A 57,671-nucleotide genomic window follows, 5' to 3' on the forward strand; every position below is an offset into this window, starting at 1 on the left:
TGTTTGAATTTCCTCTATCGTCTCTCCATATTTACGCTTTAGACTGCGAATAAGGTCAAGACGATCCTCTACGTACTGCAGCTGCTGCGGATCTGATTCGATGCCATCTCGATAGCTCCGAAGCTGATACATCACATCCTCAGCGGTGTAAAAAGCAGACTGAAGCTGCTCGAGCATCGGTGAAAGTGCTGTTTCATCATAGCTGACAATATCGGTTAGTCGGCTAATTGCACGGCTTATCGCATCCAGTCCTTGTCCATCATTGAGCAGACCATAGGCTTCATTGACAGACGACGAGCGCTTCTCAGCATACATTAACATCTTACGCTGCTCCAGCAGCTCTTCATCTTCCCCTGGTTTAAGCTTCGCTGCAGTAATCTCTTCAACTTGAAACGCATACAAATCCTGCATATGTACATTATGTCTAGATGTATTATCCAGCTCATGCAGCTGTGAACGAACGAGCAATAACCGTTCATACTGTTCTTGATATTGCCGTTTAACGGAAAGCAGCTCTGCTCCACCATACATATCGAGCCATTCTAAATGCTGCTCGCTTTTAAGCAATGATTGATGCTCATGCTGACCATGAATATTGACTAAGCTCTCACCAATCTCACGCAGCATCGTTATCGTTACGAGCTGGCCATTTACACGGCTGCTGCTCTTTCCAGATGCTGTAAGCTCTCTACGTACGATCAGCATTTCCGACGAATCATGTTGAATGCCAAGGGCTGATAGCCTTTGCCATACAGGATGGTCAGTTGGAAGATCGAATAATGCCTCAACCTCTGTCCGATCACATCCATAGCGCACCATATCCGAGGAGCCCCTACCACCTACAACAAGACTTAATGCATCAATCATGATTGATTTTCCGGCACCCGTCTCTCCTGTTAATACGTGAAATCCTTTATGAAATTGTACGTTTGCTTCCTCAATTACCGCCAAATTGCGAATCGACAGTTCATGTAGCATGAACAACCGCCTCCCTAAGCTTTTCCTTTTCAACTAAGCAGCTCTACCGTAGCATATCGAGAAATCGTTCCACTACGATTTTGCTCTGCTCCTTTGAACGACAAATCATTAATATCGTATCATCCCCTGAGATCGTTCCCATTATATCAGTGGTTTCCATACTATCTATAAGCGCAGCTACCGCATTTGCTGTACCTGGCAAGCATTTCATTACAACTAAATTATCTGTGTAGTCTATATGTGTAAAGTGATCCTGCAATGCTCGTTTCAGCTTATGAATGGGATTCGCTTTTTGCGTCTCACCAGGCATCGCATATTTGTAACCACCGGAGTTAGAAGGAATTTTGATGAGCATTAATTCTTTAATGTCTCGAGATACTGTCGCTTGCGTAACCTTCATCCCACTATCGCGAAGTGCATCGACTAGCTCCTCTTGCGTCTCAATATCGCGCTCGAGTATTATTTCTTTAATTTTAAATTGCCTTATCCCTTTCATGACTCTGTCCCCTATTCAATGTTCATCATTCTGCAATATGAAATGCAATTTTATGAATTTTTTGTTCTTTTGGCTTAATATATATGATTCCACTCATATCCGGCAACAGCAACGAGTACATAAGCAGATGCTTCTTCAGATCTGAGGCCTCCAGCTCGATTGGCTGTCGCTCACGCTCGTATTTCACAATATAGGATAGACCTTTTTTCTCTGCAATATAGTCAATAATAATGGTTGTTGAGCGGTTAAGAAAGTGTCCATCAACCTCTACAGCGAGTGGAATTTGATGTCTACCAGAAATGACGACATATCCATGCCGCTCAAGCAGCTCTACATTCGGGTCGTTATCTTTAAGCTTCCCACCGCGTCCAAGCTTAATTCTTGAGATGGTAGCGGGAGAGTGAAGCCAACGATAAAATGCTCGATACAGCAAAACCACAAGAAAAATAGCTGCAACAATCATGACAAAAATTTCAACAAGGTTATCCATAAGAGCTGAGCTCCTCTCAACATTTTACAATAGAGAACACTTGTTTGCATTAATAGTGTATCAAATGAATAACACCGCTGTAAAGACAAAAGATGCCTTACGATGATGTTATCGATTGGCATCTTTGCTGTACTCTTATTGAAATTGTATTACTTTGAAACCTTAAACGTTGCGTTAGCTTCAGCTACAACCTGCTCAATTGCAGAGGACGTATCTTCATCAACAAAACTAGGCTTGTTTTCCCACGTCCAATGAGCTAAAAACTCAATATTCCCCTCTCCACCTGTAATCGGAGAAAAAGTTAAATGCTTGAGCTCATATCCTATCTCAGCAGCCATTGTAAGCACTTGGTGTAAAACCTCTTTATGAACGGCAGGCTCTCGAACGACGCCGAGCTTACCAACCTTCTCGCGTCCAGCCTCGAACTGTGGCTTAATGAGTGCAACAACGGAGGATTGAACCGGCAATAAAGTCGATAAATTCGGTAATATGTGCTTTAACGAAATAAATGACACATCAATACTCGCAAAATTAGGAGTAGGACCTGTTAAATCATCAGACGTTAAATACCGAAAATTCGTTCGTTCCATTACATTAACCTGTTCGTGCTGTCTAAGCGACCAATCTAATTGATTATAGCCTACATCAATCGCGTACACATATGCAGCTCCATGCTGCAATGCACAATCGGTAAAGCCTCCAGTTGAAGAGCCGATATCAAGCATCGTTACATCGTTTAGGTCGAGCTCGAAGCTGCGAATCGCCTTCTCAAGCTTAAGACCACCTCTGCTAACATAAGGATGAAGTGCGCCCTTTACTTTAATCTCAACGCTGCGAGCAACCTTCATCCCCGGCTTGTCAATCGGGACATTATCGACAAGCACCAGACCTGCCATGAGTGCTTTTTTCGCCTTTTCACGACTATCAAAGTACCCGCCCTCTACGAGCAAAACATCAATTCGCTCTTTTGGTACTGTTGTCATTATATCCCTACCTATCAGTTTGGTTATAGCGCATTTCTTTTAAGCTTCGCCTTCATACTTTGCACAAGCTGCGACACAGCTGTAGCATTTAGACCAACTTCATTGCGCTGCTCGATAATGCTGCCATGCTCGACAAATAAATCCGGTATCCCTTTAATACGCACGACCATATCATCGATGCCCTGCAGAGAATAGAATTCACATATCGCACTACCTAAGCCGCCAAGCTCCGCACTTTCCTCAAGCACGACTAGCTTTTTATGCTGAGCTGCAAGTCGAAGCAGCATATCTTGATCGAGTGGCTTAATAAATCTTGCATTTATAATTTCTACATCAATGCCTTCTCGAATAAGCAGCTCTGACGCTTCCTTTGCAACCTTAAGCATAGGGCCGATTGCGAGCAATGCATATTCAGATTCGCCTTCCTTTAACACTTCCCAGCTGCCAATGGGAATGCTAGTTAGTTCTGGCAGCAGCTCCACGCCCTCTGCATTTATACGAGGATAACGAATCGCAATTGGACCATCATTATAATCCACTGCAGTTTTCATCATTTGACGAAGCTCATTTTCATCCTTAGGCATCATTAGTACAATATTCGGCACATGACGAAGGAAAGGTATATCATATACACCTTGATGAGTTTCGCCATCTGGGCCAACAAAGCCCGCACGATCGATTGCAAAGATGACATTAAGATTTTGTCGGCAAATATCATGCACAACTTGATCATATGCTCGCTGCAGGAAGGTAGAATACACAGCAAAAACCGGCTTCATGCCTTCAATAGCAAGCGCTGCGGACATCGTCGCAGCGTGCTGCTCCGCGATTCCAACATCGATCATTCTCGTTGGAAAACGATCTGCGAACTCCATTAAACCAGATCCGCCTGGCATTGCAGGTGTCACGGCTACGATACGCTCATCCTGTTCAGCTAGCTCGATTAACACATCGCCAAACACCTTCGTATACATCGGAGGACCGACTGCTTTTACCATTTTTCCTGACTCGATCTTATATGGAGATGCACCATGCCATGCATGAGAATCATTTTCTGCTGGCGTATAGCCCTTACCTTTTGTCGTAATGACATGAACAAGTACAGGTCCGTTAATTCGATCAGCTTGCTTCAATGTTTCAAGCAAAGCTTCTGTATCATGGCCATCGACCGGTCCAAGATAGGATAAACCAAACTGTTCAAACAAAATACCGCTCATTAGCAAATATTTAACACTGTCTTTAAAACGGCTAACCGTTTCTGCCAGCTTACCACCGATTGCTGGAATTTTGTTCAGCAGCTGATGTACATCCTCTTTCGCCTTTTGGTATTGTCTGCCTGTTCTAATTTTCCCTAAGTATTGATGAAGCGCTCCGACATTAGGTGCAATTGACATTTCATTATCGTTAAGGACAACGATCAGCTTGCGCTTTTCATGTCCGATATGATTCAACGCCTCTAATGCCATACCGCCTGTTAAGGCACCATCACCGATCACAGCTACAACACGGTTGCTGTCACCCTTGAAGTCACGCGCCATCGCCATTCCGATCGCTGCAGATAATGAGGTACTGCTATGCCCAGCCTCCCACACATCATGCTCGCTTTCGTTACGTTTAATAAAGCCGCACAGGCCCTTATATTTTCTTAATGTATCAAATTGATCTTTACGACCTGTAATAATTTTGTGTACATACGATTGATGACCAACATCAAAAATAAACTTGTCACTTGGACTATCGAACAAATAATGCATCGCCAAGGTAAGCTCAACAACTCCAAGATTAGGAGCAAGATGACCACCAGTAAGAGACAATTTCTCGATTAGAAATTGGCGAATTTCTTCTGCTAATTGATCGAGTTGCTCAACTGTTAGCTTTTTCAATTGTTTTGGGTCATCTATTTGATCTAAAAGCACATCGCTTTCCTCGCTTTCAACAAGAATGTAATCCCAATGATCAGACACTTAGCTGTATTATATCACAATATACGACATCCTACATAATAACAGTTTTAGCAGACGATTAGGATTCACGATTCACAAGATAATCAGCAAGCTCCAGTAATTGGTCTGGGAACGCTAAATCTGCAGCAAGAACCGCTGCTTTTGCCTCTTCTGTCAGCTTTACGACTAGCGCCTTGCTTTCTTCTAGTCCGAGTAAGAAAGGAAAGGTAACTTTTTCTCCCGCAACATCGCTTTGGACGCGTTTTCCGAGCTTTTGCTCATCACCTACAAGATCCAGCACATCATCCTGTATTTGGAATGCCATACCTATATTACGTCCGTACAGCTCAAGTTGTTGCAGCTGATGTGCATTGGCACCTGCAATTCTTGCACCTGCTAGGACGGAGAACACAACCAAGTCACTCGTTTTATGCTCGTGAATATATTCAAGCTGCTCAATCGAAGTAATTCCCTGCTCAGCTTCCATATCTGCAACCTGTCCACCTACCATACCTAAAGCCCCTGCATAACGCGATAAATCATCTATAATTTCAACCGCAACAAGTGGATCAAGCTTACCTTCTTTTGCAAGTGAGGTGATAATGCCGAATGCCCCTGTTAATAAAGCATCTCCGGCCAAGATTGCCATGGCTTCACCGAATACTTTATGATTCGTAGGCTTGCCGCGTCTTAGGTCATCATTATCCATCGCAGGAAGATCATCATGTATTAACGAGTACGTATGAATATATTCCACCGCACACGCTGGAGCGATAGCTTTCTCTACCGTTGTTTCATCCGCATGCACCGCATAAGCAGCAGCCATCACGAGATAGGGTCTAAGCCGCTTTCCACCAGCTGTTAATGAATATTCCATCGATTCGATCAATTTACTAGGTGCTGCATCATAAGAAGACAAAGAACGTTTCAGTTCTTCCGTAATTTCTGCAGCGACTTGCTGTACATGCTCGTTAATGGATAGGGAATGGTTCAATTTTCTACTCTCCTTTGTCCAATTGGGAGGCAGCAAAAGGCTTCGTCGCCAACCCCTGCTCCGTTTGTATTAGCATCTCAATCTTGCTTTCGACCTGCTGCAGTTTTCCGTTACACAGGCTGGAAAGCTTCATACCCTCTTGATACAGCTCGATGGCTTGTTCAAGCGGCACATCGCCATTTTCCAGCTGAGCAACAATATTTTCTAGACGCTCTAAGGCCTGTTCAAAGCTTAGATTTTCAAGTTCAGTCATTCCTTTTCCTCCTCTATATCATTGACCGTACAGTACAAGCTGCCGTCCATTATTTTAACTTTGATCGAACTGCCTCGTTTCACTTGATTGACTTGCTTAAGCAGCTGCTCATCCTCCGTATAGGTTAGACTGTAACCACGAGCCATAACCTTAAGCGGACTCAGAGCATCAAGCTGTTTAATATAGGAAACCGTCTGTAGACGCTTTTGTTTAACAATTGAGTTCATCAGCTCACTCATACTATGCTGCAGATGGTTGACCTGTCGATTCAATAGCTTAATACGCTGCTCTGGGTGCAAACGAGCAAGCCTGCTTTGACTTTGTGATAGCTTTAAATGCCCGTGCTGCAACGCATGCTTTAAACTCTTGCTCAGCATTAGCTGTAAATAATCTACACGCTCTGCATGCTTTAAGAAGGTTCGCTTTGGCTGCGAAAATACAGAGCTTTGCTGTACACGCTTTAATCGCTCTTTGCGCCAGTCGAGCTGACGCTTTAGTGCATGCTCAAAACGCTGCTGATAACGTTCAATAACTGCTGTCATCTCCTGAACATGCGGTACTGCGAGCTCTGCTGCAGCTGTCGGAGTAGCAGCTCGAACATCGGCTACAAAGTCAGAAAGTGTAAAGTCCGTTTCATGTCCCACAGCGCTAATGACAGGCGTTTCAGATGAAGCAATCGCTCGAACAACAATTTCTTCATTAAAGGCCCACAGCTCTTCCATCGAGCCGCCACCCCGACCTACAATCAGCACATCACATGCTCCATGTGCATTCATCGCAGCGATGGCCTTGGCGATGGAAGGTGCAGCAAGCTCCCCCTGTACTTGCACGGGAGCAAGAAGGATGTGAGCAGCTGGAAATCTGCGCTTTATCGTTGTAATAATATCTCTTACAGCCGCACCAGTTGGTGATGTTACTACCCCTACCGTATGTGGAAAAAGAGGAAGAGCACGTTTGCGTGACTCAGCAAACAACCCCTCCTCTTCAAGCTCTGCTTTTAATTGCTCATAGGCAAGATATAAGCTGCCTAGGCCATCAGGCTGCATCGCATTGGCATAAAACTGGTAGGCACCATCTCGCTCATAAACTGAAATCGTACCCTGTGCTAGAACTTTCGCACCTTCCTTGGGTATAAATCTCAAGCGAGCATTATGGGAGGCAAACATCACACATTTTATACGACTGTCTTTATCCTTTAGCGTGAAATACATATGGCCGCTAGAGTGATGGGTGAAATTTGAGATTTCACCACGTAGCCATACATCGGACAGCACATGATCACTATCCATTTTCATACGAATATATTTGTTGATATCTTTAATCGTATAAACATGCGGTTCGGATCTCACTGCCTACTCACATCCCATTAGCTTTTTTAGCCGCAGTAATTGTGTTTTTCATAAGCATGGTAATGGTCATGGGACCAACTCCACCTGGCACTGGTGTAATATAACCAGCTGTATCAAGACAGCTTTCATAATCAACGTCACCAGCCAGCTTGCCGTTCTCTAGACGATTAATGCCGACGTCAATTACAACAGCGCCTGGTTTAATGTATGAAGCATCGATTGCATTCGCTCTGCCGATTGCAACAACGACAATATCTGCTTGCTTTACAACCTCTTGCAAATTTGCTGTCCGAGAATGACAGATCGTAACCGTTGCATTTTCACGTAGAAGCAGCATTGCAACAGGCTTCCCTACAATGTTACTGCGTCCGACAACGACCGCATGCTTACCAGCAATGTCCACGTTACTTCGCTTAATCAGCTCAATAACACCAGCTGGTGTACACGGCAGCAAGCTGTCATCGCCAATAACGAGATTACCTACGCTTTCAGGATGAAAGCCATCTACATCTTTATGTACATTAATCGCGTCGATAACAGACTTTTCGTTAATATGTTTAGGTAATGGTAATTGAACCAATATGCCATTGATGGATGCTTGATTGTTCAGTTTATCGATAAGTGCCAATAGCTCCTGCTCTGATGTTTGTTCAGGCAGTCGATGCACTTCTGAGTACATGCCAAGCTGAATACAAGCTTTTTCCTTTGATCCAACATAAACCTTGCTTGCAGGATCCTCTCCGACTAAAACGACAGCTAGTCCTGGCGTAATTCCTTTTTCCTTTAAGGCAGCTACCTCGGCCTGCATTTCGCTTCGAATCGCTGCGGATATTTGTTTCCCATCAATAATGTGAGCTGACATTAAGAACCACTCCTATACATGTATTAAAAATGAAAATAATCTATAGTATAATATCCAACCAAAAGATAAAGAAGCTTATCGCCATGAAAAGCGACAAGCTTATGCTTTAGTAGAATCAAGGTTTTTCAATAGTTTAGCGAGTACGCCATTGACAAACTTACCAGATTCATCTGTCCCATAATGCTTAGCGAGCTCAATCGCTTCGTTCACTGCTACCTTCGGGGGAGCGTCCTTGCTAAATACCATCTCAAAGCACGCCAAACGAAGGATTTGTCGATCTACACGTGACAATCGATCAACTTGCCAGCCTGTTAAGCAATCCTTTAACAAATCGTCAATTGCCGCTCGGTTCTCCACAACACCCATAAGCAGCTTACGCGCAAATTCGTTTGTCGTCTCGTCGCTGAACTTTTCAGTTACCTCGTTATCGTTCATAACCTCATCAATAACGCCTTGCAGTGCCTCGTAGGCCTGCACCTCGTTCAGCTCAATACTGTATAAGCTTGATATAACCATTTCTCTTGCTAATCTTCGTTTCATGTATCCTCCATGACTTATGCCTTATTGCTTATCAACTTCATATGATCTCATCCCTGCTGCGAATGTAGCTCCATTCATTTGGTTGGTCCAAGATTCGAGTCCGACGAAGCTTCAACGCTATACATCGTAATCAACTTTGGATCTTTGAACCAACCTCTTCCAATATAGGTTCAAAGGTTCGAGGTTCAGTACCAAGAAGATGGCACGATAGTAGATAACGAGGAGCGCAACGTACGTCTTTGGTACGTAAGCACCGCAGCTTTCGCTAGCGTGACATATTCGCCGTCGACGAAGCTTCAACGCTATACATCGTAATCAACTTCGGATCTTTGAACCATCCTCTTCCAATAAAGGTTCAAGGGTTCGAGGTTCAGTACCAAGAAGATGGCCGATAGTAGAAAACGAGGAGCGCAACGTACGTTTTTGGTACGTGAGCACCGCAGCTTTCGCTAGCGTGACATATTCGATGCCGACTAAGCTTCAACACTATACATCGTAATCAACTTCGGATCTTTGAACCATCCTATCCTCTAATTACGTAGCACGGAGGAGATCATATTAACGGTACGGCCTAAACAACTTTGTGATTGATTCCCATATGCGCCCCCACGGAAAAATCGAGCCATTGGCAAATTCCTTCTGCTTACCGTACCAATACCCCGCTCCGACAAGTAGGGCTATGAATAGCATATCCCAAAATCCAAATGCTAAATATATAATACCAAAAAACAAGCCAGTTCCTGCACCAACGATTCGCTTCCAATACTGACTCCAAATCTCTTTCCACATTGATAGACTCACCTCTACTCAACACGACTTTTTATCGTGTTGGTTTGAATGATATTGGCAATATACACGGAAACGTTCGTTACTGGTATACCTGTAATTTCCTCGACATAGCTTTTCACATTTTTTTGCACATCCTCAGTCAATTGAGGAATTGCAACCTCACCGTCAACGACAGTTCTAAGTACAATATTCATACCAGCGTCCGTTGCATGAACACGAGCACGTAGATCCTTTACTCCGCGCTGCTTCATTGCAGCCTTTAGAGCTAAGTTCTCCATTGTTTCGATGGAAATTCGAATATCACCATATTCAGTACGCTGATCAACGGATTGGGAAGAGATCGCACCTCGAGAGAGTGAGACAATAAAGAAACGAAGACTGATTAGAAACAGTACGATTCCTATTATAATAATTGTTAATTGAAGGCTACCATTACTATAGAGCTTATCTATCGCATCAATCGCCATTGCTCCAGTTATCCATTCAAATCCGATACAGACTGCAGCAACAGAGATGACAGCAATTATGATACTGTACAAAAACAATAATAATTTGTCCACAACTCTGATCAAGAACTTCATCCTCTCGTCTAACGTAATCAACCCCCTGCGCCGAGCGCAAGCTTAGGCTTCAAGGGGGTTAATATTACTTATCCTACTTTACACGTTGTGTCTGGTCATCGGAGTCTGCTTTTTCTTCGGTCTTTAAATGCACGTCATGGACGTGAACATTAACTTCAACAACGGTTAAGCCAGTCATAATTTCAATAGAACGCTTAATGTTCTCTTGTACGTGATTAGCAACCTCTGGAATTTTAAAGCCGTATTGAACGATAACGGAAACATCAACTGCTGCTTCTTTTTGACCTACCTCTACCTTAACACCTTTGGCAACATTTTTCTTACCCAAAAGCTCGGCAATACCACCTGCAAGTCCACCGCTCATGCCAGCAATACCTTCCACTTCAATCGTGGCAAGGCCAGCAATCACTTCGATAACCTCAGGAGCAATTTGAATGGTGCCCATATCTGTTTTTTCGTATTCAGCGATCATATTCATGCTAGTTACACCTCCACATTATCAATACACGCATATGGTCATGCTTACCTTTGTTACTTATTTCTATACTATAGCATTGCGTAACATTTATGACAAACACTTGTACCGATTGTTTTAAGAAGCTCCGTTAATGTCGTGATCCTCAAGAAATTTAATATCAAAATCACCACTAACGAATTTCTCGTGATCTAATACCTTCAAATGGAAAGGTATCGTTGTTTTAATACCTTCAATTGCAAATTCATGCAGTGCTCGTTTCATGCGGGAAATTGCTTCCTCGCGCGTAGAACCCCACACAATTAATTTGGCAATCATGGAATCATAATGCGGCGAGATCGTATAGCCAGGATATACCGCACTATCAACACGAACACCATTACCACCAGGAGCTAGATAAAATGGAATATTCCCTGCAGACGGCATGAAATTACGCTCTGAATCCTCCGCATTAATTCTGCACTCAATGGACCAACCATTGATTTGCAAGTCATCTTGCGTGATGGAAAGCGGATTACCTTCAGCGACAGATATCATTTCTTTTATGAGATCTACATTTGTAATCATTTCAGTAACAGGATGTTCAACCTGTATACGTGTGTTCATTTCCATAAAGTAAAACTTATTGTCTGGGCCAAGCAAAAACTCTAAGGTTCCTGCACCTGCATAGTTAACTGCAAGCGCTGCACGGACTGCCGCTTGTCCCATTTCTTCACGAAGCTCAGGTGTAAGTGTTGCGCAAGGCGCTTCTTCAATAAGCTTTTGACGACGTCGTTGCACAGAGCAGTCACGCTCGAACAGGTGAACAGCGTTACCATGCTTATCGGCCATAATTTGAACCTCAACGTGCTTCATGCCTGTTAAAAACTTTTCAAGATAGACACCGCCATTACCAAATGCCTTCTGAGCTTCTTGTTGTGCAGTCGTAATTTGAGCGATAAGACTTGCTTCATCTTCAGCAATTCTAATCCCTTTACCACCGCCGCCAGCCGTTGCTTTAATGATTACTGGATAACCAATATCACGTGCTATCATAATCGCTTCATCAAGATCTTCAATTAGACCATCAGAGCCTGGAATAACAGGTACATTCGCATCCTTCATCGTTTGCTTCGCTACCGCCTTATCCCCCATCTTGCTAATCGCTTCTGGCGATGGGCCGATAAACGTAATATTGCATGACTCACAAATCTCTGCAAAGTCTGCATTTTCAGCTAAGAAGCCGTAGCCTGGATGAATGGCGTCACATTCAGTCAGTGTTGCCACACTCATAATATTCGTCAAATTCAAATAGCTGTCTTTAGATGCCACTGGTCCGATGCAATAAGCTTCATCCGCAAGCTTAACATGCAAAGAATCCCGGTCTGCCTCAGAGAATACCGCTACCGTTTGAATACCAAGCTCTCGACAAGCTCGTATGATTCGAACCGCGATCTCCCCACGATTCGCAATAAGAATTTTTTGGAATTTCACTTTAATGAGAACCCCTTTCAACCTTCTATTCACGACAGTGGCTAGTCCGCTTTCACAAGGAACAATGGCTGACCAAACTCAACCAACTGACCATTGGATACTAACACTTCTACGATTTCACCATTAACCTCTGCTTCTAGTTCATTCATAAGCTTCATCGCTTCTAGAATACAAACTACTGACTTCGTATTGACACGGTCGCCAACTTTTACAAATGGAGCCGCATCAGGTGATGGAGAGCTGTAGAACGTTCCAACCATAGGTGAAGTAATTTTATGATAATTGTTTGCCGCTGACTGCTCTGGAGCAGCTGTTTCTTCTTGAACTGCGGCAGTTGGTTGTGGAGCAGCCTGTACGGGTACCGCAGCTGGTTGTGTATATGTATGCATAACTGGAGCTGGCTGCACCGTAACGACTTCAGATTTACCTGGCTTACGAATATGGAGACGTGATCCCTCGTTTTCAATTTCGAGCTCTTCAACGGAAGTTTGATCAACTAATTTGATTAACTCTTTAATCTCGCTCAACTTAAACATGAACGTTATCACTCCTTTTTTCACATAACGTTAAACATTATAACACATTCTTACCATAACACGAATTATTTTTTAAGTAACGTAAAATAACTCCAATACAAGCGATATATTCGCTCATAGGGGAGTTATTTCCTTTGTCACTATCGAAAAAACTTTTTTACATCGTCATCAAAGTTTGGACGTAGTTCGGCTTTCAGGACCAAGAAGATGGAGCACTAGTAGAAAACGAGTAGCGCAGCGTACGGTTTAGGTACGTGAGCAACGGAGTTTTCGCTAGGGCTCCATATTCGCCGCCGAGTTCACTACAACGCGTTACATCGTCATCAAAGTCGGACGATTGAACCTACCACTTTTAAGGGTTGGCTATGAATTGTACGGAGACCTGTTCCGGCCGCACCTCAAGCTCTTCAATCACCTGTGCGATAATTTCAGCTGCTTGCTTTTTCTCAAGCGTATCACTTGTAACGACAACCTTATATTTGTCATTCACCTCTTGAGAAATAATGGCGATATCATACGTATCCTTTAAGTCGCTTTCAAGCTGAGTAATTTTCTCCATCTTTTGCTCCAGCATTGCCATTTCTTCAAGTGCTTCTAGTGAGCGATCAGTATCAGCTGATACATCCGCAAGAACTGACATAATTTGATTGTCCTTTTCCTGAAGCTGGTTTTCACGCTTTGTCATCAGCTCGCTAATCTTGCTGTTGTTATTGAAGTAGCCTTCCGCTTCTAGCTGGCTAAGCACATCTTGATCTACATCACTAATTGTATAATTGCCGCTATCCTCTGTACCACTTGCTACCGTTGAGTTGATATCCAGTGGTGAATTCACCTTAGCTGTATTTTCCATATGTGTCGCATCCGTTAGCTTCTCATCACTGCCAATGTCTTGCGTGAATAAGTAATACGCCGATAAAATAACCATTAAGCTGAGCATGGAAACTAGCCAAATTGTTTGTCTTTTTGTGTTCATAGAGAACCCTCCATTAATTTAATTATTGTTTACTCGGCACTACGGAGATCCGAGTTGGAACAACATTCATTCCCTTTTCAACTGCTTGTATAATCAATTTCCGTACAGCAGCATCTTCAGCTCCTTCAGCTACAATGAGCACTCCGCGAATACGAGGATTAATGACTTTTGTTATGAGCGGCTGCTGACCATCACTTGCTTGATACAGCACGACCTGCCCATCAGAGGTGACAGTCGTAATATGTCGTTTCCCGCCATTGCGATCAGTTTCGTCGGTTGTATTTTCACTGCTGCTCATGTTGCGCTCCACAACCTTCTCTTCTGTTGATTCCACAGTGATCATGACATCAACTCTGCCGACACCGACCATTTTTTCAAGCATCTCCTTCAACCGTTCTTCTAGTGTTGTCTCGATGCTCTCAAATGGACTGCTGCTTGATGATTGTCCACTTTTGAAAACCTCCTCGCTGCTCAGTGCAGGATCAGGCAAGGTGTCCATCGTTTCAATGCGCTTGAAGGGGAGGTAGGATTGAATGAGCATGAAAAAAATCCCGACGGCCCCGACAATAATAAGCATCCGTACTACAGTGATACGCTTTTTCCCGCCAGGTCCTCCACCGATTATTTTTTCAAAACTGGAATACCAATTACTCACAATTTGCTCTCCTCCTCATTTATACTGTGCTGCTAGCTTGCTTGTACGAAAACATGATCCGCTTTTACATTCCATCCAGCTGTAATAATTTGTCGAATTTCATGTGCTTGTACGTTAAATAGCGCACTTAGCTGTTCATTATTCAGACCATCCTGCAATACTTGTTCGGATGAAGCTGCAGAATTGTGGTCTGCTTCTTGCTCATTCAGTTCTACACTAACAACTGGAATGGATACCTCGTTAATTGCATCTACAATGACTTCTTCTTTCTCTGAATCTCGTTGCTCTGCATGTTGCTGCTGATCTGCTGTCATCTTCAGCTTGACCGTAACAGAAGCGATATGCGGTACTTGTTGTCCGTCAAGCTTCTTATCCCAGCCAAACTCGAGATTAACCGCTTCTACCTTGGCTTCTGTCTTCGTCCTAATTTCCTGTAGAATGGCTTGCTCTAGACTTGAGCGTGTCATATCAACTGCAGCCTCTTGTCTTACTTCCTTTAGCTGTTCTGCTTGCTTTGTAATTTCGTCAATGGAGGGGATTGCTCGCTCCCTTGATGCCAGTGACTTTTCCCATAGAGAGAAGCTTGCCGTAAGCTTATCGTGAAAGTCACTTTGGAAAATTTGTAAAATAGGATTAAGCATCGTCAGCATGAGAATGAGACCCACTACCAGTCTAGAGTAGCGCAGCATCTTACTATTAGGCAGGACAAGCTCTACAACAATTGCAAGCAAGACGACAACAACGATACTCGATAGCCATTCACCTAGCCAAGCTAACACATTCTCCTCACCTCCTTAACGAATCATGACTGTTGCATTTCCTGCTGTAATAATGATAGTAATAGCTAAGAAAAACATTAGACTTACTGCAGCTAAGGCAGCGAACACATATAGCATCGTTTTACCTATCGTTTGCAGACATGCCGCAATGGGCGAGTCTCCTAGCGGCTGCATGATGGCTCCAGATAAATGATAGATTAAGGCCAGCGCCACAATTTTTATCGCTGGAAAAGCACAGATGACGAGTAATATCGTTACGCCAGCTATACCCACCGCATTTTTTGCGACAAGTGATGCAGATATAATCGTATCTGCAGCATCAGAGAACATTTTTCCGACGACCGGAACAAAATTACCTGTCACGAATTTCGCCGTTCTGAGTGCGACGCCGTCTGTTATTGAGCTTGTTGCGCCTTGGACAGATATGACACCTAGAAATACCGTTAACAATATACCAAGCACGGTAACTGCGATATTTCTTAGCATATTCGCAAGCTGAGTAAGCTTAAATCGATCCGTTATAGCACTGACGATATGAAGCACCGCCGAAAAGAATAGCAAGGGAAACACGACGAGATAGATCAATGATCCGACCATGTGAATCATAAAGATGATGAGCGGATGCATAACGGACACTGTAACCACTCCACCCATCGAAGCGAGCAGCGTCAGTAGAAGCGGTACCATCGCAAGCATAAAGGTGATCATCTTCTCGATTGCTTCCTTCGCGAAATCCATTGCCACCATAAAGCTGTTAATGGCGATCGTTACGAGTACGATAAAAATGATCGAGTAGGCGATTTTACTAATCGACTTCTTCTCAAAGGCTGACTGCAGCGTCTCCAGCATCATACTGAATATGGAGAGCATGACGATAATGAGTAAAAGCTTACCGTTATATATAATTTCCTCTAGAAAAAACCTGATAAAGCCTTTAATAATCCCCCAGCCACTGAAGGCACTCTGCTGATCGTCCGTAAACATCATGTCCGTAATAGACGGCAGCTCCTGTCCTGGAAAGTACTGCGCATATTCTCTACCAAGGTCATTCCAATATTGCTCGATGGAGTCAGTTTCAAGCGCGTCTACCTGCTGTTGAATCCACTTGCTGCTCATATCCTGTGCCCCTTCCGCTTCGGGAGAGGAAGCTTCAGCAGCAACGGTTGGCCATTGCAGCAAAATAAACAATAGGAGGAGGCTTTTCCAGATCAACTGCTTCATTTACAACCTCCTAGCTGCTTCCGAGCGGCAGAAGCGAAAGCAAAGTTTCGATAATGACATTGATAATTGGAATAGCCAGCACGAGTATAAAAATTTTACCGGCGAATTCAATTTTGGAAGCGATGCTTTCCTGCCCAGCATCTCGCACCATTTGTGCGCCGAACTCTGCCACATAGGCAATACCGATGATTTTCAATATTGTTTTCAGATAAACATCAGGGATGCCTGATCGATTGGCGAGCTCATTAATGACTTCAATGACTGCACCGATCTTTCCGATGACGAGTAGAAATAAAAAGACACCAGTAAATAGTGTAATAAGAAATGCAAACTGCGGCTTTTGCTCTCTGACGATAATGACGAGCAGCGCAGCGATTATGCCTATGCCTACGATTTGGATGATTTCCACTGCATTCACCTACTGGAATAAAAAGATCGATTTTATCTCCTGAAAAAGCTGAGCAATGACATCTATGACCATAAATATTCCGATCACAAAGCCTAGTAACGTAATCCAATGAGCAATATCTTCCTTACCCATCTGCTTCAACACCGTATGCATGATCGCAATAATAATTCCAACGCCGGCAATTTGAAATATTGCTGTAATCTCCATATTTACCCTCCAACCCTCTATACCATCAAGATGACGATTAATATCGCGCCCAATGTACCAAGGCTTCGCCACATATTGGCGTAACGCTGCTGCTCCATCACTGCCTGCTCCTCTTCACTCTTCAATTGAAGCTGTGCAAGCTGTAGATGCTTCTGCTGATCCTCAGCATCGCTCATCCCAAGCACCGTCCCCATTCTAAGCAACACATCCTTTTCACGCTGCCTCAGAGCTGTATGCCCCCATACGTTTTCTATGGTTTGCTGCCAGGCTTCCTGCATCGATAGCTCCTTGGAGTCCTCGAGAAGCTGAGCGGTCTCCGTAAAAATTTTACTTAGCGGCTGTTCCATTCCTTCACTGCTTTTAATAAGGGCCGTCGGTAAAAAGGTTTGTCCATAATTAATTTCTGTTTCAAGCCTTTGCAGTGAGTAGATAAGTAGACGAAGCTGCTTGCTTCGATTTACATAGGATGCTGCTTGTACAAATCCTATCGCTGTACCTGCTAATATAATGAGTACAGCACCGAAAAGCTTAAGCATGACTGAGGTCTGTACGATCATTCGGCATGATACGCATGCAATTCACCTCGCTTTTCTAAGAGCCTGCTTTCTTCGTTAATGAGAAAAATCCATGGTTTTGCCGATTCTGCTCCAGCATTCGATCGACAGATATGATCCGGTGCATAAAGCCTTGTTCATTACGCTTTAGCTCGACAACGCTGCCAAATGCTCTTTCCTGGAGCAGCGTTCTAATTTCACTTCGACCAAACGCTTCTTGAATATTGTAGGCATGAGCTGTAGCGATAACCTTTACACCGCAATGTGCTGCCTCGCGAATGGCGACAGCATCCTCAACTCTCCCGATCTCATCCACAATGATTACCTCAGGAGACATGGAACGCAGGAGCATCATCATTCCTTCTGCTTTTGGACATGCATCCATCACGTCTGTTCTTGGACCGACGTCAAAGGAAGGAATCCCTCTGACGCAAGCTGCAATTTCTGAGCGTTCATCTACAATCGCCACTTTCATCGCATGCTTTCGATAATCTCCATAGCTTAACGCTCTGGCCAGATCTCGCAGAAGCGTCGTCTTCCCTTGCTGTGGAGGCGAAATAATAAGTGTGGATTGCAAGCTATCAGAGGGGCCTCCGAATAGCTTAGGTAGTAGCTGCTTAGATGCACCAAGAACCTCTCTCGCTATTCGTATATTAAAACCACCGATATCTCGGATGCCTCGAACATGCCCACCCTCCAAAATCGTTCGGCCTGCAATACCAATCCGATGACCTCCCGCAATGGTGATGTAGCCTCTTCGCAGCTCCTCCTCCATTGCGTATAGGGAGTAATTCGTAATTCTCTCAAGAAGCTTTCGGCATTGCTCTTGTGTTGGATGATAGGCTTGTCTAGAATCGAGTACCGTTTTCCCCTTCTCTGTAACATAATGAAAGCTGCCGTGATGTGAAATTTCTAATGGGCGATTCTCTCGAATTCTAATTTCCTCCAAGCTATTTTTAATATGCTGCGATAGCTGATTGACAATAGTCTTCAATTCATATGGCAAAATGTGAATGATATGGTCTAGCATAGCTCGGAGTCACTCCTTGAATTTTGCTGTTGACGATACAAGTCTATGCTTGTCTTTCCGAAAATATCCCAAAATTTTATTGAATGATAGCTTACTAGATGAAAATTACAGCTCTCTCAAAATGAGCACCTGCCTAGCTTTATTTGCATAACGTACTTAATGTATCCAAGAAAGAAGGTCTACGTATGCGAGTTCAGGTCATTTCGAATGCAAGCAACGTGCATCAAGCACAATTAATTGGAAAAACTGCAATTGTTATTGATGTGATGAGAACGGCGTCAACGATCATCGCTGCTATAGAGGCTGGTGCCAGGTGCGTACTGCCGGTAGAGACCATTATGGAGGCAAAAGCAATTGCGAAGAGTAGTGATCTATTAGGGGGAGAACGGTTCTGTAAGCGTATCTCCGGATTTGATCTTGGAAATTCACCAAACGAATATCGCAATTCTATTGTATGCGATAAACGTATCATTCTTACGACAACGGATGGAACACGAGCGATCATCCGCTCGATGCGTGCAGCAGAATTGTTTATTGCTAGCTTAACGAACGCAGATGCATGTATCGATGCTGCTATGCAAACGGAAAGAGATCTTGTTTTAATATGTGCAGGTAGTCAGGATCAATTTACTTTGGAGGATGGTTTTTGTGCGGGGGCATTAATTGCTAAGCTACAGAAGGATTATTCAAATAGCCCGCTTAGCATGAATGATTTTGGGTATGCCATGCTATCACTATATGAGCATACAAAGCATCAACAAACAACTACGCTGAGGAACGGTTTTTCTGGAAAGCATTTGCAAGCCATCGGTTTAGAAGCTGACATTAACGATTGTATCCAGATCAATCGAACAACGGTCGTTCCATATCTTCATAACGGTGCCATTGTTTCATATCCAGTTAACACTTAAAAGTTAATTTCTAAAACAAAAAACCCGTCCTCTACTAGGAAAGCTCCCTAGCATGGACGGGTCTTTGTATAATGAACAAATGATTACCGACGTTCAGAAGGACCGCCAACGAATACTTGCTCATTGGCATCAAGGCCATATGCTGAGTGTAATGCAACGACAACCTCGTTAAGTTTGTCGGATGCGATCACACAAGATACTTTAATTTCAGATGTACTTACCATATTAATACTTACACCTAGTGAAGAAATAGTAGAGAACATCTTAGCCGCAACGCCAGGATTGCTGACCATACCTGCTCCAACAATGGATACTTTTACTAGATTACCCTCAGAGATTACTTCCTGATAAGGTACCTTATCTTTTAGGCCCTCAATGACAGTCAATGCATTTTCCTTCACATCTCCAGCTACTGTAAACGCAAAGTCAGCTTTACCGTTTTGCACACCGCTTTGTACAATAATATCAACATCAATGCCATTATCAGCAAGTGCACCAAACACGTTGGCAAGTACACCAGGAATATCTTCAACGCCAATGATTGTAATTCTTGCTACGTTTTTCTCAAAGGCTATGCCACGAACCGCTACGCCCTGTTCCATAACCGCTTCCTCCTTCACGCTAGTACCTACGTTGTTCGTAAAGCTTGAACGAACGACCAATTGAACATTATGATGCTTTGCATACTCTACTGCACGTGGATGCAGCACTGCCGCACCAAGATGGGCAAGCTCAAGCATTTCATCATAAGAGATCTCATTAAGCTTACGTGCATTTTTAACGACGCGTGGGTCAGTTGTATATACACCATCAACATCGGTATAAATTTCACACAGATCTGCACCAATAGCTGCAGCAAGAGCAACAGCCGTTGTATCAGAGCCACCACGACCTAAAGTAGTAATTTCTCCATCTTCACTAGCACCCTGAAAACCAGCTACAACAGCAACATGACCAGAATCTAGCGCGCTAATTAAGCGATCAGGCTGTATATCGGCAATCTTAGCTTTGCCGTGCACTGAATCTGTTTTCATACCTGCTTGCCAACCAGTGAAGGACATCGCCTTGCCACCAGCAGCTTGTATTGTCATAGACAATAACGCAATTGAAATTTGCTCACCCACTGTTAAAAGCATATCCATTTCACGAGCCGTTGGATTTGGATTTAACGTTTTTGATTGATCAATTAGATCATCTGTCGTATCTCCCATAGCAGATACAACTACAACAATTTTATTACCTTCCTGTTGTCTATCAATGATTCGTTGTGCAACACGTTGCATTCTCTCTGGAGTTCCTACAGAACTACCACCGAATTTCATCACGATCAAAGACAAAGCTGCTCACTCCCAACCTTGACATATGCATACGGTTATATATTATATCACCCATTGCTGCAAAAGAATACTGCTACATATAAAAAAGCCGCTTGAGTTGTTCAAGCAGCTTCTAGATCATTTAAGCACGTGAGATGTATTTACCTTCACGTGTATCGATCAGTAATACATCGTCTTCGTTAATGAACAATGGAACTTGAACGTTAAGACCTGTTTCTACCTTCGCGTTTTTCGTAGCACCCTGTGCAGTGTTACCTTTAACACCTGGTTCAGTCTCGATAACTTTCAACTCAACGTTGTTAGGCAGTTGGATACCAAGAATTTCACCTTGATAGCTTGTAATATTAACGTTCATATTTTCCTTCAAGAAGTTAAGCTCCCATTCAAGCTGTTCTTCCGATAGAGTAAACTGATCGTAAGTTTCGTTATCCATAAATGTATATTCATTACCAGCGCTGTACAAATATTGAACTTCACGATTTTCAATCATTGCGCGGCTCAATGTTTCACCAGCACGGAATGTTTTTTCCACTGTGTTACCGTTACGAAGATTTTTAAGTTTAGAGCGTACAAACGCTGCACCTTTACCAGGCTTTACGTGCTGAAACTCTAATACTGTAAAAATGTCTCCATCAAATTCAATTGTCAAACCCGTTTTAAAATCGTTTACTGAAATCATTAATGATTCCCTCCTGAGAATAAGTTCCAAATCACAGAAGAATAAGCTCTTTCGGCGATGAGGTTAATATTTGATTGCCGGTTTGAGTAATTACGATATCATCCTCGATTCTCACTCCACCAAAACCAGGGAGATAAATACCAGGCTCTACTGTAACCGTCATTCCGGGTGTTAACAATGTATCGCTCAAGCGAGATAGCCGCGGTGCTTCATGGATTTCCATCCCTATACCGTGACCTGTACTATGTCCAAATCGATCACCATAACCGTAGTTTGTAATGATGTCTCTGCAACATGCATCTGCTTCTAGCCCTGTCATGCCTGCCTTGATATGTTCAAGTGCATAAAGCTGTGCCTCAAGTACAATATTATAAATCTCGAGGTGCTTCTGCGTGGGTTGGCCTACGAAAACAGTTCTCGTAATATCAGAGCAATAGCCTTTATAATATGCGCCAAAATCAAGCTTTACGAATTCATTATTGCCAATTACACGTTCACTCGCAACACCGTGAGGTAAGGCCGAACGCTCTCCAGAGGCAACAATCGTATCAAATGACGTGCTTGTCGCACCATTAGCGCGCATAAACATTTCGATTTCAAGAGCAATATCCAGCTCTCTTACGCCCGGTTTTATGTAGTTTAAGATATGGGCGAAGGTTTGATCAGCAAGTGTAGCTGCTTCTTGAATAACGCTAATTTCCTGATCATCTTTAATCTCACGAAGCTGCTCCACAAGACCTGAAGTTCCGACTAGCTCCACTCCATGAAAAGCTGCTTCATAGCGTTTATACTGAGCGAAGGAAACGATATCCTGCTCAAACGCAACACGAGTAATACCATGCTTACCGAATAAGCTTTTCAGCTCATCGAAAGGCTGCGTTGCATATATACTTACCTGGAAGCCAGCTGCCTGATCTACCGCTTGTGTTTCGTAGCGAAAGTCAGTCAGCAAATAGCTTTGCTCTAAAGTAATAAGCAAAGTGCCTGCCGAGCCGGTAAATCCGCTTAAATAGCGGCGATTGATGGGGCTGTCGATGATGATTGCTTCAAGCTGCTTTTCCGAAAGCATTTGTTGCAGCTTCTCTACTCTATTCATTATCATCTTAATCCCTTCTTTCGAATAACTTCAATTCTACTGCTCAAGCTGAGCAATTAGTGCTTGTAGCGCTAACCAATAACCTGTTGGCCCAAATCCTGCAATTTGTCCAATTGCAATCGGAGCAACAACGGAATGGTGTCTGAAGGCCTCTCTTTTATGTATATTCGAAAGGTGTACCTCTACTACGGGAAGTGATACTGCTTGAAGTGCATCCCGAATCGCATAGCTATAATGCGTCCAAGCACCAGGATTAATAATAATTCCGGCTGCTTGACCATGTGCAGCGTGTATACGATCGATCATTTCACCTTCATGATTAGTTTGGAAAAAGTTAAGCTGCACGCCTAGCTCCTTAGCCTTTTGCGTCAGCATTTCTTCAATTGCAGAAAGCGATTGACTGCCGTAAACGCCTGGCTCGCGAATGCCCAGCATATTCAAATTCGGTCCATTAAGCACTTCGATTCGATGCATGTCCAGCACCTCCCAACTTGCATATCTTAGCTCATACGATAAGCCTTTGACATTTTACCACAATCCATGCAGTTTGAGAAGTGCAAGTTCAAGCTTACGTAGAGCTAGCAGGCTCACGTGAAGCTTCATCTGTAAATTCGAAAGCTATCGAATAGCCTATGAACATCCCCCAAATAATAAAGAAGCAAAAATCTGTTGCGGCGATTGTAAATGTAACGTTCGTTGTGAGCTTCGTAAAGCCAAGTATAGGCCCAAGACCGAAAAGCAATCCCCACCATCCAAGTCCATACCATATACCAGGCCATGGTCCTTCCAGCGTTCTAAAGAACCACATATAAATAAATGATGCAAGCATCGAAAAGATGATAAAGGATATCGTACCAACCGTATGAGCGAATGGCGTATTCAGCTGATCTTCTGCAATCCACATCTTAATTAGAAATGCTGCAGGCTGGTTGGTGAAATTACAATAGTACGCAATTAGCCTTAAAGCTCCCCATATGAGTCCTGCAAAAAAACCGATTTTCAAGGCAAATGGAAGCGGCTTTGTCACACCTGTTTGCTGCAAATTTTTAAAGATAAATTTATTCATTACGAATATGGCCTCCCTTCATTCTTATAGCAAGCTGTAATGGTAGTATAAACAAGATGCGCTAGCCTTATCCGTGTCGTTGGCTTTCCATCTGCCATAAAATCAAGTACAATAAAGCTATAGAAGCGAAAGCAAGCATTAAGGGGAAGGAGATTTATACTTGTCAGACAATTCTCGTAATATATATGGTGGTCAAGCTGTTATTGAAGGGGTTATGTTCGCCGGAAAAACAGTCAACGTTACTGCTGTTCGACGCAAAAATAATGAAATAGAATATCTCGAAGTACCTAAAACGACGATACCTTGGGTACAAAAGCTCAAAAAGATACCTTTAGTACGAGGTGTCGTAGGCATAGTTGAATCCAGTGCGAAGGGCTCCGTGCATCTTAACTTCTCTGCAGATAAATACGCTGAGGACGAGATGGAGGATATGACCGAGGAGGAACGCAACAAGGAGCTTGAGAAGGCAAAGAAAAAAGAAGGAAAATGGGATTTGACGATGATTTTCAGCGTAGCTGCCATCGGGGTGCTTTCCTTTATTTTCGGTAAGCTGATTTTCACTGCAGCACCTGCTGCGGTAGAGGAGCTGCTATTCAGTAATCTTTTTACGAATAAAGTTGCTCATAATTTACTTGAAGGACTTATCAAAATTATTTTTCTACTTGTTTATTTATACCTAATGACACTAACACCGATTATTAAACGGTTGTTTCAATACCATGGTGCCGAGCATAAAGTCATCTCAGCTTATGAAGCTGGAGTTGAGCTTACTGTAGAAAATGTGCAGCGCTTCAGCAGACTGCATTATCGCTGCGGCTCAAGCTTTATTATTTTCACGGTCATTATCGGTGTAGTCATCTATTCCATGCCATTCTTTACTTGGGATTCCATCTGGGAACGGATATGGATTCGTATTGTACTACTGCCAGTTGTATTAGGTGTTTCCTATGAGGTACTACGTGCGACGAATGCTGTACGTGATATTCCTGTTTTACGCTTTCTAGGCTTTCCTGGTCTTTGGCTACAGCTGTTAACAACAAAAGAGCCACAAAATGATCAAGTCGAAGTATCAATTGCTTCATTTAATCGTATGCTAGAATTAGAAAAGCAAAATGCTAACGGTACGATTCAACCATCGTAAGGAAAGGAGCAACGCAGCATGAGATCCAAAGTGATCAGCTACATTGTCCTAACACTGATAGCTTTACTGATATTGATTGGTATTATCCAAACATGGCAGGATAACAAAATGTTTATCATTATTCCAATCGTGCTATTCGGATTAATCTTTTACTTCCTTAAACGGCCTCCTGCTTTCCTTAGCAAAGAGTCAAAAACTCGCGGTACGTATCAAAGCGCCGTAAGACAAAGCAAAGCAAAAAAGGAGCGCCCTCGTTCAAAAACGGTACCTTTTAAAGTCATTGAGGGCGGAAGAGACGATAGCGACACACCACGTTACCACTAAAAGCATCAGCCTTCACAGCAAAAAGCCGAGCGATTGTATCGCTCGGCTTTTTGCTGCAATTAAGTCTATGACTACCTATGCCATTATTCTGTATCCATTTCCTTACGAATTTGCTGCAGCTCTTCCAATCTCGTAGCATCTCTTCGGAAATATTCTACTAAAGATTCAATACATGTAATAGAGTCCCAGCTTAAATGATGCTCGATGCCTTCAACATCATGATATATATTTTCATCCTGTACACCAATCGTTGTTAAAAAAGCCTCTAGCAGCTGATGTCGTTCCATCAACCGTTTGCCCATTTTCTTACCTTTGGGTGTTAAAATCAATCCACGATACTTCTCATAGATTAAATAATTATCCTTGTCTAGCTTCTGAATCATCTTGGTCACAGAAGAAGGATGTACGGACAAACCTTCTGCAATATCCGATACACGAGCATATCCTTTTTCTTCCATAAGCTTATAAATTCGTTCCAAGTAGTCTTCCATGCTCGGAGTGGGCATTGAAGAACCCCCCATCATTGCTTCATCACCGTTGTGTTGGTGTCACTTGATCTATCATACACTTATACTGTATAAAACTGCAACTTTTTGTAGGAAAAAGCTGGATACTGTAACCAGTTAAACGCTCCGGAACAAAGAGTTCTGACACTCGCGTTTAAAACCTGATTCATAAAACTTATAAATTGTTGAATCAGGTCTTAAAGGCGAGCCACTTCGTTTTCCAGATTCTCTTTCTTCCTCCGCTGAGGGTCAGCTTCATTGAGACACCCACAATTACCCCACCAATCCTGCTTTGCTTGAGCAAAGCAAGACTCACACAGCTTCCCTGTACTCACTCACTCAAGCTCTACATCAAGCGGAGCAGCGGTGCTTGGCGGAAAAGCGCCAGCGGGCGGCCTTGTTCGAGGATTTTTACCACTCGGTATAAGTTTAAAAAAATCCGAGAACAAAAGCCGCTTGGAGCCAAGCAACGATGCGCAGCGTATGTGTAAACAAAACAAAATGCTCCAGCGAATTACATATGTAAGCTTCTTTGCTTATTGCTACGTTCGAGCAAAGCACCACATCCTAGAACTTCAGCCATTCCGGTGTAATCATATTTAGCCAAACCGTAATTCTCGTCATCTGATCCGTAAACAGTAAAATCCCCATTAGAATCATAACTGCCCCGCCTATTTTCATTACACGTGCCGAATACTTTAACAGCCAACGAGCTTGCCCCAAGAAGAATGCCATAACGAAGAATGGAATAGCAAAGCCTAGCGAATAAGCCGTCGTTAACGAGAACCAAGTGCCAGGCTCTACTGCCGCCATACTGATAATAGCCGCAAGCGCTGGCCCCATACATGGTGTCCATCCAGCAGAAAACCCGATTCCAAAAAGATACGAGCCAAGGTAGCTTGTCTTTTTAGGAATCAAGTTAAATCTTGTATCCTTTAAAAGTAGCTGTGGTTGAAAAATTCCAAGAAGAAAAAGTCCCATTAAAACGACTAAAATTGCTGACAGCATTCGGATTAGATCCTGATACTCGCTAAAAAACTCACTGAATGCATTTGTACCATAGCCTAAAGCGTAATAGATCGTACTAAAGCCTAGTATAAAAAAGAATGTATGACTAACCATTAGCCAACGGCTTTTTCTGTTCTTTTCTGTATTGGTTAATTCAGCTACCGATATCCCCGTAATGTAAGACAGGTAGGACGGATAGAGCGGCAAGCAGCATGGAGAGATAAACGAGGCAACTCCAGCTGCCAAGGCAATCCATAGCGTGATCTCATTCACTTCGTTCACCTCATATCTACATAATTAGGCAATACGTGAAAAAATATTTCGACCGAGTAAAATAAGCAGCAAAAATGCGATCAGCACTAACACAATCGTGCCTCCAGCCGCCAAATTCCAAACCCCAGCGATTAGTAATCCGCATATCACTGCAACTTCACCTACAAGCACAACGATCATAATACTTTGCTTAAAGCTTTTTGCAAGCAACAGACTGCAAGCAGCAGGTATCGTCAATAATGCGGAGACCAGTAATCCGCCGACAATTTTAATCGAAATGCTAATAACTAACGCAGTTAGTACACTAATAAGTATATTGTAATAGCTGACAGGCATTCCACTAACTGAGGCAGCTTCTTCGTCAAATGTAATAAGAAACAGACCATGCAAATGCTTTCCTACAATTAATAGAACGGCCACCGTAACGCCCAGCATCGTCCACAGATCAATTGGTGTTAACGTATAAATAAATCCGAATAAAAAGCTATTTGCATCCATGCTTAAATCTCTGCCTAGAGTGAAGAATATAGATGCAAGCGCAATTCCTCCAGACATAATAATAGCCAATGAAAGCTCGGCATATGATTTATACGATTTACGTAATTTTTCAATCGCAAAGGATGCAAGCAATGCAAAGATAAGACCGAACAATATTGGGAAATCACCGATAACAAACCCTAAGGCGACTCCAGCAATTGCCGCATGGCTTAACGTATCACCGATCATGGACAGTCTTCGCAATACTAGGAAAATGCCCATTAACGGAGCAGTAATACCTATCAGCATTCCTCCAATTAATGCACGCTGAAAAAAACCACTCATAATTATGTCCAAGCGCTTAACCTTCTTTCTGACTTTCCATCTGAGAGCGTAAATGCTTCAGACTATGTGCTAAATTGTCTTCAATACAATCTTGTGTTTCATGGGAATGTCTTATATAGAAGTTCAGCTTCCCTGCAGTTGAAGCGGGGCTTTCACCTAAGTAGCCTTTTATCATTTCCATATCATGCGAGACCATTAAAAACGTCATATTATGATGCTGGTGCATATGTTTAATCATATGAAAGAAGCTTTCCTGCGTTTCATAGTCAATGCCAACGGTCGGCTCATCTAGTATAAGCAGCGACGGGGTATTAATAAGTGCACGAGCTAGAAATACACGCTGCTGTTGTCCCCCAGAAAGCTGACCGATTCGTTTTTCAGCAAGATCCTCTACTCCCATCGCCATAAGTGCATCATCACACTTCTGGTAGTCCTCGCGTGAATGACGTCCGAACCATTTACGCTTTCCTGACAGTCCCGACAAGACAACCTCTTTCACAGTCGCTGGAAACAAAGGATTAAGATTGTTTCTTTGAGGTACGTAGCCGATTCGATCCCACGCCTTAAATTGTGAGATCGGTTCACCGAACAACCTAACCTCGCCAGACGTCGGCTTGAGTAATCCAACGATGATTCGAAGCATCGTCGTTTTACCAGCACCATTGGTTCCGATTAATCCAATAAAATCCCGTTCCATAACGCTAAAGCTAACATTCTTAAATACATCACGCTGCTGATAGGAGAAAGAAACCGAATCGACGGTTATAATGTCGCGATGACATGCCTCTGTTCCTATATTCATAACATCCTCCTTCACAGCAAAACGGAGCTTCTATAAGCAAGCTCCGTAGCCATTCCACTTTCCAATATATCTATTGTAATGCTTCAACTATATTTTGCAAGTTTTGTTCCATTAAAGTGAGGTAGTTCTCACCCGCTTGCTCCTGCTTCGTCGTTAAGCCTTCCAATGAATAAATGACATTCGTATCAACCTTAGCCTCGGAAGCTAGCATTTTAGCTAAATTATCTGAAACAAGCTCTTCGAAAAATATTACCTTAACACCTTGCTCCTTCACAAGCTCTGCAATGCGCTTAATATCCTGAGCACGAGGCTCTGCACTTGGTGATAAGCCCATAATAGAGATTTGCTCCAAATTGTAATCTCTTGCTACATAACCAAATGACTGATGGGAAACGACGATCGTGCGTCTTTCTACTTGTGCTAGCTGTTCCTCATATTTTGTATCTAGCTCAATAATATCGGATTTTAGCTTTTCATAATTTTGCTCGTATGCTTCTGCATGCTCTGTGTCTACTTCCACTAAACTATTTTTTATATTTTCTGCTAGAATTAAAGCAGATTTGGGTGAAACCCAAGTATGAGGATCTAATCCATGGCTATGGCTGTGACTATGACCGTGATCGTGATCATGCTCTTCAGCTGCTTCCTCACCGGCATCATGGTCATGTTCTTCATGCTCATCTAATGTAGCTTCTGCATGTGTATGGCTATCCTCATCTGCAGTCGTGTCAATCAATTCTATGCCTGTGCTGACTTCCTTTACATCGACATTGCTGTCTTGCTCAAGTCCTTGCTTAAAATTATCAATCCAGGTTTCAAGTCCAACACCATGATAGAGTAATAGATCGGCTTTCGATGCGGTTAACAAATCCTTGCTCTTAGGAGACCAATCATGTGGTTCGATTCCCGTTGCAATTAAATTTGTAACTTTTACATGTTCTCCGCCTATTGCAGATGTCATATAATAGATGGGATAAAAGCTGGTTACGACACTAATCTTGTTATCCTGTGCATCCTGTGCAGCTTCTGGCTCGTTATTTCCACATGCTGTCATAAGAACAAGGATCATAATGATGAGAAATGATAAAGCTTTGTTTTTTACGTTTCTCTTTTTCACGGTTCTCTTCTCCTAATTTTCATCTCTAATAGTAATCGTTACTATTACGATTTTGATTATATTCTCTCTTAATCGTAATGTCAACTATTAAGATTAAAAAAATGAGTATACTGCCAGCTTTGGCAATATACTCATTTTTCATACTTTTTCTTATTTTACGATTGCACCGTTAGGCATGCTATCGGGAACCGTTGCAAGCGTTAGCTGATCATCCTTCGATGCAGCTAAAATCATACCTTGAGACAGCTCGCCACGAAGCTTAACTGGCTTCAAATTGGTAACACAAATCACTTTTTTACCAACTAGCTCTTCAGGCTTATAAAACTTAGCAATACCTGAGACAACCTGTCTATGCTCATAGCCAAGATCAAGCTGCAGCTTTAATAGCTTATCAGCTTTAGGCACAGGCTCAGCTGCTAACACTTGAGCGACACGAAGCTCGACCTTAGAAAAGTCCTCAATGCCAATTTCATCTTTTAGATCATCTGGCTTAGCTTCTAGCTCTGGCGCTGACGATTTTTGACCACCACTCATGGACTCTGCGATAAAAGTAACCTCTTCCTCAACATCAAGGCGTGGGAAGATCGGTGCAGACTTAACAACCTTCGTGCCACTTGGAATCGTACTATAGCTTCCGATTGTATCCCAAGAGGTTGACACACCCTCTGCAATACCAAGCTGCTCCCAAATTTGACGTGGTGCATGAGTAAGGAACGGCTGTAGCATAATGCTGATCGAACGAAGTGATTCTGCAAGATGATTCATTACAGATGCAAGCTGGTCGCGCTGCTCTTCATCCTTAGCAAGCGTCCATGGCTGTGTTTCATCGATGTACTTATTGGTACGGCTAACGAATTGCCAAATTGCCGTCAAGGCAACGGAAAACTCCATGTTCTCCATCGCAGTCTCAACCTGTAACAAGGTTTGCTTTGCAAATTTCTCAAGCTCAGCATCAAAGGCAGTCGAAGCTGTAATCGATGTTGGAATAACTCCATCAAAATACTTCTCGATCATCGCAATGGTACGGTTGAGAAGATTCCCAAGGTCATTTGCAAGATCAAAATTAATACGCTCAACAAAATTCTCAGGTGTGAATGCACCATCTGAACCAAATGGCACCTCACGCAGCAAGTAGTAACGAAGCGCATCCAAGCCGTAGCGATCAATTAATACAACCGGATCAACAACGGTGCCCTTGGACTTCGACATTTTCCCTTCCTTCGTCAAAAGCCAGCCGTGAGCGAATACTTTTTTAGGAAGCGGAAGTCCTAATGCCATCAGCATAATTGGCCAGTAAATCGTATGGAAGCGTACGATTTCCTTACCAACCAGATGCACATCAGCTGCCCAATATTTCTCAAACATTTGCTGTTTTTCTTCATCACCATAGCCAATGGCTGTAATGTAATTCGTTAACGCATCAATCCAAACATAGATGACATGCTTCGGATCATTCGGAACTTTAATGCCCCAATCGAACGTCGTACGTGAAACAGCTAAGTCCTCTAGGCCCGGCTTAATGAAGTTGTTAATCATCTCGTTACGACGGGATTCTGGCTGAATAAATTCAGGATGCTCTTCATAATGCTTCAGTAAGCGGTCTGCATATTTGCTCATACGGAAGAAGTAGCTTTCCTCCTTAACAAGCTCAACTGGGCGTCCACAGTCTGGACAGTTTCCATCCTGCAGCTGGCGCTCAAGGAAGAAGGATTCACAAGGTGTACAGTACCAGCCTTCGTAAGTTCCTTTATAGATATCGTCTTGATCTAGCAGCTGCTGAAAAATTTTCGCAACGACCGTTTTATGACGATCCTCTGTTGTACGAATGAAGTCATCGTTGGAGATTTCAAGCTTCTTCCAAAGCTCTTGTATCCCTTTAACGATATCATCAACAAACTGCTTAGGCGTTTGACCTTTCTCTTGTGCCTTGCGTTCAATTTTTTGACCATGCTCATCCGTACCTGTTAAGTACCATACATCATAGCCACGCAGACGCTTATAACGTGCAGTCGCATCCCCTGCTACTGTTGTGTAAGCATGACCAATATGCAGCTTATCACTTGGATAGTAAATTGGTGTCGTAATGTAAAAGCTTTTGTTATGGCTCATCATAACCCCTCCTTATTTTTAAATACAAAAAACTCCCGTCCAACATGGGACGAGAGTTTAACTCACGTGGTACCACCCAATTTCCAAGACACTGCAAAGCTGCAGCGCTTGCTCATTACACCGATAGGTATTGTCTTTAACGCAGACCTACGCTTTTCCCTTACAACCTATGCTCGAAAAAAGTGCCTCCAAGACCATCTTCCATTAGCATTGCCCGTCGGCTTCCACCAAGCACCGTACTCTCTATACGGCTCCTCTAATGTACTCATCTCTTCATTGGCTCATGATATAAATTAAATATAAAAAATATGTGTATGAAAGTCAAGTCAGGCACATAACTAGTTGTTATGTTCTTGCTTAGTCTTAGGCTCTGGTACGTAATCTATTCCACCTGGATGAAAAGGATGGCATTTACAGATTCGCTTAATCGTCAGCCACGAGCCTGCGAGCACACCATGCTTGTCGATCGCCTCAAGTCCATAAGCCGAGCAAGTTGGATAAAAGCGGCACGTTGGTGGCTTTAACGGCGATATAAACCGGCGATAGCCATAGATAGGTGCCTTTGCCAGCTTTGCTGCAAGCGAGGAAGCGTTAGGTTTACTCACCTTACTGCTCTCCTTCTTGCAAGGCACATGCCTTACATTGACCGAAGACTTCAAATTTATGACGCATCACTTTAAAATCTGCTGGGACGTCCGTTTGCTCCATCGGACAGAACTTGATTGGATACGTTGCACCACAATCCAGGCAAATCATATGGTGATGGTGATCATGCTCACGGCAATGGATTTTGAATTTAACGCCATCCTCAAACATCACCTGTTCAATAACACCTAGCTCCTCCATCACCCTCAGATTGCGGTATACCGTATCAAAGCTAAGACCAGCATACGTTTTTCCCATATAATCATAAACATCCTTGGGGGATAGATAGCCCTTCGTCTCAAAAAATAATTTTGCTAACGTTTTCCGTTGATCTGTTACTCTTAAGCCTTGCGATGACATAAGAGAAACAATTTCTTCTATCGTCTGCATAACGGTTCCTCCATCAAAATTCACGTTATATTCTATCATTAACAAAAAGCTCTCTAATTAGAAAGAGAGCTTAGCCATTAATATACATATTGCTGATGAAAGTCGCACTCATCGCTACGAATAATATAGCAGTTGCTACAATAAAGCTGTTGCGAATTATTTTAAGCTTTTTGTTACGGCTAGAATCGCCGGGTGACGTAGCAGACATCATTACAGCACGATGCATAAAAAGCGTAACAATAAACGAAGCGACAAAAAAGATATTAATAACAAACCATGCGGCTGTTAAGTTCATAATGCCACCTCCGTCTATTGCACATACCATACATTAATGATTACGATAAATACGATAGAGCTAACGATCGCACCCGCAAAGCTGAACCAACCTGTACGGAAGCGCTGTTGAAACATCTTTAATATCCCAAAGCTAAGCAAACCAAAAATAAGCAAAATAAAAACGACTGCAAGTATAAAAAAGTCCGCTGATACAGCACTAACATCTACGACTGACAATGTGTACACTCCCTCACATTACGTATGACAATCACTAGACATTATACTAGATCATGACTTTAATAGCTAGTTTTGAATGTGATGCTCATAAAATTTTCTTGACCTTGGTCTTTTCATTAGACGAATATACAGCTCACCGTTTACTAGCTTGGCTCGACAATTCCTTGCTTTTACGAGCCTTGGCAGCTTAATCATCTCAATCGTTTCATCTGGCAATCCTTCAATCCGTACATAATCCTCACGAATATAAAGCCTTATATCCTCGATATTGGTATGAGCTGGCAGCTCATATAGCACATCAAGATACTCTTTTCCTTCTTTAAATCGATAGTTTTTTAGAGCGGATCGCTCTTCATTCGAGCCAGACTTCATATTATTAAAAAACTGCTCTACGAATGGTATATCCTTTAATGCCTCCATACTTTTTTCAAAGTTTGTTGTCGTTAACCATTTCTGCAATTCAGACCAATTATTCATTTCCTCACCTTCTTTTGATTAATGTTTATATAGCATATGCATGTCGCTTGAAGTGGGCACCTAACCTTCAAACATTGTCACCACTAGGCATTTGATGCATAGACTACTATAAAATGTGGAAAGCAGGTGAGGCTATGCCAGCCTTTGTAGGATTCGTCAATATCGTCAGTAACGGTTCTGGAGGAGTGGTTCAATTCGGAGATGCGGTTGGAGTCACACCTAATAGTGCGTCAAAAACATTTGCAGGAGCTGGTTCATTTATAACAGGAAGCCTAGCGAACTCCAATTCGGGGATGAGTGCAACGAATACGCTCGATAATGAAATTGATTCGAACCTGGGAGGAGCTTCTTCATAATGTTTAATGTACAGCAGCATATCTATGTTGGAACGATACGAATTGAATCGGTAAGTAATAGCTCGATGCTTCAAATTGGTACATCTGGCGGGATAAATGCTGCCTCCTATGTAACGGGGCAGCCGATTCCCGGTTCAACATACGACGAATTTGAACCTGAAGATTTTTTCAGTCCCTCACTTGTACCTTTGCCGAATCCAAATTAATACAGAAGGGCTCTGATTGATATGTACAACTCTGATCCTCCTTCTAATCCGCTTCATGCTTGGCAGCAGTGGGCCATTCGCATAGAACAACGCATGCAAGAGCAGCAGCAGACGATTGAAAGACTGGAGCATGAGCTACAACGAATCAAACAGCAGCTTGCCATGCAAGAGCATTCTTCACCGATATATCATGTAGAAAAAATCGAATATCATTTTGATCAATTAAAGGTGGATACATTAGAAGGCTCATTGCAAATTGGATTATCCACTAGCAATCCCGAGCAATTGCCGATGATGATCGAGGACTTTGTCATGCAGCAGCAGAACGCCAATGCTGCACCACCTTTCCCCTACAATACCAACGGCAACGATTCAGCTAATCCATCATTCAAAAGATCAACACCGAGCTCACCACGTGATGTAGCCAAGCCCAATACAAGATTAAAGAACCGACTGCATCAACAATATGCTGCGGGTTCAGCAGAGCCAAAAAACAAACGACAGTCTGCAGTAGAGAATGATGATACGTCGTCAAGTGATGGGCAGCTCATTAATACATGCATCGAGCATATACGCTTGTCGCTTCAACAGCGCTTCGACTCTTACATTGACAGACAGAGCTCCCTGCTTCAGCTCGACATCAATGAAGAACATAAAAAGCTTATTATCGAAGACCTGGATAGACAGCTTACAGCTCGTGTTCATTATTATTTTGATGTGCAGCAAAGCAAAAACGAGAGTATAGAAATTGAAGAGCTCCAGCAGCAATTAATTAAGCTCACCCTCGCTGACATTGAAAGTGCGATCGATCAATATTTGTATCGATTAAGTCAAGAAAATAAGGAGTAGATCATTATTATGAATATTCATATTCATCATCAACAGCTAAAGGTCGGGGCGATCGATGTGCTCGACTTGTCCGCAAGCTCTAATTTACAAATTGGGGACAACGATCAAGTGATGCTTTATTCAACACTTGAGACACCGCAGTCTGGCATTCAGATTGGACCTTTCCCTTCATTAAACAGGAGTGTGAAGAATGGACATAAGAGAAACATCAAATAGAGTCAGCACACATTCATTTTCATGCACTGACGCCTTAATGGAGGAGCTATGAGTAAGGATACGATTGTTAATGTAAAGCTATTAAATGTTTTAAGTAATTCAACCAGCTCTATCATTCAAGTAGGAGATCGTGATCATAGCTATTTATACAATCAATCGATGTCCATTGAGCGTAATCGTTCGGTCTATGGAGCCGATGAGCCTCTATTTGAGCACTATTCTCTATTTACTAGGCCTGTAGTTGAACTGGAATCACTGCTGCCACAGGGAAAAACAGAGCACGCTTATATGGCACAGCTCGCCCCGCTTCCCAATCAACTTCATACAATTGAGGTTGACACGATAAAGGTGATATCAAACTCTCAAGCAGGCAATATTCAGCTTGGCAATGGCCGAAGACTAGTTGCTGAAAACCGGCAAAAGGCAATAATCCAATACGTATTACCTAATAAAAGGGATGCGAACCAATAGCATGTATGGTTCGCATCCCTTATTACTTATAACCGCTTCAGTTCTTTATATTTAGCAGCGTACTTGCAGACAGATTGAACAAGTGTCGCATGCGACCATGTAAGTGGTGCAACAGATAACGGACTCCCATCGAAGGGGTTCAGCTGTTCAGGTAGAATACCACTCGGCAGCGCATGCTTAGTCACCCATTCGAGTGTGCGCTTCGGACTTTCCAGATCTGCTAGACTAGCAGCTGTTTGAATCTCAAAATTCGCAACCCAAAGCGTACAAATAATCCAAGGATTGCCTGGAATACGATCAATATCACTCGTTTGCTGGAAGTAATAATCGTTTTTGTAGCGTGCAATTCCGCCAATTTCTGTTTTCACTCTTAAGCCTTGCTTTATTGACTTCATCGTTTTTTGCACGCGCTCATCATCAACGGCCAATACTCCAAAATCCAGCACTCCAAACATACTGCTTTCCAGCGTCATATCCTTTACCCACTTGCCATCCTTATAAATCAAGCCTCGAGCAAATCTTCCTGCTTCCTCATTCCATAAATGCTCCAGCATTCCTTGCTTCATTCTCTCTGCAGTGCGGCGATAATGATCGCTTCGCTCGTAATCACCGAACAAATCCGTGAAATTAGCTGCTGCCATTAATCCGCCATACACACTTGCAACAGTGTATGTCCATATGCCGTAACGCTCTTCCCATAGATCATAGCTTGGCTTAGGGAGATTCAGCTCAGGCTCTATAAAGCTGCTTAGGAAATTAGCCGCGTGACGAATAAGCTTCGAATATAAGCCTTGAGGAAGCTCAATAATTTGATGTCTAGTGTAATCCTGCCATAAAGCAAATAACACAAGTGCAGTTTCATCCTCTTGAATAGGCAGTCTTTCACTCCCTTGAACGATGAATGGATGCCAGCTGGAGCCAACGGTGCCGTCAGGATTATACTTGTGGTTCAAATAACCTTCACTAGTAATGGCATTGGCACAGAAGGTGAAGAATGGGGCAATCATGCTTTGATACCCTGCTAGTGACATCGCATCAGCAACAAGTGCGCCATCTCGTGGCCACATATAGCTGTAATGATCACGATTGTACTGCAGAATATCAGTATCGTTCGCTGCAGTTATCGCGCCATGCTCATCCGTCTGTGTTCGAACGATCAGTAGGCTGAGCTTAAACAGCTTCGCAACCTGTGGAGGCAGGTCGCCCAGATCGGATTCAGCACGCTCCAGCCAGTGGCGCCAATATACTACGACACGGCTAAGCAAACGTTCTGGATGATGCTCCCTTACATAGTGATCGAGCTCCTTTACCTTATCAAGGTTTTGTGCAATCGACATCCAGTAAAATACTGTTTTTTCATTCTCGCCGTCTACCGTAGTTTTTAGACACAGTGTACTGTCTACTGAGCCTTGTGCAATGCCGTTACCCATCAGCACGCCATCCTCTGCGTCTCTCCACGTGCCTTCCGCCGTATTGAATCGTTTCACCCCTGTGGAGTACTGCACGATTCCTCCCTCATCCGTTAAGCCGTTAAACATAAAGTAGTTCGACCTTTTATAATGAACGATGGTCTGATTATCAGGGTAATACAGTGCGGTATCACCAACCTCTGTTCCTTCAATCATCAAATCCTGATGAAAGAACAGCCTGACTTCGCGTGCTTTATCTCGGTGGTTACGTATCGTGATCTGCTTTAGATATATGCATTCCCTCTGATGAATACCATCGTTGATCTGAAGCTCGATCCCCAGTCGATCATGCCTAGCACGAATATTTGTAACAAGAGAATCCTCTACATAATCTAGCTCAAACTTCCATTCCGAGTGATCGAGCCAGCTAAACTCTCCCTGCACCCAAATCCCGACTCTGCAATAATGTCCCCCGACATGATTTAATTGACCTACATATGGATAATAAATATCGCGAATAAAGCCATGCTGATCCATATTTATGAGCATTTTACCGTTGCCAATGACCAAGTGACGAGCCATACAGACTTTCCCCCAATTCTTATGATATAAGCTGTTCGTACAATGTCTTGTATTGCTTCGCGGAGCTGCTCCAGCTGTAATCAACACGGGAGCCATTATCTACAATGCGCTGCCATACCTCAGCATCTTGATAGATGCGGACAGCACGTTGAACAGTAACCAAATACTCGTGTGCATTGTAATTGGCAAATGTAAACCCGCTACCCTCTGCTGTGAATTCATTGTAGGGTAGGACGGTATCCTTCAGTCCTCCTGTTTCACGTACAATAGGGACAGTTCGATATTGCAGAGAAATTAACTGACTAAGCCCGCATGGCTCAAATCTCGATGGCATCGCAAACATATCAGCTCCTGCATAGATACGGCTTGCGACTCGATCACTGTATCCAAGCCAAAACCGAAACTTCGTTGGATGGCGAAGTGAGGCCTCATAGAAGTAGCGCTCATACTTTTCATCGCCCGCTCCAAGCACAATCATTTGCACATTGTCCTGTAGCAGTTCATCGAGCGTAGCAATGACCAGATCAAGCCCTTTCTGCTCGACTAATCGAGATACTAAGCCAATCAATGGAATCGTCTCATCAACTGGCAAAGACATCTCCTCCTGCAGATCGAGCTTATTTTTACGCTTGCGTTGCAAGGAATGACGATAAGGTAGCTTAATATGAGGATCATTCATTGGATTAAAAATAGAGGTATCAATGCCGTTAACAATGCCAATTAGATCTTCTTTACGATAACTGAGCAAGGAATCCATACGCTCGCCATAATATGCGGTTTGAATCTCTAATGCATACGTCGGACTTACCGTTGTTAGCTTATCTGCGAACTGCACTCCTGCTTTCAAGCAGCTAGCATCACCGTAGAACTCCAACCCTACTGCCGTAAACCATTCGTCACCAGCTCCTAGCAGCTCCTTCAATTGTTCGATTCCGTAAATCCCTTGATACATCAAATTGTGAATTGTAAACACACTCTTTGCCTTCGCCCAGTATTCATGATCCGCAAAACGCTGCTTTAATAAAAATGGTATAAGTCCGGTCTGCCAATCGTTGCAATGAACAAGCTGAAAGGTTTGCTCATAATAGAATGCAGCTGCTAATACAGCAACACTAAAAAATACGAATCTTTCCGCATCATCCCCATAGCCATACAAGCCACCGCGTTTGAAATAATACTCATTGTCGATCAAATAATAGGTGATGCCGTCAAGCTCACCCTTCCACAGGCCGACATACTGATTACGCCAGCCAAATCCGACCTCAAAATTGGCGATTTGAGTAAAATGCTGCAATACTTCATCCTTAATTAGTCCGTATTTGGGCATGACGACAGATACATTGACCGACAGCTCCTTAAGTGCCTTCGGAAGAGCTCCTGCCACATCAGCAAGTCCGCCTGTTTTGGCAATGGGTACAGCCTCGGATGTTGCAAACAGTACATTCATCCACACTGCCCTCCTATTCTTATCTCTATAGCCGCTACGCAGTACACGGCAGTTATTGCTAGGAATACGTTTCGAGTCAATTGATGACTTTCATATCATGCGCTAGATGACCTTTCTTTTCCCTGCCAAGTATGGGCCTGAGCTTACGCCCTTCACTTCACGATTCTCCTCAAGGACAACGTCCTTATCGAAAATGCTGCATTTTACTGTACTGTTCGGTAGTATGATTCCGTTCTGCATAATGATGCTATCCTCCACAACAGCCCCTGGGTGAACATGTACTCCTCTGAATAGGATGCTGTTATGCACCTTCCCTTCGATGAGGCAACCATTTGCAATAATCGATCGTGACACATCAGCATTATTCGTATATCGTGCTGGCGGCCCATCCTTTACTTTCGTATAAATAGGCGCAGGCTCAGTAAATAAACTACGCCAAACTTCAGGCTCAAGCAGCTTCATACTATTGCCATAGTAGCTATTTATCGTATTGACAATAGCGAGAAAGCCATCATGTACATAGCCATAAACGTTAAGCTCGTTCAGTCTAGAGAAAATTGCATGGCGAACCAAATGATCCTGCCCCTTCGCTAGCGATGTCTCAACCAGGTCCATTAGAAGCTCCTTCTTCATGAGGTACATTTCCATATTGTAATGATCACTAACCATTCTGCCGTAGGAATCTTGAATTTCCGTGATCAGCCCATTTTCATCCATTCGAACCTTTCTTGCTTTTCCAAGCACTGGCTCCGTACTATGAGAGCAGACGACGCTAATATCTGCCTGTTTAGCAATATGCTGCTCAAGCACTCTGCGATAATCTATATTGCATACCATATGACTTCTTGTAATTAATACGTATTCCGGTGCTGACCGTAAAAAATAGTCTCGATTTTGATAAAAATGAAACAAATCCCCTCTGCTTAGCTCCTGTACATCGTCTGTAATGGGAGGCAAAACAAACAAACCGCTCTTTCTATGCTGCAGATCCCAGCTCTTCCCGCTACCTATATGATCCATTAATGAGCGGTAACGTTGATGAACAAAGATACCAACCTCACCAATGCCCGAGTTAACCATATTGGATAAAGTGAAATCTATTAATCGGTAGCGAGAGCCGAATGGAACAGTAGCAGTGCAGCGCCCGTGTGTTAATTTATCCAGTTCATCTGTTTCATGGATAAGATTGATAACACCCATAATTTTTTGCTTATTCATTTATTCCACCCCCATTAAATTCTCTCGCGCTTTTACATGCTCTCCAACAGGAATAACGGTTATCTCTTTGCTATCCGGGGAGCCGATTACGGCATGATCCTCAATAATCGCTCCATCTCCGATGATGGCTCGGTGGATTTGGACATGCTTGCCAATCTTCACTCTTGGCATAATGACAGACTCCGTTACCGTCGAATGCTCGCCCAAGCTTACTCCATAAAATAGAACGGAACGATTAATGTCTCCTTCTATTAAGCAGCCTTCTGAGACTAGACTGGATGTAATGCTTGCATTTGCTGCGATAAATTGTGCAGGTTGATTCGGATTAACGGAGTAAATTCGCCACTGCGGGTCGCCTAGATCAAGTGAAGGTTGATCCTCTAGCAAGTCCATATTCGCTTCCCACAGGCTGTCAATCGTACCGACATCCTTCCAATATCCGTCATAGATATAGCAATTTAGCAGCAAATTATCGTTCATCATAGCTGGAATGACATCCTTGCCAAAATCATTCGTGGACATCGGATTATTCTCATCCGCAATTAAATAGCTTTTTAGTATTTTCCAATCGAAGATATAGACACCCATCGAAGCGAGATTGCTCGTAGGAATTTTTGGTTTCTCTTCGAATCCAGTAATATGGTTATGTTCATCGATATGCATCAGCCCAAAGCGACTGGCTTCCTTCCAATCCACTTCGATGCCAGCAATGGTGACAGCTGCATTCCTCTCCTTATGATGCTGCAGCATTAGCTCATAGTCCATTTTATAGATATGATCACCTGAGATAACGAGCACATATTCTGGTTCGTAGCGTTCAATGTAGGGGATATTTTGATAGATAGCATTTGCCGTTCCTTTATACCAAACTCCTCCTGCTTTTTGCATATATGGAGGTAATATCGTCATACCGCCGTCTCTTCGATCTAAGCCCCAAGGCGAGCCTATTCCTAAATATCGATTCAGCTCGAGCGGTTGGTATTGAGTAAGGACACCTACCGTATCCAATCCTGAATGCACACAGTTGCTTAAGGTAAAGTCAATGATCCGATATTTCCCACCAAAATATACGGCTGGCTTAGCCAAATCCTTTGTCAGCACACCTAATCGTTTTCCCTCCCCACCAGCCAACAGCATTGCGATCATTTCTTTACGAACCATGAACATCATCCCCTTACAAATTAATTACGTTATTTTTATCTTCCACTTGCTTCTCCTTCTCTTGAAAGGAATAAAGCAAACATGTAAATGGAGGCAACTCTATTGAAATACTGTGCGGTTGACCGTGCATGGGCACTTGTTCACTATGAATTTCTCTATGTACAACCGTTGTCGTGCCACCATACTTGACTTCATTACTATGCAAAAGCAGCTCATATATACCTGACAAAGGCGCTCCAATTCGATAATGGTGATAATGGTTCTCCGAAAAATTGGCCACGATGAGCAAAAGACCATGTGAGCTTTTGCGAATAAAAGAAATTTGTGATTGAGCTGCATTATTCACATCTATCCAATGGAACGTTTCCGGCTCAAAATCGTTCTCCCAAAGCACAGGCTGATTACGGTATAGATGGTTCAGTTCCTTAACATAGCGATGCATGCTTTGATGCGATTCATATTGCAGCACCTCCCAATCCAGCATATGCTGATCCTTCCATTCATCAAACTGGCCCCATTCCCCACCCATAAATAGCAGTTTTTTTCCCGGGTGAGTGATCCAATAGCCGTAAAACATTCTAAGCTGGGCAAATTTCTGTTCATAGCTGCCCCACATTTTATTTAGCAATGATCGTTTGCCATGTACGACCTCATCATGTGAGAGTGGAAGCACAAAGTTTTCTGAAAATGCGTACCAAATCGAAAAGGTAATGAGATGATGATGTGTTGTACGCTCCTCTGGAGACATGGACATGTAACGCAGCATATCGTTCATCCATCCCATATTCCATTTATAGTTGAATCCGAGTCCCCCCACATCCGTTGGCTTCGTCACAGCAGCAAAAGAGGATGAATCCTCCGCAAGCATCAATATGTTGGGGTAATAATGAAAGATGGTTTCGTTCAATGTTCTGAGAAAGCGTATAGCGTTCAGATTGAGTCTTCCGCCATCTTCATTTAAGGTGTGAAGCTCTGGCGGCTTGTCCATATGGAGATCAAGCATTGTTGCAACAGCATCCACCCGTAAACCGTCAAAATGAAACGAATCTATCCAATAGATGGCGTTAGATAGTAAAAAGCTGATTACTTCACTTTTCGCGTAATCAAAGCTAAGCGTTCCCCATAGCGGCAGCTCCGCCCGCTTCCAGTCAGCCCCTTCATAGATCGGACTGCCATCAAAGCATCGCAGGCCATGATTGTCCTTGCAGAAATGGCCAGGGACCCAATCCAAGATGACACCGATATCTTGCTTATGACACTCATTAATGAAATGCTTCAGCTGATCTGGATTACCGTAGCGGCTTGTTGGGCTGTAAAACCCCGTCACCTGGTAACCCCATGACTGATCAAGCGGATGCTCCATTAACGGCAGTAATTCAATATGCGTATATCCCCATTCAATCACATAAGGAATAAGAAGATCAGCTAGTTCTTCATAGGTATAGTAATGCTCCTTTCCTTTTATCCTCCAGGAGCCAGCGTGTGCCTCATAGATTAATAGTGGTTGTTGATAGGAAGGAGCTTGCTGCAGTTTTTCATACCACGCTTGATCGGACCATTCAAAGTCATTCAGGCCATAGACAATCGATGCCGTATTCGGTCTTCGTTCGCTATAGAATGCATACGGATCACTTTTTAGCAGAACATCTCCGTTAGCCGTAAGGATTCGGTATTTGTAGCGTGTGCCTTGCTGCATGCCTTCCATAAAGCCAATATGTATGCCTGTGCTGCCTACCCGTGTCAACGGTATTCCTTCGGTATCCCAGCCTATTTCATCTGTGACTATTGCTACTTGCCTTGCCTCCGGTGCCCAAACAGCAAATCGGACGCCCTGCTGACCATTCCAGCTCATCGGATGCGCCCCCATGAATCGGTAGCTATGGTGTGATAAGCCGCAGTTAAATAGATACAGCTCATCTAGTGAGATACCCCAATACGATTTCTTCATTGATTCTCCTCCATGCCAACTTACAAACTTACCCATACTGATGTATATTATGATAAGCAGCAATACATGAAGGTTTGTTACATATATTTTCAGCGCTCCGTAAATGATGAGGCTACAATTGCTGCCCTCTGATTTCAGCGCTCCGTAAATAGTGAGGCTACAATTGCTGTTGTCCACTGATTTCAGCGCTCCGTACATGGTGAGGTTACAATTGCTGTTGCCCTCCGATTTCAGCGCTCCGTAAATAGTGAGGTTACAATTGCTGTTGCCCTCCGATTTCTAGATGTGAATTAAATGTAGAAATCGGAGTACAAAGGCAACCGCTGCGCTTTTCCACTCTCACCATTACTCCTGTGGGGTTGTATCTTCGTGGGCGTTTCTGTGATGTTCTCACACCATCACTTGGCTGGAGCTCATATTGGGCTGTTTCTGCGATGTAATCTCGCCATTACTCCTTAGAGTGTTTGGACATTTGAGTTCTTTTGTTAGTAGATTTCGAAGCTCTGTGATCCAGGGGGGATTAAGAATGAAGCATAAAATTATTATGATCATTATTGTTACGATGGTTCTAATGATACTTACATGTTGTGCTCGTGGAGTAGAGGATTATCCTGCAGCTGTACAGTGGAATGACAATGTTTACTTGGGATCAGGTGACTTTATTTCTGAAGCTGAAATCGGAGATAAAATAGGAACGATTAGTAAAAATGTATCTACTTTTCCGAAAAACAACGGAGAAGCAAATGCTTATCCAGCTGGTAGCAATATTTATGAGATCAGGGGATCTTCTTCCAAGGAGTCCATCGCAATCGAAGATAATGGACAGTATCGGATATTCAATCATCATTAGTGCTTGCAAGGTTGTAGTATACAAAAACAAGCCGCTGACGATACAACAAACGTTGTATCGTTAGCGGCTTGTTAATAGATTAGCTTTATTTAGTTTGTTAAAAATGGGGTGAGCTCGCCTGAAGAAAACAGCACTAGCTCGTGCATCGCGCGTGTACATGCGGTATAGAACAGCTTACGCTCACTTTCGAGCTCGTAGCTGTTTCTGCTTGCATCATATATGAGCACACAGTCGAATTCTACGCCTTTGGCTAAATACGTAGGAATAACCATAATTCCTTTTTCAAACGTTGCTGTTTCTTGATCAATAAGCTTAAGCGTCTTCCAGCGATCGGAGTAGCGTTCATACACTTCGCTGCACTCCTGAGCTGTTTTGCATATAATCGCAATCGACGAAAAGCCTTCTCTTAACCAGCGCTGTAGCAGCTCATCTACCGCTTTATCATAGGCGTCATCATTTTCAATGATTGATACGACAGGCTCTTGCCCATGTCGATTGAATGGAATGATTTGATCCCCGCCATCAATAATTTTAGATGTAAATTCTACAATCTCCTGGGTTGAGCGATAGCTTCTAAGCAGTGACATATATTCCGTCTCGCTAGCATCAAATAAGCCATCTAATGGATTAAATTGATCCAGCATACTCGTATTAATGAATATTGCTTGATTGATATCTCCGACGATAGTCATTCGGCTCCGTGGAAATATTCGCTTCAAATAATGAAGCTGGAAAGGCGAATAATCCTGTCCTTCATCAATAAAGACGTATTTAACCGAAGTGTTTGTATGAAAACCTTCCAATCGTTCCTTTAAATATAAATATGGCGTTGCGTCTTCATAAGGCATCTCTTTGTTAATAAGACGTTCCATCGTTAACGTAGAGATGCTTTGCCATAGTTCTGGCGAAACTCCACTTGGAACCTGCTCCTGCTGGAACATTAAAGTATAGATCATAGGCATATCGATATACTTTAACAGCTTAACCTGTCGACGAAGCTTCTTAAATTTTTCCTGCACAATTCGAGCGGCTAGAAAGTTACGCTCTGCCTCATAATCATTAAAGGATTGCTCCGTAAATTTCTTCTTTTGTCGTAGATGCTGGAACGCTTCTACATATTGCTCATTATCTAAAAGCTCTAATGCTTCATCGACCCAGCTCTCCTTTTGCTCCTCCTTTGACAACGCTGTAAGCTCTTTTAGGAGCATATTCGTCAGATCACGCAAACGAATCGGTATATTTAGCTTTGAATCAAGCGCATAAAACATCTCTGTAATTTTCTTCTTGGAGATAAGCACCTTTCCTCGGAATACAATACTCTTAAACTGCATTCCTTCCTGTCCAAGGCTCTCTACATATTGATCGATGTAGGTCATAAAGCTTGCTGTGCCCTTGAGCTTTATGCTTGCAATATTCGATTCATAATCTGGGTCGTCATAAGCGGTTAGACAATACTCCAATTGCTGAAATTGATCTTCAAGCTCAAATGCTTTGCCTAAACGATGCTCTAGATATTGACCGTACGTCGTTTGCTCCATATTTTGCTCACCAAGCTCAGGCAATACGGTCGATACATAGCTGTTAAACATCGGATTAGGAGAGAATAGAACAATTTGCTCAGCAGTTAAAGACTCACGAAAACGGTAAAGTAAGTAAGCAACACGCTGAAGCGCTGCTGACGTTTTTCCACTTCCCGCAGGTCCTTGAACAACAAGCAGCTTTGCATGCTCATTACGAATAATAGCATTTTGCTCCTGCTGAATTGTAGCAACGATGCTTTTCATCTGTGCGTCTGAATGCTTGCCAAGCACATCCTGCAGGATTTCATCACCAATCGTCACACCTGTATCGAACATGGAAAGGAGCTTACCATATCGAATAATATATTGTCTTTTTAGCGTCATCTCGCCCCTAATCGTTCCATTCGGCGTTCGATAGGAGATTGGGCCGGGGCCATAATCATAGTACACGCTAGAAATTGGTGCACGCCAATCATATACTAGATACTTATCATTTTCATCATCCAGTAGAGAGCCAACACCAAGATAAATTGCATCTACCGGCTCACCCTCCTCAGCCACATCGATACGTCCAAAATAAGGGGACATTTCTAGCTTATGAAGAAGCTTTACTTGATCATTTAACAGCCGTTCACTGCGCTCACGCTCGGAAAGCAGCTCTGCCTGCTGCTTCATGCTGGCATATGTTTCTGCTGTCTCCGCAGCATCCTCGAAGTTTACAGTTACATCCTCCCAGAAATTGCGTTTAATATCTACGATCTCAGATTTAATATCTCCGGTTACATCGGTAATTTTCTCTAATCGACTACGTATCAGCTCCGTCACTTGCTCTACTCGTTGCTGTTCCTCAACATAATCATCTGGCATATTCGACATAAGTACCTCCTTCTGTGATATAGCCTAGTGCGTCTATTATCATGCTTCCCTGCTCTTGCTTAAATATAAATGAAATTGATTCTACATCTGACGCAAATAGCACACCATCTCTTGGGTACTCTTGCTCAATCAGTGAAATCGGAATGACGTACGTCTGTAGTAAAGGTTCGACTGAAACATCGTATTTCCCTTTCTTTATATTCTCTTCCAGCCATTCTTGCTTCGTAAAATCATGTGCGGCAGGATGTAAAATATGATAAAAGGGCTCAAGATCAAATGTTTGCTCTCCCCAGTGTCCAGCCTTTAGCTTCAGTTGAAGCTGAAGTCCTGTGTAAGCTTCTGCATCATCAGCTTGCTCTATGTTATCATTATCACGATTTGCCTCAACGACACTATTCTCCGAATCAGCAGCATTTATACTTTTTAAGTTCATTGAATTTTGATCCGCTAGGTTCTGCGAATTCTGCAATTCTTCAGAAAGTTTCTCTTCCTCTTCGGGGTCCATCATTCTTTCTGCCCTAGCTAGCGAAACAACAATTGAGCTGATCTGACGCTCATGGTTAGTGTACGGCAAATGCTCAATAGGGAGAGTTAGCACACTGTCCGCCTCTTCCCAGTTCACCCATAATACGCGATTCTGCTTATCTCCGCCACTTCTGCCCTTCAGATCAATGGTCTTCGCCGTCAACGAGGTATCGTTATCTGCGCCGAGCGTGAAAGGCTTCTCAAAATCATACCATTGCTTCGTATTCGAGCTGCTATAACGACTCACATAGCCTGTTAAAGGCAGCTGTTCACCAATTGTCCGATAATCCTGGAATACTGCCTCGTACTTCGTATCGCCAGTAAAGCTTGCCTGTAGAAAGCTGTGTATGAACAGCTTGGCAGCCTGACGTTGATCCTCACCATTCATGAGATCTGCAGTATTAAGCGCTAATGCACCCGGAAAATTTTCGTCGTACTTTCCCCACACCGTATTAAACTGTCCATGATTCGCATGATATATCTCAACACTCGCTTTAAAATGACCAGCCCTAGAAAACGTCGTTCGTTCATACTGACGCTCACCATAGGACTCGGTTAGATCGGCATCCATCGTGCCATGCAAGTTTAAATAGTTAACATTACGCAAATAAGCCTGCTTACTGTCAACACGATAATCTGTAGGTGCTACGGCAACGACCGCTTGAATGTTCACCTTATCCAGGACTGATACGACCGGAATGTCATCGATTAGCCATTTACGAGCATCGACAGCCATCGCAGCTGCCTGACCGCCTCGCGAATGTCCAATTAACGCGACATGATTCCAATCTGCAGGAAATTCTTCATCATATAAGCTATTCATATGAGCAAGCATTAACCATGAGCGCAGCAGCTGATCATCATCAACGATTCCAGACCATACAGAATAATTTAAAAAGTTTGCATCGATTGAGCTGACGATCATCCCATGAGATGCAAGTAATTCTGCAAGATATCCATATCCATCAGAGGAGTCCTCCTCACTTAGATGGTTACCATGCATAATAAAAACGATTGGAAAAGGTCCTTCTCCTTCTGGAATCCACAGCTGTCCCTTCATTGGAATCTCCTGCTCTGTAAATCCCCAATACTGTTCCTTCGTCCATGACCAATCCTTTAATACGGTCGATCCATCTGTTGATGGGACATAGAGCGTAGAAGAATCATCATCCGTGTCCCAGCTTGGATCAGAATGATAGCGATAATGAGTAAAGGAATATTCACCTTGCTCAGCCAGCTGTATACCTAGCGGTTGAAGCTTTAATTGCTGTTCTACCTCTTCTTCATCTACGGATAGATCTACTTTATCTGAATCTTCCGAATCCATTATCGCAGTTTCTTGATCTGCATCACTATATTCTTCCATTGCGGAAGCATCCTGCAGCAATACAGCAGAGTACTGCGCGATGTATTTTGCTTTCTGTACGTTATCCCAGTAGCTTTTGATAGCAAGCCCAGAAAAGACAATACATAGTAGCGAGGCTACCGTTGCGATAACGGTAGGCAATGATTTTTTTCGATATGCGTATAAATATGAAACAAGCAATGCAAGCAAACCAAGTGCACTAACAATGATGATGTTCGTGATCGATATGGCTTTCCATCCCCAATTGCTTCGCTCAAAAATAATCGTTGTTTGCAGAATAATCCCTAGAATTCCCGTTACCCAACCAGCTATTGACCTCAAATAAAAAAACGAAAATATAAAATAAAGTCCTAACACTAAAACTGCAGAAGCTAACACATAAATTGTACCGATTATCGCATAATCAGCCCATAGACCAAGTCCTGTCGGTAGACCTGGAATGGTTAAGGCCATCTCCATACATAATCCTGCATAAAAAACGGTCAAAGCTGCTTGATTCGCCCTGCTTGGGATGGCAATTGCTATATGAAACCTCTTCTTAATCCATCGAATCAACCTTTGCTTACGCGACAAGGAAGCAACTCCCTCTTCTAGGATGGCTTCTTGATCGTTAACCAATATCTTTCATTCTCCTTTTCAAGATGGATTGGCACTTCATAAAAGCTCGACATCGTATGCTGAGTAAGCACTTCCTCAGTTGTTCCGCTCGCAAAGATTTTTCCATCCTTCAATAACAACGTATGTGTGAAGCAAGGTAGAATTTCTTCCACATGATGGGTTACATAGATTAACGTTGGGCACTGCTCTTGACCTCTTAGCTCTGTAATCATATTAAGCAGCTGCTCACGTGCAAGCAGATCCAAGCCTGTACACGGCTCGTCAAGTATAAGCAGCTTGGGTTTATTCATTAAGGCTCTAGCGATTAGTACTCTTTGCTTCTCTCCTTGAGACAATGTACGATAAGGTGATTTTGCTAAATGCTCACAGCCCATAGAAGACAACCACTTCAATGCAGCGTCACGTTCGTCAGCAGTTGGTGTGTCATATATGCCAATGGATGCGTCTCTGCCACTCAGCACGATATCGACTGCCATGTCGCTGCCATATAATCTCTGCTGCATAGAGGTACTGACCCAGCCTATCTCTTTACGGAGCTCTCTTAAATCGTAGGTGCCAAATTCATGACCTAATACTGAAATTTTACCGCTTGTCGGCCACTGATAGCCGTTCACCATATTAAGTAAAGATGTTTTGCCAGACCCATTTAATCCAAGCAAACACCAATGTTCTCCTTCTTTAACCTGCCAATGAATTTGCTGCAGAATTGTACGTTCTTCACGTTCCCAATGAATATGCTGTAAATCAATTATCATATAATGTGCCTCCTTAACAAAAGCTCTTCTTATTCTACCACGTTCACTGTGTAGTCACTACTTTTCAAGTCCTTATGCAACACAAAAGAAACTGCCTCATAGATCAGTTAGATCTAGCTAAGATGCAACTCATCTAAAATAACTTTATTTACCCTTCGATTAGTTACTCATAACTAATCGAATAAAAAAGCAAGTATTGAGGATGCATATCAGCATCCAGCAATACTTGCTCGCTAATGAATGGGATTAGTGCAAAAAACGTTCATTACGACTTCGTTACAATAATTTGACCTTTTTTACTATTATAGCTCACTTTACCACCAAGCTTATCATTGACAAACCGGAGTGGAACAAATGTCGTGCCTTTAATCGATACAGGCGGAACCTCTAATTGACTTTTCACTCCATCAACCGTTACGGTTTGACTACCTTCCGTTAGCACGATCGTTGATTTCCCTTTAATCGTAATCGACTTGTCTTTGCTGTTCCACTTCACATCTGCACCTAACGTATTGCTGATGAAGCGCAGCGGCACAAGTGTACGGCCTTGGCTAGTATATGGCGCAACTGGAAGCTTTATTTTTCCATTTGCCGTATACACATATTTTTCATTAATATATAGTGCGTATTGATCCTTACTAAGCTTGTCAGCAGAGGTATCGACCATAATGGTACTCTGCTTGCTAGATGCTATTCGTCCCTTTGAGTCATATACGGTAACCTTTAGCTTATGAGCACCTGGAGACAAGGTTGATGTGTCAACTTTCCATTGATATGGATATTGCTTACTCTCAGCCACTTGTTTGCCATCAAGTGAGAAAACAACCTTACTAATGTAAGGATCGTATGTTTTTACCCATGCAATCACTTTACTATTCGTGCCACGAACCGCTTGATCCTCAATAGGAACAACACTTTGAGCTAATACCTTCTTGGATTCAGCTAATGGAGTCACTCGACTTAGATAATATGGATCTTTAATCATATTTTTATATGCGCCTAGTAATGAGCTGTTTTCTGTAAGACTGAAATTGTTTAAGCTGCGCTCAGCGCTATGTGAATCCGTTAATGTATTCAGGCTAAACCAATTGATATTTTTCAATCGTGGATATTTTAATTTCGCACCATGATAAAGCATATTCATCTTTGTAATGGCAAAGTTAACCGTTGAGGTATTGCCAGCCTTACTGAAATGTGTAGCTCCATACTCACTTACCATTATCGGTTTGCGGTCAGCATACGCTTGATATACATAATCCAAGGAATCAAGCGGATTCACATGATCAGCAGGACTCTTAACATCACCATTAAAAAACTTAACTGAATAAATGCTTAGCCCTACCCAATCGACGTAATCATCTCCTGGATAATAATCATGAATATTATGCTTCGGGTTAGCCGCTGGAGACCACACCATTGCAACATTTGGTGCCTCTTCCTCCATAACTTTGGCAACTAGTCGGAACTTCTCAATATAAAGCTTAGGATTCCCGCTCCACGTTACCCAGCTCCCGTTCATTTCTGAAGCAAAACGAAGAAATATAGGAACACCTGCCGCTTGTGCATCCTTAGCGAATTTTCGCAAGCTAGCATCGTCCTTTACTTCACTAAGCCCGCCCTCGGGCTGTACTGCCAAATGAATCGCACCACCCGCTGCTTTAACCTGTGACGCCCATATATGGGGGAAATTAGCTCCGTAGCGATGGTAGTTAAAATAAATCGCGTGCTGCTTTCCTGTTAATTCGTTAAAGGCTGCAAACTTTTCGCCTTTCTTAGCCTCTACTCCGCTATCTTTTTCAATAAAAGCACCAATGTACATGCCGTTATCAGGCTCAAACTTCGCTAAGCTGCCTGACTCCTGCACGACTTGCACTTGATCCTCGATAAACAGCTCAATTTCTGTATTTAGTGCATCTGCCATAGCTAGTACTGCAAAGTATGTATTCATATCTCCACTTTTTAAGCCTAGTGCATAATGAATATCTGCTTCAGCATAGTAAGTATCTGCAGCGTTTTGGTACTGTCCATCCTTCTCGTAGGCTTCAGCCAGCTTTCGTAAATAGCTTCCATTTTTAGTTTGCTTTACAGCTGCTTTTAATTTTACTATCGCTTCCTTATATTTACCCTTGTCCATTAGCTTGACAGCCTCTGTATAATGCTTCCAATGGTGTACTTCCGCTGCATGAACGCTTGAATTAGGAATATACATCGCCAGTAACATGATCACAACCATCAAACTCATACATAATTTTACATTTACCTTCATGTTTTTTATCTCCTCCCTGTAAAATTATATTATAAAGCGGAGTTTTTTTATATAACAATAAATAACCCGTCTTAGCAAGCAGGCTAAGACGGGTATCCAACATTTTATTAGTTCTATACATAAGAAAAATATTGTATGATGCTCATCATGATTGCTACGCCAGCTAACGTGCCTGACACCCAAGCAATTGAACGTGTTCCCTGCCTGTAAGCTAGTACTGACAGTATTAATCCAGATAGGCCTGTCCAGAATGGCCATACAAATAAAGCAATAACAGACACGACAAGTGCGATCATACCAACATACCAGCCAATCGCAGCATTCACCTTTGTATGACGGTCACCATCATCATCATAAGTGGTGAATCGATGGCCGGACGGGGTATTCAATTCCTCATACGTTATATCCGCACCCATCTCCGTATAAATCCCGCCATGCTCAATTGGCGGCAGGGGCTGATGTTGTAACGCAATGGCATCGTTATGAGGAAACTTACCTTTGTAGGTTTCTACAGGCAGCTCACTCCGATAAATTTTATTGCCACGTGAAAAACGTTTGCCTTTACCCATTCTAATCACCTCTTAGCGACAAAGGTTAGGCAGCATGTTTCTGCTGATTGCTTCGCAACATCCTTATGCTCAGACTCAATTAGCTCGGTAGAAAATTCTTCATTCGTGTTGATTTTTGAGTGCGCATCAATTTCAATCTTAATCTCATCGGCAAAGCATCGATTATTTTCTCCCCAAAAAGAGCAATTGGACACAGTACAAGCTACGCCTTTAGGCATAAAAAATCACCTCCATCAACAGTTTGCCCTGTAGATGAGGTGACTTATTCTCGTTATTTTTTTCCCATCATACGACGCTGGGTCATATAGTCACTTTCGTAATATGCAAGCTCGTCTCGAAGCTCTTCGTAATACTTGGTAACGCTCATTACAACATTTCTTGCCTCTCGTTTCGGCTTATAACGAAAGCGAATCGCATCTTGACCTGTATAAGCGTAACGACCATCCTCAGAATAGCATTCATTTTTAGGATAAAAGAAAGCGTTAACACCGTTATGATACACCTCATAAAGAGCACGCTCTGCAAAGTCTACGTCAAAATTCGGTCTTCTTAGAAGAACACCAAGCTTCTCATAAGAAACTTCAGAAAAAACGAGCAAATGACGAAGATCAGCCAAAAAGCCTCTATAAAACTGCTCCTCTTCCTCTTTTTTGTCCTCACTTACAAGATGCTCTAATGCGTGCGTATTTAAGAAGTTTTCTAAAATCGCTATCGCATCTTTTAGCTTCTCACGTGTCGATTCACTAAGCGACTTCACATTAGTCGATGGCATGTCGGTAGATCCCCTTTCATTTTCCAAACGAAAAAAAACTATAACATTTACATCGTAACATAAAAGTGTATAAAACGGTACTATTTCAGGCTCGAACTGTATATTTTACGACCTTTTACGAAAAAGTAAAAGAAAAGGAGTGGTGATGATCATGAAGAAAAAATGGCTGATACCGATCGTTGCAGCAGCTGCTATATTTTTAGTGTTGCAGCTATATCAGTCGAATTCAAACAACAATACAGAAACACCGGAAATCGCGGAGCTGTCGCAGCAGCAACAGCAGCAAGCATCCATTCACGAACAATTAAGCAATAACCTAGAAGAGAAGCAAAAGCTAAGTATTTTGCAGAAGGATATGAACAATAGCGACTTACTTGTTCTTAGTGAAATTGAAGCCGATTTAGATAAACTCATCTCGTTAACGGACGCTAAGCAAGCGAAGCAACAAATCGCTATGCTGCAGGAAGAACATCCTCATTATGTGTACGTAAAATGGGAACGAGATAAAGCTAAAATTCAGCTTGGTAATTTCCCTGGCTCTGACTCTGATGAAGCGAAGTCATACTTTAAGGATGCTGAGCGCTTTTTTATTCCTGGTGACCGTTATAGCTCTAAGCTGTATTACGGCAAAGATCATCATCAGTATCGTGTCCTTGCTCGAGTGGGAGACGAAGTTAAGCTTACTGCGGTCGTCAAAGCCTCCATTATCCCGCAGGTCGAAGACCATCAACGTAAAAACCTTCGTCTTGTGCCTTACCCAGCTGAAGGAACAATGAAGGTTGAATCGGTGAAACCTAACTCTACCGTAGATACTACCGTTATCACTGGAGAGGATAATGGAAACGTAAGTCACTATTACGAAAAAGAGGTTGTCGTTAAATTTAACTCTACGTTAACGGATGACCAGATCAAAAAACTAAAACAAGAAACGCATTGTATTCGCGCTGAAAAAATAGGCGAAACCTATATTTTAACGTCAGACAAGCTTTCAACAGAGGAGCTAATTGCTTACTTAAAAGAAAATTGGCCCGTTTCATTTGTAGAGCCTCACTATATTTACTTGACCAATGAAGAAACAACGGCAACCTTTATACCTAATGATTCACTGTTCTCCCGTTATCAATGGAACATTACCAATATTCATGCTGAGACAGGCTGGAACATTAGCCGAGGCAGCGAGGATGTCATTATAGCCGTATTAGACTCAGGCGTTCAGTCCAATCATCCTGATCTAAGTGCAAGACTTCTTGCGGGCTATAACGTGAATGATGGGTCAACCAACGCAGCAGACGAACTAGGTCATGGTACACATGTGGCCGGAATTATTGGAGCTTCAGTAGACAATCAGGAGGGAATTGCTGGAGTTACTTGGTACAACTCTGTATTGCCAGTTAAAGTACTGAACAGCTCAGGTGCAGGTTCCACATATAGCGTAGCGCAAGGAATTATATGGGCAACAGATCAAGGTGCCAAAGTCATTAACATGAGCCTTGGTAACTATGCTTCAGGTGATTTCCTGCACGAAGCCATCAAATACGCCTATGAACGTGATGTTGTTTTAGTTGCAGCAACGGGTAATGATAACACCAATCGTCCAGGATATCCTGCAGCCTATCCAGAAGTTTTTGCCGTTGGAGCAACAACAAGCGGGAAACAGCGCGCAGCGTTTTCCAACTATGGAGATTATGTTGATGTCGTAGCACCAGGCGATTCAATTGCGAGTACCTATATTGGGGGACAATATGCTGCCCTATCCGGTACTTCAATGGCTTCACCACACGTTGCAGCCTTAGCAGGGCTTATTCGTTCTGTTAATCCTTCGCTTACGAATACGGAAGTAATGGATATTATGAGGCAAACAGCAACTGATCTTGGTGATCCTGGTTACGATCAATACTATGGCTATGGCGAAATCGATGTGCAGAAGGCTTTAAATACAGCTGCGAGCTATGCAGGCACGCTGCAGACCTATCCAAAAACAGTCAAGAACAAGCTTGATCAATTGATTAATGATTGATCATGTACTACTCACGTAATATGTGAATGGCTTAGCTATATTGAAAAAATCGTCCCAAAGCCTTTAATGCGCATGGGACGATTTTTTTGCATTGATTAGCTATTACTGCTTAACATTTAATAATCATTCGCTGCGCACTTTGATGTTTCGCTGGAAAGTGGACAGCACGACACCACCGATAATGAGCAAGGATCCCATTAGTTCAACTTTTGTCACGGGCTTGTACAGCAGTATTAATCCCATAAGCATAGCTACAAAAGGCTCTAAATTAGATAAGATCGACGCTTTTGACGCATCCACATAACGTATATTCTGATTCCATATAAGCGCAGAAATCCCATGCACAACAATCGCTGTTACAATTAGAAAAGTCCAATCAGATAGATCCGTACTGACTCGGATCGGATGATCTAGTACAGCTATGAATGGTACTCCTACTGCAAAGCCAATAATATTCGAATACAATGTAATCGTTAGGGGACTCACTCTTTTGGAAAGCACTCGTGTCATTATAATCATGATCGCGAATGTTACCATTGTGACAACGATCCACAAGAGTCCACTATCAACAGCTATAGCTACAAATTCCCCTTTAGTTACTACGAAATAAATTCCTACAATTGCGATCACTGAGCCGATCAACATTCGAATCGTAAATTTCTCCTTTAAAAATAAAGCAGCTAACACTCCCGCTAGTATAGGGGTTGTTGCTAGTATTAATGCAGCGGTAGTCGGATCAGCAGTTTGTAAGCCTGCGAAAAAGGACCATTGATTAATAAACACACCGACTACACCGAGTACAAATAGCAGCATCAAGTCTATTTTGTTGACTCGTCTAAACTCCTTCTTAATAGCAGCTAATCCAACTAAAAACAGAACGATAAAAAAAAGTCTCAACTCTGTTAGCATCGTTGGAGAGAAATATTGAATTAACATTTTTCCAAATACAAAATTACTCCCCCAGATTACAACGCATAAAGTGAGCCATGAATAAGCTTTAATCATATAATCAACCACTCCTAACAAGATCGCGCTAAAATTTCTTTTTGGATTTTTCGGTCAAAGTTTATACTCTGCTTACTATATCCACGCACGTAAAAAAACCTGCATTTGCGCATGTTACATAGCGCAAATGCAGGCTATTCATTGCACAGATGCATATCAACATCTACAACTGACATTGCTTGTAGATATCGTTGCATCCATTCGTATCATCAATCAATGCTCGTTAGGAAAGCTTGCCATAAGCCGGGTTCTGTACTCGTAGTGGTCATAGCGGGAACGACCCTCCCACGATGAGCGACAATCATCTATCTAGGCTACATATTGCTACGTAGCTCAAGCAACTCACCCGAACACGCCTCAGGCTAAGGCTGCAGCATAAGCTGCTGTGTTCTCTCGGTTTTGCTCCAGATGGGGTTTACCAGGAACACAGTCACCTGTGCTCCTCGTGGTCTCTTACACCACGGTTCCACCCTTACCTGTGCTGATTACTCAGCCATCGGCGGTCCATTTCTGTGGCACTATCCTTCGGCTCGCGCCGACTGGACGTTATCCAGCATCCTGCCTTGTGGAGCCCGGACTTTCCTCTCGCAGCATCTAGGCTGCCAGCGATTGTCTGTCAAACTTTCCAATGCACATAACAGTATATCGAGTTTTAACAAAGAACTCAAGAGCAAATCATTCCCATGATCGTGGCTGGTGCAAAATTTATCTATTTACAACCCGCTTATAAAAATTGAAATGGGTCTGTATTGATCGTGGAAGCGATAATTTCTACCTTTGCTTTTTCGGCATCACATTTCGCAGTCAACCAAGCCTGAACGCCTTGTATCATTACCTTTTCAATATGATGACCAGGGTCAATGATGCTTATGCCATCTGCGAG

At 42.8% G+C, this 57,671-nt stretch carries 63 protein-coding genes, 1 other RNA gene and 1 other annotated feature (2 of these 65 only partly in view); of the genes, 10 read left to right on the top strand and 54 right to left on the bottom strand.

The annotated features are described in order from the left end of the window. The 23 genes from recN to spoIIIAA form a co-directional block, all read right to left on the bottom strand. A protein-coding gene (gene recN, locus M3180_RS07455) for a DNA repair protein RecN (protein ID WP_251666676.1) crosses the window boundary here: on the bottom strand, positions 1-978 show its 5' portion. It extends 729 nt beyond the left edge of the window; 978 of the gene's 1,707 nt are visible here — the first part of the coding sequence; it begins with the start codon at positions 976-978; its stop codon lies beyond the left edge, outside the window. Between the two features lie 43 nt (positions 979-1,021). Then, entirely contained in the window at positions 1,022-1,474 is a 453-nt protein-coding gene (gene ahrC, locus M3180_RS07460; RefSeq protein ID WP_251666677.1) for a transcriptional regulator AhrC/ArgR, read from the bottom strand. A gap of 25 nt (positions 1,475-1,499) precedes the next feature. Beyond that, a complete protein-coding gene (locus tag M3180_RS07465; protein WP_251666678.1) occupies positions 1,500-1,964 on the bottom strand; it encodes a hypothetical protein in 465 nt (154 codons plus the stop codon). Positions 1,965-2,113: 149 nt separating this feature from the next. Then, positions 2,114-2,947 (bottom strand): TlyA family RNA methyltransferase, encoded by an 834-nt coding sequence (locus M3180_RS07470; protein ID WP_251666679.1) that lies wholly within the window; start codon positions 2,945-2,947, stop codon positions 2,114-2,116. A 23-nt stretch (positions 2,948-2,970) separates the two neighbouring features. Beyond that, a complete protein-coding gene (gene dxs / locus M3180_RS07475; protein WP_251666797.1) occupies positions 2,971-4,863 on the bottom strand; it encodes a 1-deoxy-D-xylulose-5-phosphate synthase in 1,893 nt (630 codons plus the stop codon). 106 nt (positions 4,864-4,969) lie between these two features. After that, the gene (locus M3180_RS07480; protein ID WP_251666680.1) at positions 4,970-5,884 is read right to left on the bottom strand and encodes a polyprenyl synthetase family protein; all 915 of its coding nucleotides are present in this window, start codon (positions 5,882-5,884) and stop codon (positions 4,970-4,972) included. Positions 5,885-5,888: 4 nt separating this feature from the next. Further along, positions 5,889-6,137: an exodeoxyribonuclease VII small subunit gene (xseB, locus tag M3180_RS07485; RefSeq protein WP_251666681.1), complete on the bottom strand. Its 249-nt coding sequence runs from the start codon at positions 6,135-6,137 to the stop codon at positions 5,889-5,891. Continuing rightward, positions 6,134-7,486, bottom strand: a complete 1,353-nt coding sequence (gene xseA, locus M3180_RS07490; protein WP_349774469.1) for an exodeoxyribonuclease VII large subunit — start codon at positions 7,484-7,486, stop codon at positions 6,134-6,136. The genes xseB and xseA overlap by 4 nt, the downstream gene beginning before the upstream one ends. Positions 7,487-7,493: 7 nt before the next feature. Beyond that, positions 7,494-8,348 carry a bifunctional methylenetetrahydrofolate dehydrogenase/methenyltetrahydrofolate cyclohydrolase FolD gene (folD, locus tag M3180_RS07495; RefSeq protein ID WP_251666682.1) on the bottom strand — a complete coding sequence of 285 codons (855 nt, stop codon included), beginning with the start codon at positions 8,346-8,348 and terminating at the stop codon, positions 7,494-7,496. Between the two features lie 99 nt (positions 8,349-8,447). Continuing rightward, entirely contained in the window at positions 8,448-8,888 is a 441-nt protein-coding gene (gene nusB, locus M3180_RS07500; RefSeq protein WP_251666683.1) for a transcription antitermination factor NusB, read from the bottom strand. A gap of 558 nt (positions 8,889-9,446) precedes the next feature. Further along, positions 9,447-9,677 carry a DUF2273 domain-containing protein gene (locus M3180_RS07505; protein WP_251666684.1) on the bottom strand — a complete coding sequence of 77 codons (231 nt, stop codon included), beginning with the start codon at positions 9,675-9,677 and terminating at the stop codon, positions 9,447-9,449. A 14-nt stretch (positions 9,678-9,691) separates the two neighbouring features. Beyond that, positions 9,692-10,249, bottom strand: coding sequence for an alkaline shock response membrane anchor protein AmaP (amaP, locus tag M3180_RS07510; protein ID WP_251666685.1), 558 nt, complete (start codon positions 10,247-10,249; stop codon positions 9,692-9,694). Between the two features lie 82 nt (positions 10,250-10,331). Continuing rightward, entirely contained in the window at positions 10,332-10,736 is a 405-nt protein-coding gene (locus tag M3180_RS07515) for an Asp23/Gls24 family envelope stress response protein (RefSeq protein WP_251666686.1), read from the bottom strand. A 114-nt stretch (positions 10,737-10,850) separates the two neighbouring features. Further along, entirely contained in the window at positions 10,851-12,206 is a 1,356-nt protein-coding gene (gene accC, locus M3180_RS07520) for an acetyl-CoA carboxylase biotin carboxylase subunit (protein ID WP_251666687.1), read from the bottom strand. A gap of 41 nt (positions 12,207-12,247) precedes the next feature. Continuing rightward, entirely contained in the window at positions 12,248-12,742 is a 495-nt protein-coding gene (gene accB, locus M3180_RS07525) for an acetyl-CoA carboxylase biotin carboxyl carrier protein (protein WP_251666688.1), read from the bottom strand. Between the two features lie 352 nt (positions 12,743-13,094). Continuing rightward, positions 13,095-13,715: a SpoIIIAH-like family protein gene (locus tag M3180_RS07530; protein ID WP_251666689.1), complete on the bottom strand. Its 621-nt coding sequence runs from the start codon at positions 13,713-13,715 to the stop codon at positions 13,095-13,097. 22 nt (positions 13,716-13,737) lie between these two features. Continuing rightward, complete coding sequence (spoIIIAG, locus tag M3180_RS07535; RefSeq protein ID WP_251666690.1) at positions 13,738-14,370, bottom strand: stage III sporulation protein AG; 633 nt, start codon at positions 14,368-14,370, stop codon at positions 13,738-13,740. Positions 14,371-14,402: 32 nt separating this feature from the next. Then, positions 14,403-15,149 carry a stage III sporulation protein AF gene (spoIIIAF, locus tag M3180_RS07540; RefSeq protein WP_251666691.1) on the bottom strand — a complete coding sequence of 249 codons (747 nt, stop codon included), beginning with the start codon at positions 15,147-15,149 and terminating at the stop codon, positions 14,403-14,405. A gap of 15 nt (positions 15,150-15,164) precedes the next feature. Next, positions 15,165-16,370: a stage III sporulation protein AE gene (gene spoIIIAE, locus M3180_RS07545; protein ID WP_251666692.1), complete on the bottom strand. Its 1,206-nt coding sequence runs from the start codon at positions 16,368-16,370 to the stop codon at positions 15,165-15,167. Between the two features lie 10 nt (positions 16,371-16,380). Continuing rightward, entirely contained in the window at positions 16,381-16,779 is a 399-nt protein-coding gene (gene spoIIIAD, locus M3180_RS07550) for a stage III sporulation protein AD (RefSeq protein WP_251666693.1), read from the bottom strand. 9 nt (positions 16,780-16,788) lie between these two features. Further along, positions 16,789-16,986: a stage III sporulation protein AC gene (gene spoIIIAC, locus M3180_RS07555; RefSeq protein ID WP_251666694.1), complete on the bottom strand. Its 198-nt coding sequence runs from the start codon at positions 16,984-16,986 to the stop codon at positions 16,789-16,791. 17 nt (positions 16,987-17,003) lie between these two features. Next, the gene (gene spoIIIAB / locus M3180_RS07560; protein ID WP_251666695.1) at positions 17,004-17,543 is read right to left on the bottom strand and encodes a stage III sporulation protein SpoIIIAB; all 540 of its coding nucleotides are present in this window, start codon (positions 17,541-17,543) and stop codon (positions 17,004-17,006) included. Between the two features lie 34 nt (positions 17,544-17,577). Then, positions 17,578-18,570 carry a stage III sporulation protein AA gene (gene spoIIIAA, locus M3180_RS07565; protein WP_251666696.1) on the bottom strand — a complete coding sequence of 331 codons (993 nt, stop codon included), beginning with the start codon at positions 18,568-18,570 and terminating at the stop codon, positions 17,578-17,580. A gap of 185 nt (positions 18,571-18,755) precedes the next feature. On the opposite strand from spoIIIAA, the gene M3180_RS07570 reads away from it, so the two are divergent. Further along, a complete protein-coding gene (locus M3180_RS07570; protein ID WP_251666697.1) occupies positions 18,756-19,481 on the top strand; it encodes a 2-phosphosulfolactate phosphatase in 726 nt (241 codons plus the stop codon). An 83-nt stretch (positions 19,482-19,564) separates the two neighbouring features. Here the strand turns inward: M3180_RS07570 and M3180_RS07575 are convergent, their stop codons facing one another. The 5 genes from M3180_RS07575 to M3180_RS07595 all read right to left on the bottom strand — a co-directional run bounded on the left by M3180_RS07575 (position 19,565) and on the right by M3180_RS07595 (position 23,659). Further along, on the bottom strand, positions 19,565-20,818 hold the full coding sequence (locus tag M3180_RS07575; protein WP_251666698.1) for an aspartate kinase: 1,254 nt from the start codon (positions 20,816-20,818) through the stop codon (positions 19,565-19,567). 121 nt (positions 20,819-20,939) lie between these two features. Then, positions 20,940-21,497 carry an elongation factor P gene (efp, locus tag M3180_RS07580; protein ID WP_251666699.1) on the bottom strand — a complete coding sequence of 186 codons (558 nt, stop codon included), beginning with the start codon at positions 21,495-21,497 and terminating at the stop codon, positions 20,940-20,942. A 31-nt stretch (positions 21,498-21,528) separates the two neighbouring features. Beyond that, entirely contained in the window at positions 21,529-22,599 is a 1,071-nt protein-coding gene (locus M3180_RS07585; protein ID WP_285855650.1) for a M24 family metallopeptidase, read from the bottom strand. A gap of 30 nt (positions 22,600-22,629) precedes the next feature. Further along, on the bottom strand, positions 22,630-23,067 hold the full coding sequence (gene aroQ, locus M3180_RS07590; RefSeq protein WP_251666700.1) for a type II 3-dehydroquinate dehydratase: 438 nt from the start codon (positions 23,065-23,067) through the stop codon (positions 22,630-22,632). A 94-nt stretch (positions 23,068-23,161) separates the two neighbouring features. Beyond that, on the bottom strand, positions 23,162-23,659 hold the full coding sequence (locus M3180_RS07595) for a YqhR family membrane protein (protein WP_251666701.1): 498 nt from the start codon (positions 23,657-23,659) through the stop codon (positions 23,162-23,164). Between the two features lie 214 nt (positions 23,660-23,873). Here M3180_RS07595 and M3180_RS07600 point away from each other — a divergent pair, with 214 nt between their 5' ends. Next, the gene (locus tag M3180_RS07600; protein ID WP_432806912.1) at positions 23,874-24,800 is read left to right on the top strand and encodes a DUF1385 domain-containing protein; all 927 of its coding nucleotides are present in this window, start codon (positions 23,874-23,876) and stop codon (positions 24,798-24,800) included. An 18-nt stretch (positions 24,801-24,818) separates the two neighbouring features. Then, positions 24,819-25,124 carry a hypothetical protein gene (locus M3180_RS07605; RefSeq protein ID WP_251666703.1) on the top strand — a complete coding sequence of 102 codons (306 nt, stop codon included), beginning with the start codon at positions 24,819-24,821 and terminating at the stop codon, positions 25,122-25,124. An 83-nt stretch (positions 25,125-25,207) separates the two neighbouring features. Here M3180_RS07605 and mntR read toward each other — a convergent pair whose 3' ends face one another. From mntR to M3180_RS07660, 11 genes are all read right to left on the bottom strand, one after another. Continuing rightward, positions 25,208-25,630: a transcriptional regulator MntR gene (gene mntR / locus M3180_RS07610; RefSeq protein WP_251666704.1), complete on the bottom strand. Its 423-nt coding sequence runs from the start codon at positions 25,628-25,630 to the stop codon at positions 25,208-25,210. Between the two features lie 567 nt (positions 25,631-26,197). Then, positions 26,198-26,911 carry a cytochrome c biogenesis CcdA family protein gene (locus M3180_RS07615; protein WP_251666705.1) on the bottom strand — a complete coding sequence of 238 codons (714 nt, stop codon included), beginning with the start codon at positions 26,909-26,911 and terminating at the stop codon, positions 26,198-26,200. Positions 26,912-26,935: 24 nt separating this feature from the next. Beyond that, the gene (locus M3180_RS07620) at positions 26,936-27,745 is read right to left on the bottom strand and encodes a metal ABC transporter permease (protein WP_251666706.1); all 810 of its coding nucleotides are present in this window, start codon (positions 27,743-27,745) and stop codon (positions 26,936-26,938) included. 4 nt (positions 27,746-27,749) lie between these two features. Further along, a complete protein-coding gene (locus M3180_RS07625; RefSeq protein WP_251666707.1) occupies positions 27,750-28,535 on the bottom strand; it encodes a metal ABC transporter ATP-binding protein in 786 nt (261 codons plus the stop codon). A 70-nt stretch (positions 28,536-28,605) separates the two neighbouring features. Continuing rightward, the gene (locus M3180_RS07630; RefSeq protein ID WP_251666708.1) at positions 28,606-29,652 is read right to left on the bottom strand and encodes a metal ABC transporter substrate-binding protein; all 1,047 of its coding nucleotides are present in this window, start codon (positions 29,650-29,652) and stop codon (positions 28,606-28,608) included. A gap of 150 nt (positions 29,653-29,802) precedes the next feature. After that, a complete protein-coding gene (gene metG, locus M3180_RS07635) occupies positions 29,803-31,764 on the bottom strand; it encodes a methionine--tRNA ligase (RefSeq protein WP_251666709.1) in 1,962 nt (653 codons plus the stop codon). A gap of 39 nt (positions 31,765-31,803) precedes the next feature. Then, positions 31,804-32,047, bottom strand: a binding site (T-box leader). Between the two features lie 52 nt (positions 32,048-32,099). Next, positions 32,100-32,366, bottom strand: coding sequence for a membrane protein insertion efficiency factor YidD (gene yidD / locus M3180_RS07640; RefSeq protein ID WP_251666710.1), 267 nt, complete (start codon positions 32,364-32,366; stop codon positions 32,100-32,102). 1 nt (position 32,367) lies between these two features. Further along, a complete protein-coding gene (locus tag M3180_RS07645; RefSeq protein WP_251666711.1) occupies positions 32,368-32,796 on the bottom strand; it encodes a Fur family transcriptional regulator in 429 nt (142 codons plus the stop codon). A 70-nt stretch (positions 32,797-32,866) separates the two neighbouring features. Next, entirely contained in the window at positions 32,867-33,091 is a 225-nt protein-coding gene (locus tag M3180_RS07650) for a hypothetical protein (RefSeq protein ID WP_251666712.1), read from the bottom strand. A gap of 14 nt (positions 33,092-33,105) precedes the next feature. Beyond that, positions 33,106-33,309: a hypothetical protein gene (locus tag M3180_RS07655; protein WP_251666713.1), complete on the bottom strand. Its 204-nt coding sequence runs from the start codon at positions 33,307-33,309 to the stop codon at positions 33,106-33,108. Positions 33,310-33,375: 66 nt separating this feature from the next. Then, entirely contained in the window at positions 33,376-33,786 is a 411-nt protein-coding gene (locus M3180_RS07660; RefSeq protein ID WP_251666714.1) for an Hsp20/alpha crystallin family protein, read from the bottom strand. Positions 33,787-33,920: 134 nt separating this feature from the next. Here M3180_RS07660 and M3180_RS07665 point away from each other — a divergent pair, with 134 nt between their 5' ends. Genes M3180_RS07665 through M3180_RS07685 form a run of 5 tightly spaced genes read left to right on the top strand, consistent with a single transcriptional unit; the run spans position 33,921 to position 35,884 of the window. Next, positions 33,921-34,142: a spore germination protein gene (locus M3180_RS07665; RefSeq protein WP_251666715.1), complete on the top strand. Its 222-nt coding sequence runs from the start codon at positions 33,921-33,923 to the stop codon at positions 34,140-34,142. Beyond that, the gene (locus M3180_RS07670; protein WP_251666716.1) at positions 34,142-34,348 is read left to right on the top strand and encodes a spore germination protein GerPB; all 207 of its coding nucleotides are present in this window, start codon (positions 34,142-34,144) and stop codon (positions 34,346-34,348) included. Before M3180_RS07665 ends, M3180_RS07670 begins: the two co-directional genes overlap by 1 nt. A gap of 21 nt (positions 34,349-34,369) precedes the next feature. Then, positions 34,370-35,197, top strand: coding sequence for a spore germination protein GerPC (gene gerPC / locus M3180_RS07675; RefSeq protein ID WP_251666717.1), 828 nt, complete (start codon positions 34,370-34,372; stop codon positions 35,195-35,197). Positions 35,198-35,206: 9 nt separating this feature from the next. Further along, positions 35,207-35,413, top strand: coding sequence for a spore gernimation protein GerPD (locus tag M3180_RS07680; protein ID WP_251666718.1), 207 nt, complete (start codon positions 35,207-35,209; stop codon positions 35,411-35,413). A gap of 48 nt (positions 35,414-35,461) precedes the next feature. After that, positions 35,462-35,884, top strand: a complete 423-nt coding sequence (locus M3180_RS07685) for a spore germination protein GerPE (protein ID WP_251666719.1) — start codon at positions 35,462-35,464, stop codon at positions 35,882-35,884. 26 nt (positions 35,885-35,910) lie between these two features. Here M3180_RS07685 and M3180_RS07690 read toward each other — a convergent pair whose 3' ends face one another. From M3180_RS07690 to glgB, 5 genes are all read right to left on the bottom strand, one after another. Next, a complete protein-coding gene (locus M3180_RS07690; protein ID WP_251666720.1) occupies positions 35,911-37,875 on the bottom strand; it encodes a glycoside hydrolase family 15 protein in 1,965 nt (654 codons plus the stop codon). Between the two features lie 19 nt (positions 37,876-37,894). Continuing rightward, positions 37,895-39,322 (bottom strand): glycogen synthase GlgA, encoded by a 1,428-nt coding sequence (glgA, locus tag M3180_RS07695; RefSeq protein ID WP_251666721.1) that lies wholly within the window; start codon positions 39,320-39,322, stop codon positions 37,895-37,897. Between the two features lie 102 nt (positions 39,323-39,424). Continuing rightward, positions 39,425-40,540, bottom strand: coding sequence for a glucose-1-phosphate adenylyltransferase subunit GlgD (gene glgD / locus M3180_RS07700; protein WP_251666722.1), 1,116 nt, complete (start codon positions 40,538-40,540; stop codon positions 39,425-39,427). Then, positions 40,541-41,701, bottom strand: a complete 1,161-nt coding sequence (locus M3180_RS07705; RefSeq protein ID WP_251666723.1) for a glucose-1-phosphate adenylyltransferase — start codon at positions 41,699-41,701, stop codon at positions 40,541-40,543. Positions 41,702-41,714: 13 nt separating this feature from the next. Beyond that, a complete protein-coding gene (gene glgB, locus M3180_RS07710) occupies positions 41,715-43,649 on the bottom strand; it encodes a 1,4-alpha-glucan branching protein GlgB (protein WP_251666724.1) in 1,935 nt (644 codons plus the stop codon). 526 nt (positions 43,650-44,175) lie between these two features. Here glgB and M3180_RS07715 point away from each other — a divergent pair. Beyond that, positions 44,176-44,499, top strand: a complete 324-nt coding sequence (locus tag M3180_RS07715) for a hypothetical protein (RefSeq protein ID WP_251666725.1) — start codon at positions 44,176-44,178, stop codon at positions 44,497-44,499. 89 nt (positions 44,500-44,588) lie between these two features. On the opposite strand, the gene helD is transcribed toward M3180_RS07715, so the two are convergent. From helD to M3180_RS07750, 7 genes are all read right to left on the bottom strand, one after another. Continuing rightward, positions 44,589-46,895, bottom strand: a complete 2,307-nt coding sequence (helD, locus tag M3180_RS07720) for an RNA polymerase recycling motor HelD (RefSeq protein ID WP_251666726.1) — start codon at positions 46,893-46,895, stop codon at positions 44,589-44,591. After that, complete coding sequence (locus tag M3180_RS07725) at positions 46,876-49,404, bottom strand: poly(ethylene terephthalate) hydrolase family protein (protein WP_251666727.1); 2,529 nt, start codon at positions 49,402-49,404, stop codon at positions 46,876-46,878. Before M3180_RS07725 ends, helD begins: the two co-directional genes overlap by 20 nt. Then, positions 49,377-50,159 carry an ABC transporter ATP-binding protein gene (locus M3180_RS07730; protein WP_251666728.1) on the bottom strand — a complete coding sequence of 261 codons (783 nt, stop codon included), beginning with the start codon at positions 50,157-50,159 and terminating at the stop codon, positions 49,377-49,379. Before M3180_RS07730 ends, M3180_RS07725 begins: the two co-directional genes overlap by 28 nt. 265 nt (positions 50,160-50,424) lie before the next feature. After that, on the bottom strand, positions 50,425-52,425 hold the full coding sequence (locus M3180_RS07735; RefSeq protein ID WP_251666729.1) for a stalk domain-containing protein: 2,001 nt from the start codon (positions 52,423-52,425) through the stop codon (positions 50,425-50,427). Positions 52,426-52,538: 113 nt separating this feature from the next. Then, positions 52,539-52,994 (bottom strand): hypothetical protein, encoded by a 456-nt coding sequence (locus tag M3180_RS07740; RefSeq protein WP_251666730.1) that lies wholly within the window; start codon positions 52,992-52,994, stop codon positions 52,539-52,541. A 5-nt stretch (positions 52,995-52,999) separates the two neighbouring features. Continuing rightward, positions 53,000-53,212 (bottom strand): DUF1540 domain-containing protein, encoded by a 213-nt coding sequence (locus M3180_RS07745; RefSeq protein WP_251666731.1) that lies wholly within the window; start codon positions 53,210-53,212, stop codon positions 53,000-53,002. Positions 53,213-53,265: 53 nt separating this feature from the next. Further along, on the bottom strand, positions 53,266-53,766 hold the full coding sequence (locus M3180_RS07750) for a YpuI family protein (protein ID WP_251666732.1): 501 nt from the start codon (positions 53,764-53,766) through the stop codon (positions 53,266-53,268). Between the two features lie 151 nt (positions 53,767-53,917). On the opposite strand from M3180_RS07750, the gene M3180_RS07755 reads away from it, so the two are divergent. Next, complete coding sequence (locus M3180_RS07755) at positions 53,918-55,783, top strand: S8 family peptidase (protein WP_251666733.1); 1,866 nt, start codon at positions 53,918-53,920, stop codon at positions 55,781-55,783. A gap of 123 nt (positions 55,784-55,906) precedes the next feature. Here the strand turns inward: M3180_RS07755 and M3180_RS07760 are convergent, their stop codons facing one another. From M3180_RS07760 to M3180_RS07770, 3 genes are all read right to left on the bottom strand, one after another. Beyond that, entirely contained in the window at positions 55,907-56,788 is an 882-nt protein-coding gene (locus M3180_RS07760) for a DMT family transporter (protein ID WP_251666734.1), read from the bottom strand. Positions 56,789-57,012: 224 nt separating this feature from the next. After that, positions 57,013-57,413: RNase P RNA component class A (gene rnpB / locus M3180_RS07765), an RNA gene on the bottom strand. Between the two features lie 99 nt (positions 57,414-57,512). Next, positions 57,513-57,671: the 3' end of a Nif3-like dinuclear metal center hexameric protein gene (locus M3180_RS07770; RefSeq protein WP_251666735.1), read on the bottom strand. 960 nt of this gene lie beyond the right edge of the window; the window shows 159 of its 1,119 coding nt (coding positions 961-1,119); its start codon lies beyond the right edge, outside the window; the stop codon is at positions 57,513-57,515.

The organism is Paenibacillus camelliae, assembly GCF_023715345.1.
GTDB lineage: Bacteria > Bacillota > Bacilli > Paenibacillales > Paenibacillaceae > Pristimantibacillus > Pristimantibacillus camelliae.

Excerpts from the sequence above, each read along its gene's own strand:
- M3180_RS07680 (WP_251666718.1), top strand. The coding sequence starts at position 35,207 with ATGAATATTCATATTCATCATCAACAGCTAAAGGTCGGGGCGATCGAT.
- nusB (WP_251666683.1), bottom strand. The coding sequence starts at position 8,888 with ATGAAACGAAGATTAGCAAGAGAAATGGTTATATCAAGCTTATACAGT.
- M3180_RS07715 (WP_251666725.1), top strand. The coding sequence starts at position 44,176 with ATGAAGCATAAAATTATTATGATCATTATTGTTACGATGGTTCTAATG.
- spoIIIAC (WP_251666694.1), bottom strand. The coding sequence starts at position 16,986 with ATGGAGATTACAGCAATATTTCAAATTGCCGGCGTTGGAATTATTATT.
- helD (WP_251666726.1), bottom strand. The coding sequence starts at position 46,895 with ATGTCGAATATGCCAGATGATTATGTTGAGGAACAGCAACGAGTAGAG.
- M3180_RS07685 (WP_251666719.1), top strand. The coding sequence starts at position 35,462 with ATGAGTAAGGATACGATTGTTAATGTAAAGCTATTAAATGTTTTAAGT.
- glgB (WP_251666724.1), bottom strand. The coding sequence starts at position 43,649 with ATGAAGAAATCGTATTGGGGTATCTCACTAGATGAGCTGTATCTATTT.
- mntR (WP_251666704.1), bottom strand. The coding sequence starts at position 25,630 with ATGCCCACTCCGAGCATGGAAGACTACTTGGAACGAATTTATAAGCTT.
- spoIIIAE (WP_251666692.1), bottom strand. The coding sequence starts at position 16,370 with ATGAAGCAGTTGATCTGGAAAAGCCTCCTCCTATTGTTTATTTTGCTG.
- M3180_RS07690 (WP_251666720.1), bottom strand. The coding sequence starts at position 37,875 with ATGGCTCGTCACTTGGTCATTGGCAACGGTAAAATGCTCATAAATATG.
- M3180_RS07505 (WP_251666684.1), bottom strand. The coding sequence starts at position 9,677 with ATGTGGAAAGAGATTTGGAGTCAGTATTGGAAGCGAATCGTTGGTGCA.
- M3180_RS07570 (WP_251666697.1), top strand. The coding sequence starts at position 18,756 with ATGCGAGTTCAGGTCATTTCGAATGCAAGCAACGTGCATCAAGCACAA.
- efp (WP_251666699.1), bottom strand. The coding sequence starts at position 21,497 with ATGATTTCAGTAAACGATTTTAAAACGGGTTTGACAATTGAATTTGAT.
- folD (WP_251666682.1), bottom strand. The coding sequence starts at position 8,348 with ATGTCAGCTCACATTATTGATGGGAAACAAATATCCGCAGCGATTCGA.
- aroQ (WP_251666700.1), bottom strand. The coding sequence starts at position 23,067 with ATGCATCGAATCGAAGTGCTTAATGGACCGAATTTGAATATGCTGGGC.
- M3180_RS07750 (WP_251666732.1), bottom strand. The coding sequence starts at position 53,766 with ATGCCATCGACTAATGTGAAGTCGCTTAGTGAATCGACACGTGAGAAG.
- M3180_RS07470 (WP_251666679.1), bottom strand. The coding sequence starts at position 2,947 with ATGACAACAGTACCAAAAGAGCGAATTGATGTTTTGCTCGTAGAGGGC.
- M3180_RS07745 (WP_251666731.1), bottom strand. The coding sequence starts at position 53,212 with ATGCCTAAAGGCGTAGCTTGTACTGTGTCCAATTGCTCTTTTTGGGGA.
- M3180_RS07605 (WP_251666703.1), top strand. The coding sequence starts at position 24,819 with ATGAGATCCAAAGTGATCAGCTACATTGTCCTAACACTGATAGCTTTA.
- ahrC (WP_251666677.1), bottom strand. The coding sequence starts at position 1,474 with ATGAAAGGGATAAGGCAATTTAAAATTAAAGAAATAATACTCGAGCGC.
- glgA (WP_251666721.1), bottom strand. The coding sequence starts at position 39,322 with ATGAATGTACTGTTTGCAACATCCGAGGCTGTACCCATTGCCAAAACA.
- glgD (WP_251666722.1), bottom strand. The coding sequence starts at position 40,540 with ATGAATAAGCAAAAAATTATGGGTGTTATCAATCTTATCCATGAAACA.
- metG (WP_251666709.1), bottom strand. The coding sequence starts at position 31,764 with ATGATGAGCCATAACAAAAGCTTTTACATTACGACACCAATTTACTAT.
- M3180_RS07645 (WP_251666711.1), bottom strand. The coding sequence starts at position 32,796 with ATGCAGACGATAGAAGAAATTGTTTCTCTTATGTCATCGCAAGGCTTA.
- M3180_RS07665 (WP_251666715.1), top strand. The coding sequence starts at position 33,921 with ATGCCAGCCTTTGTAGGATTCGTCAATATCGTCAGTAACGGTTCTGGA.
- M3180_RS07650 (WP_251666712.1), bottom strand. The coding sequence starts at position 33,091 with ATGAACTTAACAGCCGCATGGTTTGTTATTAATATCTTTTTTGTCGCT.
- M3180_RS07735 (WP_251666729.1), bottom strand. The coding sequence starts at position 52,425 with ATGAAGGTAAATGTAAAATTATGTATGAGTTTGATGGTTGTGATCATG.
- M3180_RS07530 (WP_251666689.1), bottom strand. The coding sequence starts at position 13,715 with ATGAACACAAAAAGACAAACAATTTGGCTAGTTTCCATGCTCAGCTTA.
- M3180_RS07705 (WP_251666723.1), bottom strand. The coding sequence starts at position 41,701 with ATGGTTCGTAAAGAAATGATCGCAATGCTGTTGGCTGGTGGGGAGGGA.
- M3180_RS07755 (WP_251666733.1), top strand. The coding sequence starts at position 53,918 with ATGAAGAAAAAATGGCTGATACCGATCGTTGCAGCAGCTGCTATATTT.
- M3180_RS07660 (WP_251666714.1), bottom strand. The coding sequence starts at position 33,786 with ATGAATAATTGGTCTGAATTGCAGAAATGGTTAACGACAACAAACTTT.
- M3180_RS07465 (WP_251666678.1), bottom strand. The coding sequence starts at position 1,964 with ATGGATAACCTTGTTGAAATTTTTGTCATGATTGTTGCAGCTATTTTT.
- M3180_RS07585 (WP_285855650.1), bottom strand. The coding sequence starts at position 22,599 with ATGATAATGAATAGAGTAGAGAAGCTGCAACAAATGCTTTCGGAAAAG.
- M3180_RS07515 (WP_251666686.1), bottom strand. The coding sequence starts at position 10,736 with ATGAATATGATCGCTGAATACGAAAAAACAGATATGGGCACCATTCAA.
- M3180_RS07760 (WP_251666734.1), bottom strand. The coding sequence starts at position 56,788 with ATGATTAAAGCTTATTCATGGCTCACTTTATGCGTTGTAATCTGGGGG.
- accB (WP_251666688.1), bottom strand. The coding sequence starts at position 12,742 with ATGTTTAAGTTGAGCGAGATTAAAGAGTTAATCAAATTAGTTGATCAA.
- M3180_RS07730 (WP_251666728.1), bottom strand. The coding sequence starts at position 50,159 with ATGATAATTGATTTACAGCATATTCATTGGGAACGTGAAGAACGTACA.
- M3180_RS07625 (WP_251666707.1), bottom strand. The coding sequence starts at position 28,535 with ATGAATATAGGAACAGAGGCATGTCATCGCGACATTATAACCGTCGAT.
- spoIIIAA (WP_251666696.1), bottom strand. The coding sequence starts at position 18,570 with ATGCTAGACCATATCATTCACATTTTGCCATATGAATTGAAGACTATT.
- M3180_RS07600 (WP_432806912.1), top strand. The coding sequence starts at position 23,874 with ATGTTCGCCGGAAAAACAGTCAACGTTACTGCTGTTCGACGCAAAAAT.
- spoIIIAB (WP_251666695.1), bottom strand. The coding sequence starts at position 17,543 with ATGATCGTACAGACCTCAGTCATGCTTAAGCTTTTCGGTGCTGTACTC.
- M3180_RS07740 (WP_251666730.1), bottom strand. The coding sequence starts at position 52,994 with ATGGGTAAAGGCAAACGTTTTTCACGTGGCAATAAAATTTATCGGAGT.
- M3180_RS07670 (WP_251666716.1), top strand. The coding sequence starts at position 34,142 with ATGTTTAATGTACAGCAGCATATCTATGTTGGAACGATACGAATTGAA.
- M3180_RS07595 (WP_251666701.1), bottom strand. The coding sequence starts at position 23,659 with ATGAATAAATTTATCTTTAAAAATTTGCAGCAAACAGGTGTGACAAAG.
- gerPC (WP_251666717.1), top strand. The coding sequence starts at position 34,370 with ATGTACAACTCTGATCCTCCTTCTAATCCGCTTCATGCTTGGCAGCAG.
- xseB (WP_251666681.1), bottom strand. The coding sequence starts at position 6,137 with ATGACTGAACTTGAAAATCTAAGCTTTGAACAGGCCTTAGAGCGTCTA.